General features: G+C 61.9%; 49 protein-coding genes and 1 pseudogene (1 of these 50 only partly in view). 26 read left to right on the forward strand and 24 right to left on the reverse strand.

Annotated elements, in window-relative coordinates:
• From L879_RS0110875 to L879_RS0110885, 3 genes are all read left to right on the forward strand, one after another.
• Positions 1 to 22: the end of a PfkB family carbohydrate kinase gene (locus L879_RS0110875; RefSeq protein ID WP_027316130.1), read on the forward strand. It extends 1,184 nt beyond the left edge of the window; only the last 22 of its 1,206 coding nucleotides appear in the window; its start codon lies off the left edge, out of view; the stop codon is at positions 20 to 22.
• The gene (locus tag L879_RS0110880; protein WP_027316131.1) at positions 19 to 612 is read left to right on the forward strand and encodes a 7-cyano-7-deazaguanine synthase; all 594 of its coding nucleotides are present in this window, start codon (positions 19 to 21) and stop codon (positions 610 to 612) included. Before L879_RS0110875 ends, L879_RS0110880 begins: the two co-directional genes overlap by 4 nt.
• Before the next feature lie 112 nt (positions 613 to 724).
• Positions 725 to 1,291, forward strand: a complete 567-nt coding sequence (locus L879_RS0110885; RefSeq protein WP_161634659.1) for a nitroreductase family protein — start codon at positions 725 to 727, stop codon at positions 1,289 to 1,291.
• 18 nt (positions 1,292 to 1,309) lie between these two features.
• Here L879_RS0110885 and L879_RS21315 read toward each other — a convergent pair whose 3' ends face one another.
• Positions 1,310 to 2,233, reverse strand: coding sequence for an alpha/beta hydrolase (locus tag L879_RS21315; RefSeq protein WP_154664174.1), 924 nt, complete (start codon positions 2,231 to 2,233; stop codon positions 1,310 to 1,312).
• Between the two features lie 92 nt (positions 2,234 to 2,325).
• Here L879_RS21315 and L879_RS0110895 point away from each other — a divergent pair, with 92 nt between their 5' ends.
• From L879_RS0110895 to L879_RS0110925, 7 genes are all read left to right on the forward strand, one after another.
• Complete coding sequence (locus tag L879_RS0110895; protein ID WP_084020927.1) at positions 2,326 to 3,333, forward strand: nucleotidyltransferase domain-containing protein; 1,008 nt, start codon at positions 2,326 to 2,328, stop codon at positions 3,331 to 3,333.
• Positions 3,334 to 3,405: 72 nt separating this feature from the next.
• Positions 3,406 to 5,289 (forward strand): asparagine synthase (glutamine-hydrolyzing), encoded by a 1,884-nt coding sequence (gene asnB, locus L879_RS0110900; RefSeq protein WP_027316134.1) that lies wholly within the window; start codon positions 3,406 to 3,408, stop codon positions 5,287 to 5,289.
• On the forward strand, positions 5,286 to 6,923 hold the full coding sequence (locus tag L879_RS0110905) for an asparagine synthase-related protein (protein WP_027316135.1): 1,638 nt from the start codon (positions 5,286 to 5,288) through the stop codon (positions 6,921 to 6,923). The genes asnB and L879_RS0110905 overlap by 4 nt, the downstream gene beginning before the upstream one ends.
• The gene (locus L879_RS0110910) at positions 6,892 to 7,677 is read left to right on the forward strand and encodes a hypothetical protein (RefSeq protein WP_154664175.1); all 786 of its coding nucleotides are present in this window, start codon (positions 6,892 to 6,894) and stop codon (positions 7,675 to 7,677) included. Before L879_RS0110905 ends, L879_RS0110910 begins: the two co-directional genes overlap by 32 nt.
• Positions 7,652 to 8,806 carry a nucleoside-diphosphate kinase gene (locus L879_RS0110915; RefSeq protein WP_027316137.1) on the forward strand — a complete coding sequence of 385 codons (1,155 nt, stop codon included), beginning with the start codon at positions 7,652 to 7,654 and terminating at the stop codon, positions 8,804 to 8,806. Before L879_RS0110910 ends, L879_RS0110915 begins: the two co-directional genes overlap by 26 nt.
• A 23-nt stretch (positions 8,807 to 8,829) precedes the next feature.
• A complete protein-coding gene (locus tag L879_RS0110920; RefSeq protein WP_027316138.1) occupies positions 8,830 to 10,020 on the forward strand; it encodes an MFS transporter in 1,191 nt (396 codons plus the stop codon).
• Between the two features lie 132 nt (positions 10,021 to 10,152).
• Entirely contained in the window at positions 10,153 to 11,493 is a 1,341-nt protein-coding gene (locus tag L879_RS0110925) for a UDP-glucose dehydrogenase family protein (RefSeq protein WP_027316139.1), read from the forward strand.
• Positions 11,494 to 11,553: 60 nt separating this feature from the next.
• Here the strand turns inward: L879_RS0110925 and L879_RS0110930 are convergent, their stop codons facing one another.
• A complete protein-coding gene (locus tag L879_RS0110930) occupies positions 11,554 to 11,967 on the reverse strand; it encodes a helix-turn-helix domain-containing protein (protein WP_027316140.1) in 414 nt (137 codons plus the stop codon).
• Between the two features lie 48 nt (positions 11,968 to 12,015).
• Positions 12,016 to 13,059, reverse strand: coding sequence for a LysR family transcriptional regulator (locus L879_RS0110935; RefSeq protein ID WP_027316141.1), 1,044 nt, complete (start codon positions 13,057 to 13,059; stop codon positions 12,016 to 12,018).
• 212 nt (positions 13,060 to 13,271) lie between these two features.
• On the opposite strand from L879_RS0110935, the gene L879_RS24610 reads away from it, so the two are divergent.
• The 9 genes from L879_RS24610 to L879_RS0110980 all read left to right on the forward strand — a co-directional run bounded on the left by L879_RS24610 (position 13,272) and on the right by L879_RS0110980 (position 21,641).
• Positions 13,272 to 14,372: a GNAT family N-acetyltransferase gene (locus L879_RS24610; protein WP_246717656.1), complete on the forward strand. Its 1,101-nt coding sequence runs from the start codon at positions 13,272 to 13,274 to the stop codon at positions 14,370 to 14,372.
• On the forward strand, positions 14,372 to 14,968 hold the full coding sequence (locus L879_RS21320) for a cysteine hydrolase family protein (protein ID WP_051435237.1): 597 nt from the start codon (positions 14,372 to 14,374) through the stop codon (positions 14,966 to 14,968). Before L879_RS24610 ends, L879_RS21320 begins: the two co-directional genes overlap by 1 nt.
• On the forward strand, positions 14,961 to 15,176 hold the full coding sequence (locus L879_RS0110950; RefSeq protein WP_027316143.1) for a hypothetical protein: 216 nt from the start codon (positions 14,961 to 14,963) through the stop codon (positions 15,174 to 15,176). Before L879_RS21320 ends, L879_RS0110950 begins: the two co-directional genes overlap by 8 nt.
• A gap of 349 nt (positions 15,177 to 15,525) precedes the next feature.
• Positions 15,526 to 16,887 (forward strand): hypothetical protein, encoded by a 1,362-nt coding sequence (locus L879_RS0110955; RefSeq protein WP_027316144.1) that lies wholly within the window; start codon positions 15,526 to 15,528, stop codon positions 16,885 to 16,887.
• Positions 16,888 to 16,961: 74 nt separating this feature from the next.
• Positions 16,962 to 18,152 carry a hypothetical protein gene (locus L879_RS0110960; protein ID WP_154664177.1) on the forward strand — a complete coding sequence of 397 codons (1,191 nt, stop codon included), beginning with the start codon at positions 16,962 to 16,964 and terminating at the stop codon, positions 18,150 to 18,152.
• A gap of 46 nt (positions 18,153 to 18,198) precedes the next feature.
• Entirely contained in the window at positions 18,199 to 18,960 is a 762-nt protein-coding gene (locus tag L879_RS0110965; protein ID WP_027316146.1) for a nucleotidyltransferase domain-containing protein, read from the forward strand.
• A complete protein-coding gene (locus L879_RS0110970; RefSeq protein ID WP_027316147.1) occupies positions 18,957 to 19,685 on the forward strand; it encodes a DUF6602 domain-containing protein in 729 nt (242 codons plus the stop codon). Before L879_RS0110965 ends, L879_RS0110970 begins: the two co-directional genes overlap by 4 nt.
• Positions 19,686 to 19,779: 94 nt before the next feature.
• Positions 19,780 to 20,937, forward strand: a complete 1,158-nt coding sequence (locus L879_RS0110975; protein ID WP_027316148.1) for a hypothetical protein — start codon at positions 19,780 to 19,782, stop codon at positions 20,935 to 20,937.
• A gap of 254 nt (positions 20,938 to 21,191) precedes the next feature.
• Positions 21,192 to 21,641: a hypothetical protein gene (locus L879_RS0110980; protein ID WP_027316149.1), complete on the forward strand. Its 450-nt coding sequence runs from the start codon at positions 21,192 to 21,194 to the stop codon at positions 21,639 to 21,641.
• A gap of 155 nt (positions 21,642 to 21,796) precedes the next feature.
• Here L879_RS0110980 and L879_RS21325 read toward each other — a convergent pair whose 3' ends face one another.
• Together L879_RS21325 and L879_RS21330 are read right to left on the reverse strand one after the other, a co-directional pair.
• Entirely contained in the window at positions 21,797 to 21,994 is a 198-nt protein-coding gene (locus L879_RS21325; protein ID WP_035459314.1) for a hypothetical protein, read from the reverse strand.
• A gap of 52 nt (positions 21,995 to 22,046) precedes the next feature.
• Positions 22,047 to 22,232, reverse strand: coding sequence for a hypothetical protein (locus L879_RS21330; protein ID WP_035459316.1), 186 nt, complete (start codon positions 22,230 to 22,232; stop codon positions 22,047 to 22,049).
• Positions 22,233 to 22,383: 151 nt separating this feature from the next.
• Between L879_RS21330 and L879_RS23240 the strand changes: the two genes are divergently transcribed.
• Entirely contained in the window at positions 22,384 to 22,824 is a 441-nt protein-coding gene (locus L879_RS23240) for a very short patch repair endonuclease (RefSeq protein WP_245265215.1), read from the forward strand.
• Here L879_RS23240 and L879_RS0110995 read toward each other — a convergent pair.
• From L879_RS0110995 to L879_RS21340, 8 genes are all read right to left on the reverse strand, one after another.
• A complete protein-coding gene (locus tag L879_RS0110995; RefSeq protein ID WP_035459317.1) occupies positions 22,727 to 23,743 on the reverse strand; it encodes a hypothetical protein in 1,017 nt (338 codons plus the stop codon). The genes L879_RS23240 and L879_RS0110995 overlap by 98 nt on opposite strands.
• 67 nt (positions 23,744 to 23,810) lie before the next feature.
• Complete coding sequence (locus L879_RS0111000) at positions 23,811 to 24,815, reverse strand: DNA cytosine methyltransferase (protein ID WP_084020933.1); 1,005 nt, start codon at positions 24,813 to 24,815, stop codon at positions 23,811 to 23,813.
• 473 nt (positions 24,816 to 25,288) lie between these two features.
• A complete protein-coding gene (locus L879_RS0111005; RefSeq protein WP_027316152.1) occupies positions 25,289 to 26,950 on the reverse strand; it encodes a DUF262 domain-containing protein in 1,662 nt (553 codons plus the stop codon).
• Positions 26,951 to 27,017: 67 nt separating this feature from the next.
• Complete coding sequence (locus L879_RS24080) at positions 27,018 to 27,200, reverse strand: YdcA family protein (protein WP_027316153.1); 183 nt, start codon at positions 27,198 to 27,200, stop codon at positions 27,018 to 27,020.
• 123 nt (positions 27,201 to 27,323) lie between these two features.
• On the reverse strand, positions 27,324 to 27,812 hold the full coding sequence (locus L879_RS24255) for a thermonuclease family protein (protein ID WP_368086319.1): 489 nt from the start codon (positions 27,810 to 27,812) through the stop codon (positions 27,324 to 27,326).
• A gap of 451 nt (positions 27,813 to 28,263) precedes the next feature.
• Entirely contained in the window at positions 28,264 to 28,860 is a 597-nt protein-coding gene (locus L879_RS0111020; protein WP_027316155.1) for a hypothetical protein, read from the reverse strand.
• 35 nt (positions 28,861 to 28,895) lie between these two features.
• A complete protein-coding gene (locus L879_RS0111025; RefSeq protein WP_027316156.1) occupies positions 28,896 to 30,107 on the reverse strand; it encodes a hypothetical protein in 1,212 nt (403 codons plus the stop codon).
• Positions 30,107 to 30,478, reverse strand: coding sequence for an Ig-like domain-containing protein (locus tag L879_RS21340; RefSeq protein ID WP_051435238.1), 372 nt, complete (start codon positions 30,476 to 30,478; stop codon positions 30,107 to 30,109). Before L879_RS21340 ends, L879_RS0111025 begins: the two co-directional genes overlap by 1 nt.
• Before the next feature lie 460 nt (positions 30,479 to 30,938).
• Between L879_RS21340 and L879_RS0111035 the strand changes: the two genes are divergently transcribed.
• On the forward strand, positions 30,939 to 31,490 hold the full coding sequence (locus L879_RS0111035; protein WP_027316157.1) for a recombinase family protein: 552 nt from the start codon (positions 30,939 to 30,941) through the stop codon (positions 31,488 to 31,490).
• 11 nt (positions 31,491 to 31,501) lie between these two features.
• Here L879_RS0111035 and L879_RS0111040 read toward each other — a convergent pair whose 3' ends face one another.
• Both L879_RS0111040 and L879_RS21345 read right to left on the reverse strand, forming a co-directional pair.
• Positions 31,502 to 31,768, reverse strand: a complete 267-nt coding sequence (locus L879_RS0111040; protein WP_027316158.1) for a hypothetical protein — start codon at positions 31,766 to 31,768, stop codon at positions 31,502 to 31,504.
• Between the two features lie 11 nt (positions 31,769 to 31,779).
• Positions 31,780 to 32,271, reverse strand: a complete 492-nt coding sequence (locus L879_RS21345; protein WP_161634660.1) for a helix-turn-helix transcriptional regulator — start codon at positions 32,269 to 32,271, stop codon at positions 31,780 to 31,782.
• A 316-nt stretch (positions 32,272 to 32,587) separates the two neighbouring features.
• On the opposite strand from L879_RS21345, the gene L879_RS0111050 reads away from it, so the two are divergent.
• Positions 32,588 to 34,420, forward strand: coding sequence for a hypothetical protein (locus L879_RS0111050; RefSeq protein WP_154664179.1), 1,833 nt, complete (start codon positions 32,588 to 32,590; stop codon positions 34,418 to 34,420).
• 15 nt (positions 34,421 to 34,435) lie between these two features.
• On the opposite strand, the gene L879_RS0111055 is transcribed toward L879_RS0111050, so the two are convergent.
• The 8 genes and pseudogenes from L879_RS0111055 to L879_RS0111090 all read right to left on the reverse strand — a co-directional run bounded on the left by L879_RS0111055 (position 34,436) and on the right by L879_RS0111090 (position 41,263).
• On the reverse strand, positions 34,436 to 34,990 hold the full coding sequence (locus L879_RS0111055; protein ID WP_154664180.1) for a hypothetical protein: 555 nt from the start codon (positions 34,988 to 34,990) through the stop codon (positions 34,436 to 34,438).
• A gap of 22 nt (positions 34,991 to 35,012) precedes the next feature.
• Positions 35,013 to 35,336 carry a hypothetical protein gene (locus L879_RS0111060; protein WP_027316161.1) on the reverse strand — a complete coding sequence of 108 codons (324 nt, stop codon included), beginning with the start codon at positions 35,334 to 35,336 and terminating at the stop codon, positions 35,013 to 35,015.
• The gene (locus L879_RS0111065) at positions 35,329 to 36,870 is read right to left on the reverse strand and encodes a hypothetical protein (protein ID WP_154664181.1); all 1,542 of its coding nucleotides are present in this window, start codon (positions 36,868 to 36,870) and stop codon (positions 35,329 to 35,331) included. Before L879_RS0111065 ends, L879_RS0111060 begins: the two co-directional genes overlap by 8 nt.
• A 99-nt stretch (positions 36,871 to 36,969) precedes the next feature.
• Complete coding sequence (locus tag L879_RS24670; protein WP_051435240.1) at positions 36,970 to 37,290, reverse strand: GNAT family N-acetyltransferase; 321 nt, start codon at positions 37,288 to 37,290, stop codon at positions 36,970 to 36,972.
• A gap of 379 nt (positions 37,291 to 37,669) precedes the next feature.
• A pseudogene (locus L879_RS21355) lies at positions 37,670 to 38,398 on the reverse strand (DNA-processing protein DprA); the annotation flags it as partial.
• 4 nt (positions 38,399 to 38,402) lie between these two features.
• Positions 38,403 to 39,005 (reverse strand): glycerol-3-phosphate 1-O-acyltransferase PlsY, encoded by a 603-nt coding sequence (plsY, locus tag L879_RS0111080; protein ID WP_027316163.1) that lies wholly within the window; start codon positions 39,003 to 39,005, stop codon positions 38,403 to 38,405.
• Positions 39,006 to 39,015: 10 nt separating this feature from the next.
• Complete coding sequence (locus L879_RS0111085; protein WP_027316164.1) at positions 39,016 to 40,308, reverse strand: dihydroorotase; 1,293 nt, start codon at positions 40,306 to 40,308, stop codon at positions 39,016 to 39,018.
• Between the two features lie 7 nt (positions 40,309 to 40,315).
• A complete protein-coding gene (locus L879_RS0111090) occupies positions 40,316 to 41,263 on the reverse strand; it encodes an aspartate carbamoyltransferase catalytic subunit (RefSeq protein WP_027316165.1) in 948 nt (315 codons plus the stop codon).
• 116 nt (positions 41,264 to 41,379) lie between these two features.
• Between L879_RS0111090 and L879_RS0111095 the strand changes: the two genes are divergently transcribed.
• The 3 genes from L879_RS0111095 to L879_RS0111105 all read left to right on the forward strand — a co-directional run bounded on the left by L879_RS0111095 (position 41,380) and on the right by L879_RS0111105 (position 46,381).
• Positions 41,380 to 43,020 (forward strand): isovaleryl-CoA dehydrogenase, encoded by a 1,641-nt coding sequence (locus L879_RS0111095; protein ID WP_027316166.1) that lies wholly within the window; start codon positions 41,380 to 41,382, stop codon positions 43,018 to 43,020.
• 137 nt (positions 43,021 to 43,157) lie between these two features.
• Positions 43,158 to 45,869 (forward strand): type I DNA topoisomerase, encoded by a 2,712-nt coding sequence (gene topA / locus L879_RS0111100; RefSeq protein ID WP_027316167.1) that lies wholly within the window; start codon positions 43,158 to 43,160, stop codon positions 45,867 to 45,869.
• Between the two features lie 26 nt (positions 45,870 to 45,895).
• Positions 45,896 to 46,381 carry an MgtC/SapB family protein gene (locus tag L879_RS0111105; RefSeq protein ID WP_027316168.1) on the forward strand — a complete coding sequence of 162 codons (486 nt, stop codon included), beginning with the start codon at positions 45,896 to 45,898 and terminating at the stop codon, positions 46,379 to 46,381.
• Here L879_RS0111105 and L879_RS0111110 read toward each other — a convergent pair.
• The gene (locus L879_RS0111110; protein ID WP_027316169.1) at positions 46,370 to 46,558 is read right to left on the reverse strand and encodes a hypothetical protein; all 189 of its coding nucleotides are present in this window, start codon (positions 46,556 to 46,558) and stop codon (positions 46,370 to 46,372) included. The genes L879_RS0111105 and L879_RS0111110 overlap by 12 nt on opposite strands.
• A 250-nt stretch (positions 46,559 to 46,808) precedes the next feature.
• Here L879_RS0111110 and parE point away from each other — a divergent pair, with 250 nt between their 5' ends.
• Positions 46,809 to 48,869 (forward strand): DNA topoisomerase IV subunit B, encoded by a 2,061-nt coding sequence (parE, locus tag L879_RS0111115; RefSeq protein ID WP_027316170.1) that lies wholly within the window; start codon positions 46,809 to 46,811, stop codon positions 48,867 to 48,869.
• The last annotated feature ends 172 nt before the right edge of the window (positions 48,870 to 49,041 follow it).

A 49,041-nucleotide genomic window follows, 5' to 3' on the forward strand; every position in this document is an offset into this window, starting at 1 on the left:
TTGGAGGCTCCCCCATCCATGATCGCGCTCCTTCTGTCAGGTGGCATGGATTCCGCCTGCCTCGCATGGTGGAAGAGGCCCGACGTGGCGATCACGGTCGATTACGGTCAGCGCCCGGCGGACGCCGAGATCGAGGCGGCCGGCGCGGTCTGCAAGGCCCTTGGCATCCGCCATGAAGTCGTCCGCGCGGATTGCTCCTCCCTTGGCTCCGGCGACATGGCGGGATTGCCTCCGGCGGACATCGCGCCGGTCCCGGAATGGTGGCCGTTCCGAAACCAGCTGGTCCTCACCCTCGCCGGCATCGCGGCGGTCAGGCTCGGCGTGACGCACCTGATGATCGGCGCGCTCCTGACCGACGGCGCGCACGCCGACGGCCGGCCGGAATTCGTCGAGGCGATGTCCGCCGTGATGGCGCTGCAGGAGGGCGGGATCACCGTCTCCGCCCCGGCCATCGAGCTGACCGCCGTCGATCTGGTCAGGATCTCGCAGATCCCGAAGGAGGTGCTCGCCTGGACCCATTCATGCCACGTCGCCAATCACGCCTGCGGCCGGTGCCGCGGCTGCTTCAAGCACTCCAGGACATGTGAAGAGCTTGGCTGGGATCCCCGCTGAAGAGCCGCGTCCGCGCGGCACGCCGCTCCCCTGGCAAGCCTTCCGTCCTCGCGTCTTGGAGACGGAGCCGCTCGCGCGACCGGAAGCTCCCCGCCCGCGGGATTTCGGCGACGTGCTACGCTCGCGCCGGTCCGGCCTCGCCGGTCCGGTCGGCTGGACCGAAGTCGCGGGGCTGCTGTGGCACGCCGCCGGCATCCAGGACCGGGCCCCGTCGGGCCGCGCGGGCATCCCGGTCGAACGGCGCGCCAGCCCGTCGGCGGGCGGACTGCATCCGATCCACTTGGTCTGCATCAATGGCGATGGCGACGGGCGCGTCCGCCTCTACGATGCCCATGACCATGCCTTCCATGTGCTCGACGTCGACCACGAGGATGTCTCCGCGAAGAACGCGGCGGTCGTGGGCGAGATCCTGGGCGCGTCGCGCGGGTGTACGCTCCGGCTCGTCGCCGACGTCGGCAAGGTCGAGGCGGCCTATGAAAATCCCGAGAGCCTGGTCCTGCGCGACGCCGGCTGCGTGGTCGCCGTTTTGTGCCTGTGTGCGGAGTGGCTCGGCCTGACGGCCTGCCCGCTCGGCTTCCTCGGCGACGAGCTGTTGGCGGCCTTGGATTTTCCGGGGCCACGATTCCGGGCGCTCGGTGCCGTGCAGATTACAGCGCCCGTGGATCCGAGCGGCCCTTAGGACCTATGGTTTTGCTCTTCAAAGATGTTCTTCGATGAGTGGGATGGTGGAGAGAACGGTAGAATCGACAGATTTGGCGCGAATAGTTTTCCTTTGCGGCGCTATCGAAACGTCAGAAATACGGCTTTCTAAAAAGCGCACTATCGATTCCCTAGCACCAAATTTAAACAAGTCATTATGCGCCGCGGGCCGAAATCGCTCAAATGTCTTTGGCTTGTTCGCCAACTTGAACAATCCCTCGCCGAAACCAATCGGGACTGTCCTATCTTGTTCTCCATGCTGAAACAGGATTGGCGCATGGACAGCTGCGATCTGCAGGTCTGACCGGAAGGGATCCCGGATCAGCGATTGAACAGGAAACCAAGGGTACCGATGCGAGGCGACGGCCGCGATCGACGTGAATGATCCCTGGAGGATAACGGCCGCTACCTTCTCTTGAGCAGCCACATGTACGGCGAGAGCCGATCCCAAGGATTCGCCCACTACAACGATTCGGCTTGGCTCGACGCGAGCGGCCAGCCAGCGGTATGCCGCTTCAGCATCCATGCGCAATCCGGCTTCGCTCGGAGCGCCCGTTGAGCCCCCGAACCCCCTGTAATCGATTGCCAAGAGGCCGCCTCCGATGCTGAGGAGTCCCTCGATGCGATCGACGCGACGTCCGAGCGCTCCGCCTTTTCCGTGAAAATAGAGGAAGACCCATCCGCGCTCGGGTGGCGGACGGTACCAAGCCTGGAGAACCTGTTCGTCTCGGGTCTGAAGCTCGACGGCCTCAAGCCCACTCAGACCTAGGGATTGCGGGGACATGCGTACGCGATCCGGCGAGAAAACGAACTCCCTCTGCCCAATGTAAAGCCATGCCAAGGCAAGCAGGTACACCAAGCCGGCTATGGACAGTCCGGCCTTAGCGAGGGTCCAGACCAAATGGCGCTTCGAGGCCTTCACGGCGTCATGCTCCTGTTGCCTGCCGCTGATCACACGAGCCCACCCCTCGATACAACCACAGCTCTAATTTATCCACATGTTGTAACTTTACATTGTTGAGCCGGCTGTGTAAGCGGGCGCAATCATCAGGTCTAAGACCACAAACCTACAACCAGAAGCAACAGGGGCGCACCTTGAAAAGCAGCATTTCCGAGTTCACTCACGTTAAGTCAGGTTTGGAGTTCAACAACCTACTGGCGAAAAATGGCGTCTCGGCAAGGTCTTTGGTCTCGACGGTCGTGAAAGACACGGTGGACCCTGGAATTGTCGTTGTCGGCTCCATCCCGAAGGGTTTCGCCAAGCCGGAATCCGACATTGACCTGTTGGTCATAACGGAGCGTGAGGCGGATCATCTGCCGGGAAGCCCGACCCTGGTCCTCAAGGCAGGGGCGAACTCGCGCACCTACATGCACAAGGTTTCCCTGAATGGCATCGAAATCGATGTCGAAGCGATTTCCTTAGAGACGCTCTCGGAACTGAAGACAAGCGTTGGCTCGCTTTACCGCTTCTTCACGACACAGTCTTCGTCAGAGCCGATTCCCGAGCTCTCGCAGGAGGACGTGCGTCTGATCGACATGCTGCGACACGGATGGGCCATCTCCGGAGAGCAGCAGATCGACCTGTTCAAGAGCAGCTTCAAGGCCGATCTCCTGCCCATCTATTTCGCCGTCTACAACACCATCCAGATGCTGGAGTATTTCGAGGACGTGATCTCGCTCAAGAACGAGGATCCGGCCACGCTCTGCGGCATCGTCAGGATATGCATGGTTCGAGCCGCGATGGCGTTCCTTGGTGCGGGAGGGATCACGGATCAGAACGAGAAATGGACCTGGAAGCACCTGAACCGCGTTGCGAGCAAGCTCGACCCGGTAGGCCAAGCGCTGATCGAGCAGATCGTTCACCATGCTTTCCTCAGCATCCGCGACATCCAGGATCGCGACCAGCTCGTGTCCGCCATCGATGGCATCCGTCAGAAAGTTGAGGGTTACCTGTGCCTCAACCCCATGGTCAAGGGAACGCTGGCCTCGGTGAGGTCCAAGTTCACCTACTCCTTCGACTGACGAAGCCCGCCGTCTTCTCATTTCGAATCGAACCATCAGCACGACGAGACACGTCGGAGGCAGCCCCCGATCATGTGCGGCATACTTGCGATCATTGATGACCGTCCCGCTCCGGCGCATAAGAGAGCGGGGCTCGTTTCCGAGATGCTCCGGCATCAGATGCGCCGCGGGCCGGATGAAGCTGGCGTGAAGGTCTCAGGCTCCGTCGCCCTCGGCCATAATCTGCTGCGGATTTTCCCGGACGCCATGTCGCGGCAGCCGATGGCAAGCGACGACGGCCGGCTTTCCATATGCTTCAACGGCGAGATCTATAATTACCTGGAAATTCGCGAGCAGTTGGGAACTGCGGGCATCCGGTTCAGAACCGATACGGACACCGAGGTGATCCTCAGGGCTTATGAGCATTTCGGCACGGACTTCGTCGCGAAGCTCAACGGCATGTTCGCCCTTGTCATTCATGACGCTGCAACAGGGCGGGTCATCGTTGCTCGTGACCGTTTCGGGCAGAAGCCCCTTTACTGCTTCATGTCCTCGCGCCTCAAGATTTTCTCCTCATCGATATCCTCGATCCTCGCCCATCCGGACGTGGCGGTAGATGTGGACGAGCAATCCTTGCGCGAATACCTCCATCTGCTCGATACCTTTGACAACCGCACCTTGTTCAAGGGGGTACGCCACTTCCCGGCCGCAACCCTTTCCGTTTTCTCCGATGCTGCCGTTGAGTTGCATGCGGAGCAGTTCGTCGAGACCACGTTCCAGGCCGATCCGGGCAAAGGAGCGGTTACGGACAAGGCAGTAGACCTCTGCTACGATCTCTTCGCCAAGTCTGCCAAGAGGCAATCCCGCGTGGGCGGGCCGCTGGCCGCTCACCTCAGCGGCGGCCTGGACTCAAGCGCCATCGTCGCGACTTTGAGGGGTGAAGCCCCTCAGGATTTGAGGACCTATTGCTGTACATATGGCAGTGACACGTCGGGCCTCTATCCTGGAGAGGAGGAGTTCGAGGAAGCTCACTATGCGGCAGAGGTTGCAGCCTCCGTCGGCGTTAGTCACGGCACGGTAAGCGTCTCCCCTTCCGACTATTACGACATTTTCCCTGCTCTCGTTGAGGCTTTGGAAGAGCCCAAAGGGAATTCTTGCGTGCCCCATTTCCTTTTGGCTAGGGAGATCAGTGGCTCTGCCCGAGTTTTCTTCAGTGGTGAGGGTGGCGACGAGTTCTTCGGCGGCTATTGGTGGAAGTATGCATTGAGCCAGAATCCCGTGCGGGACGAGCGTGCGTCTGCATATTTCTCGGCCCTCTGCGCGGGCGACGAGAGCTGGCTGTCGTCTCTCGGAAGAATTGACCCGTCAGTGCGAAGCAATGTCCGGAACCGCTTCCAAGCCGATTTCGACAGATCCCCGTCCGCCGACGCCCTCGATGAGATCATGTCCTATGAGTCTCGCCATTTCATGCAGTACCTGCTCGTCCAGGCTGACAAGCTGGCAGGATACTTCAGTTTGGAGGGGCGTTACCCCTTCTTGGACAACGATCTTTTCGAGTTTGTGAGGACAAGTCCCGTCGGCTGGCGTCATGATCCCACCCAACCCAGCAAGCATCTCCTGCGGCGCGCGATGCGCGGAAGACTGCCGGCGCATATCCTGGACCGCAAGAAGATGGGCTTTGTCGCTCCTGAAGGAGGATGGTACAGGAGCGTCCTGTCCCCTCTGGTCAGAGCAGTCCTCCTGCGTCAAGGCGGCCTCGTATCGGGCCTGATCGGGATCAACGCTCTCGAGGATGTTCTTAGTCGGCACGAGCGCAGCGAAAAGAACTACCGCAAGCTGATCTGGGGCTTGATGTCCCTCGAGCTCTGGCACGCCCACTTCATCCAGGGGTCGGACGTGACCGAGGTCTTGTGCGCATCGCCGCATAATGTGTTCACGCTCAGTGAGGGCAAGAAACTCGCAGGGGCAAGCCGATGAAGCGCTCCTGTCGTGTATCCGCCTCGGTAACGCACGGGCTCCGTCTTTCTGGCTTTAAGGAATTCGGAAAAATATCCGTCGCCGTTGTTGAGGCTCTGGAAGAAGAGCCCTGGAAAGTCGAAGAAGAACTTGCCTCAGCGTATGCGGAGCGGGGGCCGGCTGCATTGTCCGATTTCACGCGCCGGGCCAGCTTCCTGCTGGTCGACCATGCCGCGGGTGAAATCCATGCGGCCCGCGATCCCGTCGGTTTGGGAAGTCTTTTCTTCGCCGACACGCGGCAGGGAACAACTATCGCCAATGACATTGCACTCCTGATCCGGCCTGGAGACAAGCTGTCCGTATGCCCCAAGGGGCTTATCCAGTACCTCACATTCCAGTACACGCCTGCACCCTTCACCCTGCTGAGCGGCGTCCAAAAGCTTCATCCGGGCGAGGTCAGGACCAACCGCATCCATGATGGCGCGCTCGTCGGCGTTCAGAGGCTCTCTCCCCTTCGCTTCGGCTCCAACACCCTGTCCGGACGAGAGCTCGAGGATGTGTTCGGCGAAGTATACGGGCAGCTCCGGGATTCGGTCGCAGGCCGCAAGGTGGGCGTTTTGGCGAGCGGCGGCGTCGATTCAACGACCAACGCGCTTTGGCTGAAGCGTGTCGGAGCCGAGCCTGTTCTCCTGACGGCCAGCTTCCAAGATCCGGAGTTCGACGAAACGCCGTATGTCCGAGATCTGAGCGCTCACCTTGGCCTTTCACTGCGGACCCATGTGGTCACAGCCCAGCCTCGTGGAGACCTGGCGCGGCTGATCGGCTTCCTGGCGGAGCCAATCTGCGACCGGGCCCTCATTCCGACAGGCGCGTTGCTATCCGCTTGCGGCCATGACCTGAGCAGCATCGTTTCGGGCGAAGGTGGTGACGAGCTTTGGGGCCCTCCCCGGCGCTGGCCCGCACACGTTGATCTGGCAGCCCCCTTCCTTACTGCGAGCGATCTCGCGAGCACCTACCTGCGCGCATCCGCGGCGACCAGCATAGATGACCGCCGTCATATGCTGAGCTCCTCGCTCGCTGCGGAAATCGAAGAGGAACAAGACCGCGCTGCCAAACTGTTGGAATCGCTGATGGTCGCGGCAGAGCCGCAAGACTGCTTCCAGGCGGTCAAGGCGGCGCAAATCGGCACTTGGCTTCCCGAGAACGTCATCGCGAAGGACCGGGCCGCGGCAGATGTCATCGGGGCCCGTCCCCGCTTCCCCTTGGCTCACCGGCTGTGCATGCAGTTCGTCGCCGGCCTGTCAAACCACGAGCATTTGCGCGGCTGTAGCGGCAAGGAGCTCCTGCGCTCTTTCCATCGCGGATCCGTACCGGAATCCGTATGGAGCAAGCCCAAGCATAAATTCAAGGTTCCGCCCGGCACGTGGCTGACGCAGCCTGTCGCCGAGCAGGTCTGCCGACGGATCCGCGACGGAGGCACAGGGCTGGACCGGTTCTTCTCTGCCCATTTCATCGATTCTCTGGCGGCTGAGGCTTCGCGGCTGGACGATCGCCTTGTATGGGGCATCCACACTCTCACGGAATGGCTCGACGCGATCAAGGCGCGGGCAGGATCCACTATCCATGACGAAACCGACATATCGCATACTGCTTGACCGCGGCTTCACGCGCCGATCCTTAGCGATCGATTATCAGCCTCGTGCCTGGTCCGCAGACCGAAGCAACGGGGAGACGAGCCATATTGATGAGGTGTGGCTGCAGCGGGAGCTGCGCTCCAGAGCCGAAGGGCGCGACTTGTACGACTCCGAGCTTTATCGGCTGGACAGCTTTTCTGCGAGACCGGAAGGGATTGTGCTGCATCTCGGAGATACTTCGTACAAAGAGTATATCGCGACGCGCCTCCCATCTTGCACGATGAAACGGGCTGACCCGATCGGAACGGCCATCATCCCGATCAGCGCCGACGGGTTCATACCCGTCGGGCGGCGCTCGTCAAAGGCGGAGGTGAACCCCGGCCGGTTCTTTACCTTCGGCGGTTTCTTTGACCGGCAGCAAGATTGCGACCGGCATACAGGGCGTCCCGATCTCTTCCATTGCGCGCAGCGCGAGGTCAAAGAGGAATTCGGCTTGGCCCTCCCAGAGGAGGCCTTGGAAGGCCTTGGTATTGTCTATGACGAGCTAAGTTGCCACCCTGAGATTTCCTTCGGATGCCGGCTCCCTCTCGCCAAAGCGGACTTAAGCGAGCTTGATTGGAGCAGCGAGCTCGCGGATCTGACCTTCGTGCATGTCAGAGACCTTGATCATTTCGTCAGGGACAATGAGGAAGAGATCACAAGCACCCTCGTCGGCGGCTTTGCGCTTCTCAGCAAATGGATGACCCAGCATGAAGACCGCGCCGTTTACGCCTGAGCAGCTCAGCTGCGGATCCAACTACTATGTGGACGGCGGCTTCCACGAGGAGATGTTAGGATCGCTCAACGGCCTTTTGGGTGAGGATCTTGTCCCTGCCCTCGGCAGTCTAGCCATGTTGCTGCTGAAGCCCGACGCGATCAGGTCGGGCAAGGCGGACGGCATCCTCGCCGCCATCTTCGATAAAGGCTACCATGCTGTAGCGGCCCTGCCTGTGTTGAACCCGCGCGAGCGATACTTCGAAGATCTCTACAAGTTCAACCTGACCCTTCGGAACTCGCAGAACCAGATCGCCAGTTGGTGGGTGAACAGGCAGCTTTACACGATGGGGCCCTCCCTCATCATGGTTGTGACCCGACCGGGCCCCCTTCCGGCCTCCCTCCATGCTGAGCTTGCGTCCCTTAAAGGGCCGTCGAACCCCTATCAGGCCAGACCGGGCGACCTGCGCTACGATTTCGCCGGCTGCAACCGCTCCGTCAACCTCATCCATACCTCCGATGATCCTGTCTCGATGGCTCGGGAACTCTTGATCTTCACGGATCCCGAGCGCCTTCGCGCCCTTGTCAGGACCGGCGCTGAAGCGCGGCGGTTCGGCAGGACTTCAGGTCTCCATCGTGAAGCCTTGGAGCAGGCCCGCCTCGCCCTCGCGTCTATGGAGGGGACGAGGATCGATACGGACCTGCCGAGATGCATCGCGCACCTCGCGACCAGAGCGCTGCTAACGGCACTTCCCGAATTTGTGGACCTAGCAGGCAAGTTGGGGGCGATCATGACTCCGTCGGATGCGGCATGGCATGATCGTTCAGGCCTGGATGCTTGGACGCTGCTCATGGCGGCCGGGATCAGGTTGCAGGGGCAGCTTCGCCACCAGGACAGAGGGCACGCTTCCACATTGCTGGGAAGCGCCATTGCCGGATTGCTCCTGTTTCCCGAATTGGACGACGACGCAGCGCTAGCGCACCTGAAGACGCTCGAGGCCGAAGGCATCTACGTTTCTGCCTGGGAGCGTCTCGTCATCCTCTCCTCGGCCCATTATGGCGCGGACATTCGCAGCATGCTTTCGGCTTCGGGACTTCGTCTGCCACAGCGCTTTGACGCTGTGCACCGTGACGAACGGATTGCTGTCTGAGCCACATTCAACGGAGCGCGAAATTGTTCACCCGGATCGGCCCGGTCTTCCTGGGCCACTTCCTCATGACGATCTCTTTCGGCATGATCAACCCTGTCCTCGGACTGTACGCTCAAGGCTTCGGCGTCAGTGTCGGCCAGACAGGTTTTCTCTTCGCCATCGGTGCTGGGGTCAGCATTGTCGGAGCTCCTCTAGTCGGGCGGGCGGCAGAGCGCATCAGAGCGGAATACATCTGCATCGTTGTCTTTGCTCTGAGCAGCGTCAGCATTTGCGGGACTTATTTTTCCGACAGCTTCGGAGAGCTGTTGTTCTGGCGTTTCGTGGGCGGTGTTCACGCAGCTGGCATCCCGACGCTGCTGGCGGCACTAAGCGCCTCAGTTCCGCGGGAAACGCGAGGCGTCGTTGCCTCGTGGATACAAGGGCTGATCCCTGTCGGATTCGTTGTCGGTCCTGCCCTGTCGGGGCTTTTCCTGAACTCGATATCGGGTCAGGGGATCGAGACGGCGGTCGCGGTCGCTGGCGCTCTATCCTGCCTGGCCTCTTTGGTCTTCGCCGTCGCGATCAGAAATGCGCTGGCCTCAGAGGCCCCACCCGCTGAGCGGAAGGTTCACGCTTGGAGTCAGCAGCCCGGGAACGGAACCACGACGATGCTCTCCATCGTCGTGGTCCCCGTGATTGTATCGGTGACCGCCCTTTTCATCTATTCGGGGGTGTTCAGTGTTTTGTATCGTTGGGTCTCGCTCAGCGAGGGATCCGACACGGCGGTCATCGGCTTCGCCTACTCGTTCTTCAGCTTGTGCAACGCCTCCGCGCAGCTCTTCGTATTTCCGCTCATTCATAAAAAGGTGGAGAGCAAGCGCCTCGCTCTCTACTCTATCGGCCTGTTGGCTCTTGGCGCACTGCTTCAGGTTGCGGGCAGCGGGACCGTGAACCTGATGGTGAGCATCGCTTTCCTGACCACCGGAGCGGGCCTCTGCGCCTCGGCATGTACCGACTGGATCCTGCTTTCGATAGGAGACGGAGCCAAGACCGGCCTTTTCGGGACGTTAGGCCTGATCAACGGGGTCGCCAAGCTCCTGAGTCCGATCGCCCTGAGCTACGGCATCGCATATCTGTCTTTAGGAACTCTCTTCGGCGTGGTGACGCTTCTGGCGAGTACCGCACTGGCCGTGGCCATGATCCACTCCGTTCTGCGGCCTGCCCGAGCGGTGTGACCGGCATCCCGCCACACCGTAAAGTGCCCTCTGCCCAGACCATGGCAGTCCCGGCTTGCGAAGGCGCACCTTGTCCATCCACCCTTCTCTATCGAGCGGCCGTATCCGCTTGTTTCGCCCAAGGAAAATACTATGCGCATCGCGATGATTGGGGCCGGCTATGTCGGGCTGGTGTCCGGAGCATGCTTTGCGGACTTCGGCCATGAAGTTTGCTGCATCGACACGGACCAGGGGAAGATCGACGCCCTCGTCAAGGGTCAGATCCCAATCTTCGAGCCTGGGCTTGAGGATCTCGTCGCGGACAACGTGAGAGGCGGACGACTGACATTCGGGACAGACCTGCAAGAGGCCGTCAGATCAGCGTCTGCGGTCTTCATCGCCGTCGGCACCCCGTCCCGCCGCGGCGACGGCCATGCCGATCTCTCTTACGTCTATCAGGCGGCACGAGACATTGCCGGAGCAATGCATGGCTATACGGTGGTGGTCACTAAATCGACCGTGCCCGTGGGTACCGGCGACGAGGTGGAGCGGATCATCCGTGAGACCCGTCCCGATGCGGACTACGCGGTGGTCTCCAACCCTGAGTTCCTGCGCGAGGGCGCGGCCATTTCGGATTTCAAGCGTCCGGACCGAATCGTGATCGGGACTGAGGACGGTCGCGCACAGGCCGTCATGGCGGAGCTGTACCGGCCCCTCTACCTCAATCAAGCGCCGCTTGTCGTCACGTCTCGACGCACGGCAGAGCTGACGAAGTACGCCGCCAACGCTTTTCTGGCGACGAAGATCACGTTCATCAATGAAATGGCCGACCTGTGCGAGAAGGTCGGGGCGGATGTCCAGGATGTCGCCCGCGGGATCGGCCTGGATAAACGGATCGGCCCGAAGTTCCTGCATGCTGGCCCCGGCTATGGCGGATCGTGTTTCCCAAAGGACACTTTAGCCCTGATCAAGACAGCACAAGACCACGCTTCTCCAGTCCGGCTGGTCGAGACTGTTGCGTCGGTCAACGACCAGCGCAAGCGCGCCATGAGCCGGAAGATTATCGCGGCTTGTGGCGGTTCGGTCCGTGGAAAGACGGTGGCGCTGCTGGGCCTGACCTTCAAGCCCAACACGGATGATCTCAGAGACGCCCCGTCTCTCGCGATCGTCACGGCCCTGCAGGATGCAGGAGCAAGGGTGCGCGCCTATGATCCGGAGGGGATGGAGGCGGCTCGAGATCTCTTGCCGGATGTGGAATTCGCGCCGGATCCCTACGCTTGCGCCCATGATGCCAGCGCGTTGGTCATCGTGACGGAATGGGATGTGTTCCGCGCATTGGATCTGGGGCGTCTGAAACACCTTCTGCTCGAACCGGTAATCGTCGATTTACGCAACGTCTATGATCCGCGGGAACTCGAGCGGACCGGCTTCCGATATGTTAGCGTCGGTCGCCCTTTAATCTCTGACAGCCGCTCCGACCGAGCGATGGCATGAACACTTGGCTGCAGAAGCCATTTATATCTGCCAAAGACTGCATCGGGGCGTAGGCCAGTATCATGTGCCTTTCGAAGGTTGCAGTGTTTTATCGCCGCCCGTACCGCCGGAGGCGATTTGAACCACGAGATTGACGATCGCCTGGCGCGTGTCGGAACTTTCAATCGTTGAGAACGCCTTCAGCAGCCTGAACGCTTGAACGGTGTTGGCGAGCCCGAGGATGCTGTTCGGATCCCCCTCGTTGGGCTCTACTTCGTCATAGAAGAAGGTGATCGGCACATTGAGGACCCGGGCCAGCTCTTCCAGGCGTCCGGATCCGATCCGGTTGATGCCCTTCTCGTACTTCTGGACCTGCTGGAAGGTCACCCCGAGCTTCTCCCCGAGGACCGATTGCGACATCCCGATCGATGCGCGCCGCGCACGGATGCGGCGGCCGATCTCCTCGTCCCGTGCGCTGGGCTTTTTCTTTGTCATGGTAGCTACCTTCAATACCATCCTGGAAGTTCAGCTGGGATTTTTCCCTTAGGAAGCTCCCGCAAATCCCTCGAACCAATTCACGAGCGGCTGCCCCTTATATTCCTGCGGCAGATCCTTCGGATGAATGAACTCGTCCCGAAACCACGGGAAATGACGGGCGTCGAAGCTCTCGACGATCCACTCAATGCTCCGCCTGATCCTGGGAATGCGCTTTGCTTCCGGATGATAGGTCAGCCAGATGTCGAAAGAAAACCGGAGATCAAGATCGAGCGGGACGATCCGCGCCCCGATCGCCGAGGCGTAAGTCGGCAGCCAGCCGATCCCAGCGCCTTTGGCGATCGCCCAGTAGTGCGCGCTGCTCACGTTGGTGCGCATGGCGACAAATCCTTCTTGAGGAACGCCGCCGGCAAGCTGTTCGAAAACCTGCTTGGTCGTGGTCTGCTCCGCCATCTGCAGCACGATGCGGTGCTGGAAGATCTCCTCGAACCTCTTCGGAGCCCCGTACGTGTCGATATATGACCGCGACGCATAGGGCATTGAATGGAGACGCCCTAGCTTGACCACCTTGAGGTCGGGCGCGGTCGGCTGCGTCAGCTGCACCGATGCGTCCGCTTCCATGCGCAGGACGTCGGCGGAGCGCATGCCGCAGTTCAGGTCGACGATCAGGCGCGGATATCCGCGCTGGAACTCGACGAGGCGCGGCGCAAGCCAGAAGGTTCCGAGCCCTTCCGTGACGGCGATCTTCACCTCACCCGAGAGCAGCGGAACGGCCTGGTCACGGGTCCGGGTCAGATCGAAGGCTGCCACCTCCATCCGCTCAGCGGAAACCAGGATCTTGGAGCCCTCAGGCGTCAGCCGGATCCCGTCGACGTGGCGCGTCATCAGGACGGTGCCGAGTTGCTCCTCAAGCTCCTGGATGCGGCGGCGCAGCACATTGATCGAATGCCCAAGATGTTCGGAAGCGGACCGGAAGCTTCCGCGACGGGCAACCTCGAGAAAGATCCGTATGCCGTCCCAATCCGGCTGTCTCAATGCTGTCGAGCCAGGGCGTTCCTCACATGGAACACCCCTTTTCACTTTCGGCTGCATACGCACTCCCCGCAACAACCTAACCTTTATCAAGTCCTTCTAGTTGCACAACCCCCGGGGCAGCCATGAGCGTGCATGACCATAATACGACCCGTGAAGCCAACTTGGCACGCTCGAGCCAAGCCGCTGGCCGGACGCTGAAAGACCTTGATCCCCAACGCTTTGCGCGCCGACACGTCGTGTTCAATCCGAATGGGCCCCAGGTCGACGCCTTGATCGAGAAAGCCCGGCGGGAACTCCCGGGCCTGACCGGGGCAGACGTCGTCCACCGCGTCCTTTCCCACAACCCTGACGTTCTATGGGCGCTTGCGCGGCGGGACAGGTACTCGGCGGCGGATCCGAAGGGCGAGGGTTTCGTGGCCCTCCTGCCCCTGAACGAGGCCGGATTGGAGCAACTGGTCCGTGGGACTTTCGACGCGAGCAACCCCGACACCAGTCTCCTGACGACGCAGAGCGAAAAGCCTGCCGCGATCTACGTCTGGGCCATCCATGCCCTCGGAACGCTGGCCGGCGCGGTCCCGCTGGTCTTCGAGAAGATCTCGTCGCCTCTGTACCAGGACGCGGACCTCTATGCCCGCGCCGTCACGATTGACGGCCACCGGTTCCTTGAGGCGCTCGGGTTCGTGCAGGGCACGTCCTGGCGGGGGCATGCCGCGCCGCACCTCCACGTCTACAAGCGCTCCGCCGAAACCGGGGATGTCCGTCCGATTTACGACAGCTACCGCCAAGGGACGGGCAAGGCGCTTACCGTGTCCGTGGCCCGGTCGATGGAGGATCTGGCGCGCGTCATCAGCATCCGCAGCGCCGTCTACATTGGTGAGCAGACCTGCCCTTATGACGAGGAGTTCGACGGCAACGACCTCTCGGCGACGCACCTCGTCGGCTACATCGGCGACGAGCCGGCCGGCTGCCTGCGCATCCGCTACTTCGCGGACTTCGCGAAGGTGGAGCGCCTCGCCGTCCGGCAGGAGTTCCGCAGCAGCCGTCTCTCCTTCCAGCTCGTCCGGGCCGCCATCGATCTCTGCCGGGTGAAAGGCTACCGCCGTCTCTATGGACATGCTCAGAAACGCCTCGTCCCATTCTGGGGCCGGTTCGGCTTCAAGGTGTTCGACGGCGCGCAGGAGCTGGTCTTCTCGGACTTCGACTACGTCGAGATGGTGCTCGAGACCGAACGGCACCCCGAGGCCATTTCCATCGGCACGGACCCTTACAGGATCATCCGCCCTGAAGGCCGCTGGCATCGCCCCGGCGTGCTGGAGAGTTCGGCGCAGCGCGCGGTCACCCGCCCCTCCGTCGACGGAAAGGCCGCATAATGGCCGTCATCCCTCTCCGGTCCTATGTGGATTCTTCCGCAGTTCCGACGCTGGTGTTGGTCGACCTGCAGCAGGAATACGTCACGCCGCCCCGCGGCCTCGCCATGCCGCAGGCGGAGCAGGCCCTCGACAAGTGCCGCGACGCGTTAGTGCACGCGCGGGCCATGGGCTTCCCCGTGGCGTTCGTGCGGTGGATGGGCCGCGCGCCGTTCTTCAATGCGGCGGCTCCGTTTTCGCGCTGGATTGAAGGCTTCGAACCGACCGGCGGCGACATGGTCTTCGAACGCGACCGGCCCTCATGTTTTGCGAGCAAGCCGTTTGCCGAGGTGATGGGCTCGTCCAGCAGCATCGTCATGGCCGGGTTCGCTGGGGAGGCGGCATGTCTCTCGACCATGGTCGACGCATTCCACCGCGGCAAACAGATCACCTATCTCACGGACGCGTCAGCGAGCCACTCCCTTGAAGAACTCGACGGAACGGAGGTCCACAATGTCATCGGAAAGCTTGCCGGCATCTACGGTGAGATCCAAACGACGGCCGAATGGGTCGTCTCCACGAGCCAAGCGCTGCTCAACACGGGCTGGCTCAATGGATAAGGAGCATGATTTCACCGGCATTGTCGCCGATTTGGATTGGCTCATCAAGCTTCTGGAAGGGACGGACGCCGCCATCGCCGTGCTATGCCTCAAGATGGCCCGCATGGAGCTTCAGATGAAGATCCACAACGTGACCAGTGAAGAATTTGAGGCGCTCTGCGACTTCATGAACTCAGCGACATCCAAGCTGGCGGACATAGCTCAATAGCGGTCTGCAGCTTTCTGGCCGACAACGTACCCGGTATCCTTCGCAATCCGCACCGCGACGCGGCTCCAGCGACGTTGGGTCAGTCTGTTGCCTGCCCTGCCCGCATCACGGGCATGATCGCGGGCGATGAAGTAGGCAGACTCGCCATGATCTTTGATGAGCGCGGAGGCGTCATCACGAACTTGGATCCTGGCGTCACGCCAGCGTCTGAATATTGAAAGCATGGGGCTTGAGCAACTTAACTGGATGAACAGAGACTATCCGCCTGCACGCTATCCTGTAAATGACGGATCCCGCTCCCTTTCCCTGCTGCTAGCAGAGGCATAGGCGTATCTTCTACGTACAAGCCATGGCAATTTTCTCACGCCGCACTCTCCAAACTTTCCTGAACGAGCTGGCTCCAAGGCTCGACGATGAGGCTCGGAAGAAAATTCTGAGCAGCCTCAATGGACGCAAGGCCTCTGTGGCCTTAGGCTTCGAGTGGGAATTGATTGTCCTCACGCTCCTCAACCGTATCGGATCCGTCCGGTATGAACCCGATCTAGGCGCTTCGCGCAGGCCCGATGTGCTCTTCAGCTCAGACGACGAGCAGCCGATCCACTTCCTGGCCGACATCACGACTGTCACCGATGAGGGTCTTGAGGAAGACAACCCAGTGCTCAAGTTCTCGGCGTTCCTCCGGGAGAAAGCATCGAAACTCGGCATCCCGGGCGGCTTCAACTATGATGTGCGCGGCCAGAGGGACGCCGCAGGCAAGATGCGCCTCATGCTGCCCCGAGAGCGCTTTCGCGAATTTCTGGAGAGCCGGGTCACGCCCGAACTGAAGCGGATCCAGCGGGAAAAGCCCGAGACCCATCGGTTCGATATTGAGGAGCCGCCGGACGTCAGTTTCTCGATTGGTTATGACGCTAGAGAAAAGTTCTGGAGCGGTCACTACCCGTCCTATGTGGCTGCGTCTTCCGCCGATCAGAACTCCGTCTTCTCTGCGCTAAAGAAGAAGGCGCGGCAGCTGAAAGAGTCTATCCAGGATTCATCTGACCCCGCTGAGGCTTCTGCACCGCCTCTCGGCATCGTGCTCTGTGACGGGAACTGCCGCCTGTTGCAGCTCGATGCATCCGGGCAGATTAGCCTGCCCCGCGTGATCGGCCGCTTCTTCGAGCAAACCACGTCGATCAGCTTCGTCCTGGCACTCACCTTTCCTCCCGTTAGGCTCGACATGTTCGGAGCTCACCAGGACCACATGATTCTGGGAACACTCTATTCAAATCCTAGAGCAAGGGCCCCGATCGATCACGACCACATGCTGGACCTGCTGAATCGTGGCCTCGGTACGTTGCCCCAGCCGATCGCGACGCCGGCTGCGGCCTTGGGCTGGATGGAACGGAGGCCGAACCCTTACGCCGGCAAACCCTTTTCCAATGTGCGCTATGGAGTTCAAAGCATCATGGGCGGCGTCAACAATGTGAAGATCTCGGCTCGATTGGTTCTCGATCTCCTCGCGGGCGAGATAACCGCTGCGGAGCTGGCGGAGAAGACCGGCCAGCCGAATGATCCGGATTGGCTCAAGAACCCGTTCTTACATGCCGTAAAGGCAGGTCAGCTGATCAAGGACATCAAAGTGTCGCGCGATGAGCACAACGACGATGATTGGCTCGAGATCGAATTTGTCTCCGGGGATCCTGCCGTGTCGCGGTTTCGCATTGATGAATGAGAGAGCGGCCCACGAGGGAGTGTGCCGTTCTCTGGTTGGCAGCGGGCCTCGTGCTCTTGGATAAGGAAGTGGACTTGGAAAGCAGCGCGCGAGCAGGCGAAGGTCTCGTCAGGGCGAAGTTCGTAGCTCTGGACACCTCTCATCTTTGCAAGTTGATTCATGACCGGTTTGAGCGAAACAGCCATAAGCGAAACGCCGCCAAGGCCTTCGAGGCAAGCCTACTTGAGCATGGCTATGTCCTGTTCCTCTGCTGGCATCACTTCGCAGAACTGCTGACGCATGGCGACCAAGCCGTCGTCGCGGAGCGTATCGCATACATCCGCGATCTTCCCATGGTTGCCTGGGTCAGGTCTTACAACAAAGATGTGAGCCTCGGATCGATCGCGGACATTCTCGCTGCCGAGACGGAAGCTGCCTTCACTTTACCGGGACCAAGCGCATTGGCGGTCCGCGATAAAGTCGCCCAGGACATCATCAAAGTGGGCCCGGGCACAGAGATCGTAGGCCCGCATGAGGAAATGTGGCTAGCGCTTCAGCCAGTATTCTCAAGGCAGGCGGAGAAGAGCCGGAAAGTCGTGGCTATCTCCCGTTCCGGCTTCGTGGATATGTCCGACACCAAGATCTCCGATCTCATGACGAGAGCGCTCTACAAGCCAGACGAGGCCGAACGGAACTTGAAGGTTCTCCAGGCGCGCTTGGCTGCCGACATCAAGGCTCGGGGAGACAAGAGGATTTCAGACGCGAAGGCGGTTGCCGCGGAGTTTTTCGCCGTTGTGAAGGAGGAGAGCAGCCACGTCCTCGCCACTCCTGGAAATGCGGTGCTGCGCCATCTGGTGCATCAAGGCCTGGATGAGGGGGATATCGGACCTGAGATGACGGTCGGTGAGGCTACCGAATTGATCGAGTTCCGCAAGAAACTTCAGGTCGCCAGCCGCGTGAACGGCATCCCTTTTCCCGACCTCAAGGCAAAGGTTTCATCGTCCCAGATTCCATCCTGGATCGTTGAGAAGTCTCTGGTTCGGCATGGACAAGATCTCAGGGAGCGTAAAGGAAGCGACTTGGTCGACGGGTACCTCATGTGCCTCTCGCCTTATATCGATCTTACCCTCATCGATAAGCGTACGTGGGAAAATGCCCGCCGGGCTCGATCGAAGTCTCCTGAGTTTTCGGATTTGGTTGGCAGGGTTGAGCGTTCGCCGGACTACTCCGGCGTTAGCAATCATCTGAGCGCGGCATCCCCGGAAAAGGCAGCTGCTACGCGATGAGTGGCCAATCCGCATACGGACTGAGGCTTCAGCACGAAAGGTAATCATGACGGCCGACCAGTATCTGTACCAAATCCTAAGCCGCGAGGCCGTTGACAGCGGGCCTCACTCTCCAGCCAGGGGCTGTCAAGCGCTGCTGCTGCCTATCATTCAGCAATGGGCTGGCAATCAGCTTGCCGGCGTTGCTCCCAGCGGCTCATTCGCAAAGGGTACGGCGAATGCTAGCGGAACCGACATCGACCTGTTCATCTCTCTTAAGAGCGATACGACCAATACCCTTAGGGAAATTTACGACGGCCTTTTTGAATGGATGCGAAACCATCAGTTTTCGCCGCGCCGCCAAAACGTGTCTATCGGTGTGAAGGTTGGCGGCTTCGACGTGGACCTCGTCCCGGGCAAGCGCCAGGATCCTTTGAGCGGTGACCATAGCCTATTCCGCAACCGGACGGGCACCTGGACCAAGACCAACGTCGCCACCCATATCGGGCTCGTGTCCGGTTCGGGCCGGCTCGACGAGATTCGCATCCTCAAGCTCTGGCGCAACCAGAAGAGATTGGATTTCCCCTCATTCTACCTTGAACTTACGGTGATCGAGGCGTTGCGAACCGTCTACTACGGCAGCCTCTCGGCCAACGTGTGGATGGTGTTCGAATACCTGCGGGACAGCTTCATGACGGCTCGCGTCCAGGATCCCGCCAACACGAACAACATCCTTTCGGACGAGCTGACACAAGAGGCGAAGATGACCATCAAGCGAACTGCAATCCAAGCACTCAGTGCACAGCATTGGGAGGAGATCGTCACATGACTTGGTCTCTTGAACGCCTGTTATCGGATCTGCATGACGATATCCAACAGCGCCTGGCCCGGGTTCGGGGCTCCATCGGGCATTCACCGTCGAAGGGCGCGGCCAGCGAGGCCGTTTGGCTGGAGCTGCTCCAGACGTATTTGCCTGAGCGTTACCGCGCGGACACGGCGTTCGTGGTGGACAGCGAGGGTGCCTTCAGCGAACAGATCGACGTGGTGGTCTACGACCGCCAATATTCACCCTTCATCTTCAAGTTCGAAGGGCAGAAGGTCATTCCGGCCGAAAGCGTCTACGCCGTCTTCGAAGCGAAACAATCCGTCAATGCTGCCCAGGTCGGCTATGCCCAGGACAAGGCGGCGAGCGTCCGCAGGCTGCATCGCACCAGCCTTCCCATCCCGCACGCCGGCGGCGTCTATCCACCCAAGCCTCTGCCGCACATCCTGGCGGGCCTGCTCACGCTCGAGAGCGACTGGAAACCGGCATTTGGCCAGCCCTTAGCCGATGCGCTCGACGGTGTCGACGCGGCTGGCCGCCTCGATCTCGGATGCGTCGCGGCTCATGGCCATTACGCTTTTGACGCTTCGGCAAGGTATTCGTTTGTTCCGGAAGGCAGGCCGGCGACAGCGTTTCTCTTCGAGCTGATCGCGCGGCTCCAGGCGAGCGCAACCGTGCCTATGGTCGATATCCGGGCTTATGCCCGGTGGCTGACCGGTAAGCCAACGTGATCTGAACTGATCGTCGATGGCTTCGGCCACTTGTGCAGGCAGCCCAAAATCCGTGCCGACTCACAAACAATCAAACCATCAGAGGAAGCCTGCGATGGAACTTGCGCGCCAAGAGCTGTACGCTCGCGTCTGGGAAACTCCTATGAGCCGTCTGGCCGCCCAGTACGGCATCACCGGCAATGGCTTGGCGAAGATCTGCGACCGGCTGAAGGTGCCATACCCGCCACGGGGCTACTGGGCCAAGAAGGCTGCGGGCAAGAAGGTCGTCACATATCGCCTTCCCGCGCCGGATGCGAACACGCCCAAGAGCGTGACCATCATTCCCTCCCCGCCTCCCAAGAAGCCGCCTGAGTTGCCTCCGGATATCAAACTGAAGGCAGAACAGGCTAGGGAGAGCACATCTCAGATATCGGTGCCTGAGCGACTGGTGCGTCCTCATCCCGTTATTGCGGGCTGGCTCGCCGAGCACGACCGTAAAAAGCAGGAGGCACGCAGAGAGCGTGATCCATGGAGAAAGAGCCTCTTGGACCCAGGCGAGTTCAGCCCCTCTGACCAGCGGAAGCATCGGATTCTCAACGCTCTCTTCAAGGAGCTTGAGCGCCATGGAGCAAAGATCAAGGAGGGGGAGCGCCGTACCCTATATGCCGAGCTGTTGGGGGAGCGAGTTGAGCTTCAGATCCGGGAAAAGCAGAAACAAATCCGCCGATCTCTTACGGAGCGGGAGAAGCGCTGGCATCAGCCAGGAGATCGCGACTGGAAGCAAGAGCTTCAGCCGACCGGATATCTTGTGTTCGCGATCAAGACCTATCTCCCCAATAACCTCCGCACGGAATGGCTGGAGACGGCCGAAAAGCGTTTGGAGAGCTTCTTACCCGACATCATTGCGACGTTGGTCGCTGCAGGCCCGTTATTGGTTGAGCGGAGGCGGCAGCGAGAAGAGGAAGAACGCCAGAGGCGGATTGCCGAGCAAAAACGCTACGAGGAGCAACAGCGCAAGAAGCAGGATGACAATCGCTGGCGTCGGTTCAATGGCCTTGCAGTTCAATGGAGGGAGGCCGAGGTGGCTCGCAACTTCCTGAATGCTCTGAAAGAAACCGACAAGGACCTTGGGAAAGAGGTCGGAGGCCTGCGTCTGCGCGATTGGATCACGTGGGCGGAGCAGCGTCTTGAACAGGCCGATCCTCTTAATCATGGAGTTGAGGCTATCTTTGAAGCGATCGCATCGGTGAACGATTGGACTTACAGAGATTAGGTTCCCGCTGGCGCTTCATGCTTAGGTAATCCAGCCCCGTAGGCCTTGTGCCGAGCGGCGGATTGGCCCCTGGCCGGAACGTCTCGATCTCGAAGGGCCAGGCTGGATTTAGCCGACGCCTCCCGCCGCTCCGGATAAAATTACATTTTTCTTGCCTGGCCCTCTTGTCGCGAGTCCGGCCGAATCTAAATCCGTAGATTCGGACTCAACTTCCGATAGCAAAAATGCAGATAATATGACCAGGAGATGCAACGATGAATACCATGAAAGCAAGCCTTGCGGCCCTTATCGCCGTCAGCGCCACTCCGACCCTCGCATTCACCTCCGATCTTCGAGCGCCGGTCGGATCGAAGATCGAGGAGGTGAGAGCGGCCTATGAGACCCCTCTGAAGCCGACGATGTCTGAGTCAGGCTCGGCCCTGTGGCTCAAGACGAAGGGCGTCCAATACTTCTTTGATGACAAAGGGGTGGCAAAGACGGTCCGCGTTGAGGAGCCCTTCAAGGGCAAGATCGCGGGCATCGGTCTCGGCGACAACAAGGAACAGGTCGTCAAGGCGCTCGGCGCGCCGCTCGCCACCAAGAGCTTGGCCGCGGTCGACATCGCTGGCGAGCGCACGCTCCGCTTCTATCTCGATGACGAGGTCACAGGGGCTTTTGTCCTTGATCGCGACGGCAAGGTTGTGAGGATGTTCGTGTCCCGGTAATGCCGTTTGCCCGAACAACTAGGAGGGCCGCCGCGGCCCTCCTAGGCCGAAAATTTGATAGTGTGCGCTAACAACCTAAACGCGGCTCTCCCCTTAGCGTCTCCCGGCTGCCATCAGCGCAGCGACTATGCTCCGCCTCTCCGCGATTTTCTCGTCTAACCGTCGTTTTCGCGCTCGGCGAGCGCATCTTGCAACGCAGCCTCGACCCGCGCCTCGATATCGGCGAGGCGCATGCCAGCCTGAGCGAGCTGAATGATCAGCTCCGGGATCCGGCCGCTCTTGGGGCCGTAGAGCTCCCAGTCGTAGACCGCGTCGCGGTCGTCTGGATGGATTCGCGCGTAACCCTCGTCCATGGGCCTGCCTTGGTCTTGTAGGATCGGTGCTGTTGGAGAGGCTCCCCGCATCTTACTCCGCGTCGCCGCTCTTCTCTGGCGGCCCCGCGATGAGCCGGAAGCTTGGGATCGTCGAGCCGTTCCACCTCTCGACCTCCTCCCCGCAGCGATCACAGTTAAAGTTGTCCCTATCCCGGAACGGCACCTTCGTCTCGGTCACTTCGTAGACCGCGCCACACTCGCAGGTGACTGTACGCATCGTAGGATCCTAATCGGCTTGTAGGCGTTTGCCCGAGGTGAGCTTAAGCCAAAAGCCAATTGCTGGCGAGGCCGACTCGAATAATGAACGTAGCGGAAATTGATAGGACATGAGCAGCCCCGCGGAGACGCCGGAACACCGCAGTTGGACGATGTCCCGCGTGCGGAGCAAAGACACAGCCCCTGAAATGGTTGTTCGCCGTCTTGTCCATGCGATGGGCTACAGGTTCCGGCTTCATGGCGGAAAGCTGCCGGGCAAGCCAGACCTGGTTTTCCCAGGCCGGCGCAAGGTGATCTTCGTCCATGGCTGCTTCTGGCACCGGCATGACGATCCCAGCTGCAAGCTCTCGAGGACTCCCAAGTCAAATCTGGACTACTGGCGGCCGAAATTCGAGAGAAATCGGGAGCGGGACGCCGTGAACCTCGAACGCCTCACAGAGCTAGGATGGGAGGCGCTCGTGATCTGGGAGTGCCAGACGAGGGATAGGGAGGCGCTCACCCGTTTGATCCATAATTTTCTAGGAACAAATGCTCGGACGGCTTCCAGTCCTGGCCCTTGGCGAACTCGTCAGCCCGCCTCAGCCACTCCTTGATCCGATGCTCGGGCGCACAGGGTTGCCCCCAATACTCGATGAAGAGCTCGTCCTCAAGATAGTAAGCGGCCTCGCGCATCTCATCTGCGATATCAAGCAGTGCTCTGAGAATATAATTGCCCCCGCGGCTTGCGTTTCCACGCAAGGCGACGCTGCCCGCCGAAAACAGGTCTCGAGCCTGAGGGCAAAGAACGCCATGTCGCATAAGGATGTACATGACGACATCGCTATATTTGGTCCTAACCCGCGAACCCGCAACAACTTGTGGGCAGAGCAGGACTCCTTCCGCTCTCAGCTTTCGCTTCTCCTGTTGCGAAAGATTCATATATAGGCGCAATTCAACAGGAAGCGAAAAAGAGGGCTTGTTATCACCCTCAAGCCACCAAAGCTTTTCGCCCTCCTTCAGCCTCCCTCGGGCATAGCCGCGAATGTGCTCCATTTTTTCATGCATGGGGAGCTTGCAAAATTCAGGGTATGACACACCAATCTTTCGAAAGAGCGACTCCTCCGCCCCCATCTCGATCTCGAACCGCGGAACATGGGAGGTGCGGACGTGCATTACGACATCCTCGTAACGCGCCCATCGGATCTCAGGCGTCCCGCCCATTTTGCCGAAGACCACATAGATGTCCGTGACATCCGCGTTCCGGCTGCCTTCGGAGACGCTGTTAGCGATGCTCCTCCACGTGTCCTTCTCGGTGAACTTCACCTCAATGCCATATCGGCCCATGGGAACGTCTGGGAATTCCTGCGCCTTAGGCTCCGTGCTCACGAGCTCGCCGTTAAAGCCGCCGAGATCATTGATGGACTCGCGGATCAGGCGCTCGAACGCGGCGGCGCTCTTGGGAGCGTCCGCGGCGATCTCCTGACGGAGGCGCTCGCACAAGGTTTCGAGAAAGTCTTCGTAGGTCACAGGCATAGCCAAGCGCTCCTCGCAGCATGGCTATGCCTATCTCAAAATTTCTACTTGTGGTATATGCCGGGAGTTATTTCAGCAGCTTTTTCACAGCGTTCGCGACGTGCCAGGCGAGCACCGGCGGCACGGCGTTGCCGATCTGGCGCTCCGTCTCGCGCAGCTTCGCATCGAAGATGAAATCGTCCGGGAAGCTCTGGATGCGCGCGGCCTCACGCATGGAGATGCGGCGGTTCAGCGAGTAGTGCCACTGGATGTTGCCGTGGCACTCCGCACGAATGGTGTACGCGGCGCGATCAGCCCGGAGCTTCCTGTTCCCTTGCTCCGGGCTGCGCTTGGCCATGCTCCAGATGTGGCTGAAACGCTCGTCCCACTCCGCGGCCTCAAGATCCGAGATCGCGGTTTCGGCGGTGACCCACTCCTCTTCGGAGAGAATGGGCTTGGGCGGCTGAAACTTTGGGACGGACGGAAGCGTGCCGACGATAAAGACGCGCTCCCGCGACTGCGGGACGCCGTAGCTCGCGGCATGATAGAGCTCGACCGAGAGGTCGTATCCAAGCGAGCTGAAGTCGTCGATCACCCTTTTCAAGGACGACTGGTTGTTCCTGTTGAGCAGGCCCTTGACGTTCTCCGCGACGAAGACCAGCGGCTTCGTGTTCCTCACGACCTGCACCATGGCGCGGTAGAGCCCGCTCCGCGCTCCATCGACGCCGCGCCCCTTGCCGTTGACGGATATGTCCTGGCAGGGGAAGCCGCCGATCACGATGTCGGCGGTCGAGGGCATTCTCTCGATGAGCTGCCAGATGTCGCCATGATGCACCTCGCTGCCCAAGTTGCGGCGGTACGTCCGGCACGCCACCTCATTCAGGTCGTTGGCCCACACGATGTCGAACGGATGGCGGGCGTACTTCTTCCCGAGGAAGCTGAACCCGCCCCGGAAGCCCAGGTCCATGCCACCGCATCCCGAAAACAGCGAGATCACCTCAAATCGTTTCTGCTTGCTGGGCCGGATCCGCGCCACATCATAATTGGCTCGCTCCACGGCTTGAGCCTCGGTGAGGTTCAAGGGACGGTTCATCAGGATATCTCGCTACTTCGGTTTGGGGGTTAATATACCACGGCGGGCGGCCATATCAGGCCGCATCGCCGCGGGCGGGAAGGTTCTCCACATCTTCAATGAGGGTTGGGCCAGGGCCCGAAACGGCTTGCGCCCCGATTCGCGAAGGGTTTCTTAAAGGCCGGAGCGGAGAGATTCTACCTGGAGAGCGAATCAGCCGTCAATTCAACCGCCTGTAAGCGGGAAGAAATTGCAAGTCCTCGGATATGCCTGAGACCGTGTCGAGAGACGATTTCAGCGCTTTGTTTTTTCAAGCGCTCGCGCGACGCGCGTGGAGACCGCCCAGCAGAAGCCCTAGGGCGTTCAACCGATTGATGAGGCACGCGCCCCTAAGGGCCTTCATCAGCCGCGCCGGTTCAGGGAAGGCTTTGATGCGCTAAGGCCAGGATGCTGTCCTGGCCTCAATGCCTCTCATCAGCCGCTGAAGAAAAATCTCAGTCAGCCCATTCTTGCCGGACGAAGTCCTCGATCAGCTTTGTTCTTGCATGCACGGAGGCCTCATCCCAGCCCGACTTCGCTATGGTCTGGCCTACCCTGCGCGTCGCTGCGAGGCCGAGTGTAATGTACGTTTCCGCCTTTATAGCGGGCGGCTTGTCCTTCAGCGCCGAATTCACCTCAGGCGGCAGCATCGTCAGGTTCCCAAGGTGATGGATGTGCTCGGCACCGGAGCTCTGAGGCTCGATGTGCTCGATGGATTTCGACGGCTCCACGCCCCAAATCTTATTCCACTGCGAGGCGTCGAATTTTTCGCCGGCCTCCCGCGCCAGATGCTCATCGTAACGGAAGAGGAGGTATCGAAGCTCTTCGGTCCAACCCTCATAGCATTGATCCCATTCGATCTTCTTGAGGACTTCGTTGATCGAGTATCCTTTTCCAACAGCGGCGAGGCGCTCGCGGATCTTTGTCTCATCGAGTTGACTAGAGAGAACATCGTACGCCAGGCGAACGTACTCTCCAACGAGCCGCCGCGTGTCCGCGCCCGCCAGACAGAAGATGCGGAAGGTCAACCGCTCCCATCGCCCGAGAAGATCCTCCTCGACCTCCTTGGGGAATCCTCTGAGGAGGATGGCTGCGGCGAGGAAGCGCGCGTGCATGATCCGGGTAATCGCTCTGCGGCGCACGTCGCTGTCAAGGCGGTTCACCACCTCAACAACCTTGCGAAGGAACTCGCCAGCCGCAACGATGGTCTTCACGTGCGTTCCGGCGACATCTGTGAGAACAGCGGCGGCGTCGGACTGACTGATAACCCTGTTGGGACGTTGCGCCAGCTTGAAGGCTCCTGCGAAGCGGAGGGCCTCGTCCCCAAGATCGGCGCGCAGGCCGAGGACGCGGTAGATATCTTTCCAGATCTCCTGCATCTCGTGGAGGGATTCCGCGCGCCCCGCCTCCTGCGGCGTCGCGAAGATAAGAGCCATCAGTTGGCTCTTGAGCTTGTCGATCCACTTCACGTCCAGGCCGCGGCTGTTGAGCACCTCGAAGACGCGGTAGACGATCGCCTCGTCATGGATCTCATGGTAGATCAGGGACAGACTGTTGCGCAGGATCGCGACGAGATCGATCAGCGTCCTTTTCTCATGCCACCGTTTGACGAACCCCTCGCAATCTCTGGCGGCATCAACCAAGTTGCGATCCGCAGCTGTCTTGACGCGGTCCTCGTGGATCTCGCCTTGCCTCAGATAGTCGAGAAAGACGCTGCTGCTGTCATGGTTCGTCTGCAATAGCACGAGGCAATGGTCATCGCCTTTGACCAGAAGCTCGGCGATCTCCCGCTTGATCTTCCCCTCCCCAGCCTTCTCCGGGTCAAGGGCCCTCTCGATCGCTTTGAGGAGGATAACGAAGGTGGTCAGCCTCTGCTGGCCGTCGACGATGTCGACGGTGAGGAACTCGTCTGCGGCGATGCGGCGCTTGTCGCGCGCGAGGCAGACGACGGTCGCCATGAAGTGCTCGCGCCCCGTCTCGGCGACCTCCTCGATGTCGGAGAAAAGGTCTTTTCGCTGCTTGGTGCCCCAGGCATAGGCGCGCTGGTAATCCGGGATGCGGAAAAGCCTTCCCAGCAGCAGGTTGTTGAGCGTGACGTGCTTGGGATCCATGTGCATGGCATCACCTTGAAGAAAGTGTTCGGATGTCTGGGGGCCGATGACGATGCCGAGCCGTGCGTCGGGCTCAGCGCGAACAGATCTTCTTCGACGCGCTGATCGAGCCGTCCTTGCAGACGAACTTGCCGCTGCGGCACGCGGCGACGCCGCCTTTTTTGCCGGAGCATGGCGTGTTTCGCGCTTCCGCGTAAGACACGAAAGATATCGCGCCACAGGTGATGATGGCCAGTGCCAGACCCAGCTTCTTCATGATGCGCCCCTCATATTGCAGATACAGCTTCACCGCTGATTAGTTTGCAACTTATAGGAGGTCTCCCATTCGTCAAAGCGCTACTTAGGAAGTGTCAGGGGGTCTGATTGGACCTTCTGGATGTCAGCCCCTAGGAGATCGCCAACCTGCCGCCTTGGCCTCCTCTTCCGAGCAGAACCACCGTTCGCCCCGCGCCTCGTCAATCTGAGTGTTCTCATAGTGGCGGCTGCCGGGCAGATGGTAGATCCGGCCCGAGCCCGAGACATTACCCTTGATGGCACAGGTCCGCGAGCCTGGACGCGGTGCTCCGCCCGTTTCCGAGGCCAATCGCTCTCCTCTGCGCCATGCCCACGGCTTCACAAAAGTTCCGGCCCACAAACCCCGCTTGGCGTTCCTCGCCTCCGCTTCCCCATCGGCATAGCGGCCATCGGAGTATTGGCCGTACTCGACCGCCCATCCTTGACGGACCAGCTCGCCGTTGATGTCTCGCCCACCAGCCTCACAGACCGCGACGGACCGGCCATAACGATCGCGGTCCTCCTCCAGGCAGGAAACCCGGCCATTGCGTCCGATCAGGCTCGCGAGCGCATCCGCCGCCCGTGATCCGCACAGATATCGCCTGCCCTGTGCATCGTCACAGGTCTGCCGTCCCTCTCTGGAGCATCGACGCCGTACAGCCGGATCCGTGTTCTCTCGCCCCTGATCGCCAAGGTGTCGCCGTCGATCACCTCAGCCACCCCGACGAGGCTCTGCGCGTTCACGGGCGCAGCAAGCAGCCCCGCGGCAAGCGCAAGCGGCAGCGCCCTCAACGTCCTTCGAACCACCCTCATAAAAAGGCCCCTTTCAGCAAAATGCATTGACCGTTGGATGCTGGGGCGGCGCACCGTCTTCAGACGTGGCCGGTTCCCCCAGGAGCGGATCTTCGCCAATGCTTCCGTCATAGCCATGCTGACATAGGAGGGATAGTCCTCCTCATGTCCGAGTGGAGATCCCGTAAATCCGATCAAGAGGCAATCTCATCGTCAATGGAATGATCGAGAAGTCAGACACGTGCGAGCAGGTGTCACCGAACCTCGACGTTCTTCGTGCAGGATCGCACAAACTTTCCCTTGGCCGTTACCCGAAACGATACCGTTCTCTCGGATGGATCATAGGTGGCATACGTGCGCTCGTCCGGTTCGGCAAGGTCGCCGCGACTGCCGAGCGGGAACCATTGATAGCAGGCGCGGGTGTCCTGCGCCTTTTTCTCACCCGTCGGCAGGATCGTCACGATCTTTGCTGGGCAGTCCTCCGCCCACGAAACGGCGCTGGCAGAGGAGTTTGCCGAGGCCGCGCAGCCGTCCTCGGAGGTGTTATCCAGGACGATGCTGGCGATGACGACATTGTCGCCGTCCTTGATCTCTTTCCACAGAATGGTCCACGGGCCATTCTCGTCTGGAGCGAGCTTCCGCATGAAGCTGAGCTCCGCAGAGTTGCGTACATAGGCAGCATTCATCGCTGCGATCCTGTCCTTCCAGAATTCGACGACCGGAAAGCGATCCGCACCCGGTTTGTTGACCGCGAGCGCATGCATCTCGTCATTGGGCGACTGAGCTTGGGCGACAAGAGCCGCGCAGACGGAAACCGCGAGAGCAGATATGATTATGACGATCTTCTTCAAAGATGATCTCCAGAGCTGATTTGGACGGGACAGGGCTACCTCTTCCCCACAAATGTCTTGATGTCAGACCTGCACTTGTCGATCTTCGCGCCACGGAGAAACGCATCGAAAATGCTGCTGCTTCCCGCGCCTTCTGCGCCAAGGCCTGCCAAGATGCCCCCCACCGCCGCATCCTTCATCGCGACCAGCTCTTCGTTGGTGGAGTTGATGCCGAGGCAGCTCACAAATGCCCCAGGGCCATCGAAAGGGGCAGCGGGCCGGTCGAGCGTCTCGATCAGTTCTACCGTGCGTCCGTTGGCGTCCTCGACCGGGGCGAGCTTCGCCTGCGCGATAGTCTCCTCCTCGCCTATGGGCCCGAACTCGAGCCAGCGGGTTTTCCAGATCCAGCCTTTCTGGCGCAAGCGCACCTGGACGCCCTCCATCCCGGCGCTGCATACGAGTTTGCCGAAATGAAAGGCCTCCAGTCCCTGCCTGCCACGCAACGCAAGGAGCTCACCGCTGAAGGCTTCATCAGGATCAGCAGCCTTCAACGCTGCCCTGCACCGCTGACCCGGTATCTCGCGCTTCTTCGCCTCGCAGGTCCGTTTTAGCTCGGCCCACGCCGGTGAGGGGAGATCATCGAGGGGGCGCTTCACACAATTGCCGAAGCAAACCTGCAAGATGAAAGGAGCGCAATTGTCGTTTGCGGCACCGAGAGCCTCGTTGGACAGGCCTGCATCGTCGTATTCCTGCACGATCCGAGCCCGTACTCTCTCAACGACGGACGTAAGGTAGGGAGCAACCGCGCGATCATGCATCTCCTTGAACCGCTGACGGACGGACGGGGCTAAAAATGGGCTTTTGTGATCCGGGCCAGCGATCTGGGTCAGTTCCTCTTCCCTCAGGACGAAAGGCCAGAGATCCGTGATGTCTGCCCGCGGCGCATTTGCCACCCTAACGGCTTCCCTCTTGGCGGCGTCCTGGTACCCAAGAGCGTAGCTGGCTAAGACCCCCAAGATGTACTTCTCGGCGTCCGCCGTGCACTGCTCCACCGTCCCGTAGCCTTTCTGAGAGAAGCTGCGACACAGAGTGCTCTCGGAACGGATGGGCCGTTCATCCAGCGTGACCTGGAGACGCTGCAGGATACCGGATATCTCTGAGGTACTAGATTGAAGGGCACCTGCGGCACCAGGATCTTCTGCGAACGCCGGAGCTGTTGCTCCGGCGACGAGAATGCCGGCGAGCGCGAGAATTGGGAGCCCCTTCATTACGGGAGGACTGTGACCGTCATGTCGACGGTGCGCTTGGCGCTGTTGCCGTAGCGGTCCATCTGCGTCCGGGTGTACGTGAACGAATCTGTCCCCGTGAAGCCTTTCTTCGAACGGTAATAAACACGAAACCCTTTGAGCACGACTTCCCCGTTCTTGGGCTTCTTCAGCACGGCGGGATCCGAGATGCCGGCTGCGCCCGCACCCATCCCGACGGAGCACCATGCATTTGACGTCGTCGTCATCTGGCCCTGGACCGTCTGGTTGTCGGCGGTTGGGATCGTCGGCACGCGGCATTCCGCGAGCGCCGGCGTCGCGACGCTGAGTGCAAGGCCTGCGACGAGGCCGGCGAGCGTGATCGATGTTTTCATAAGCGTTATCCTTGCGTCAAAACCCCTGGATCGAGCACAGCCGCTCGGGGTGCAGCAGCCGCGTTGCGCTGGACTCGTCAAAAAAGAGACGCAGCAATCTCATCGGTATTCGTCGACGCGAATACCGTATTCGCTTCTGGTAATACCGTTTAGAATTCCGATGTATTGAGATTTACGGCAGCGTATCGGCGCACGTTCAGACCGACTCCATCAAGTATTACTTGACAGATACGCGCTTTCAGCGAGCATATTCTCTATGAGAGACTGCTTAATCTGAGATGACCAGAAAACGAACATTTTGAGTAATGTTCTAACGAAATGAGTCGAGCGCTCACTGTAGGTTGAATTGAAAGGACTTTTTGCGGCGGCAAGCAAGCAATCAAACGGGGGCGTGAAACATTCAATTTGAGTCAACGGCAACGATTGAAGAACGAAATCAGAAAAAGCGGGACGAAATCAGATGTTAGTAGGCTATGCGCGGGTGTCGACCGATGACCAAAAGGCAGATTTGCAGATTGATGCGCTCAAAGCTGCAGGTTGTGAGACGATCTTTACCGATCAGGGCGTTTCAGGAGCCAGGAGAAAACGGCCTGCCCTCGCCGAAGCGTTGTCGGAGCTGGTAGAGGGCGACACTCTGATCGTCTGGAAACTGGATCGATTGGGGCGATCCCTCGCGCACCTGATCGACCTGATCAAAGATCTCGGGAACCGGCAGGTCGAATTCAGGTCGTTGCAAGAAGCGGTCGATACGAAATCGGCCGGGGGTACCCTGTTCTTCCACCTGCTCGGCGCTTTTGCGGAATTCGAGCGCACGCTCATCAGCGAACGAACGAGAGCTGGCCAAGCAGCAGCGAGGAAACGCGGGCGATTTCCGGGACGGCCGAAAGTGTTGACCCCGGAAAAGCTCGTCGCGGCTGGGAAAGATCTTGGCGCTGGAGACGATCTTGAGTCTGTCGCGAAACGCTGCGGCGTCCGTCCGCGTACGCTGCGCCGGGCGCTCGCCCGCGGTTGAGCGGCAAAAGGTTACTCTGCGGCCAGGCGAGAAGGCGATTGTTCGCGTCTCGCCTGGTCAACTTTCATCGCTTTGAGATCACGCAAGGATTCGTGCGCGGCGCGGATATACGCGATAATTTTCCGGATCGAATAGTCGAGGCCGGCGTCGTCCTGCATGCCGCAATATGTTTGCCCGAGCTCCGCCTCAACACTGACCAGCGACAGCATTTCGGCAATGTGTTCGCGGTACTTATCTGTTCCACCGTAAGGAAGGTGGTCCGGTAGGCTTGGATGCATGACCACTCTCCTCAATAAGGATCGCCGTCGTCCGCATCTCGGCGCAACCTCGACACATACTCATATAATGCATGCAGGGGCTCCGACCGGAACGTATCATTGAGCAGGTCGACGGAGATGAGCCTGTCGAGACGAAACAGACGAAAGTCTTCTCGCTGCTCGCACCACGCGATGACTGCTACTGTGCTGCTCCACTCCATAAGCCACAGAGGTCTTATAACGCGTTCGGATATCGTCTTCTTGGCGTCGATGTAGCGGATCGATATCTTGCGCTCGGCTTGGAGGGCTTGCTCGATCAAGTCGAGGCGCTCGCGATCTTCCGCGCTCATCGCGATGCCGTCGATCTCACTGCCCTGATCTGATGGATCCTCCCCCTGCCCTGTAGAGAAGTCGACAAGAGCCGAAGCCTGTTCGCTCACGGGTGCCGTCGGGTCGTCAGACGGAGCATCTCGGTGATGCCCTGATGTAGCGATCAGCAAGGGCGCAGATGGGTTTTTTACCATGGGAAGTCTCCGCGACGACATGTGCAGGCGACCCGACCATAAGCTCTCGCGCATTCATTCTCGAATGCAAGTACGCCCATGCCGGCGGGGTCAGGTCCTTCAAGGGATTTTCGATCCCGGGACCTTCACCTGTCCCATCTTCCACAAATCGGAGAGATCCTCGCTTCCTCCGAAACTCAAGACCCTCAGCTGCCGAAGCGGGCTGTGACCGGGCGCTTCCCATCTGAAGAGTAGAGAAAGGATTCATTTTACCGGCCGGCTTGACGCCTGCGCCGCCGGTAGCAACCCTGACGGTCAAGCTTGCTTGAGCGTGGAGTTGCCGCCGATGCCGCCTGCCGATCATCCTGACCTTAATTCAAACCATCTGGCCCAGCGCGAGCCGGCGGCGGATCCACGGTCGATATTGGCAAACGAGCTGCAGGGACGCTGGTGGCTGAGATGGGCCGACCACATTCTTCCCGCCTCTGCAAACCTTCCGGCTCGAGTCGAGGCGCTGTTCTGCCGCCTGTCGCACGACGGCCCGCTCAACCGGTTGGACGGCTCGCAGCTGCGCCACGAGATCAAAGGCAAGCTCCCGTTGGGACCAGACGGCCGAACGCTTGTTCAGGAGCAAAAGAACCTGGAGTTGCCAGCCGCCCTGATTCCGCATTTGGTGCTCGGCAGGGTCTTCGAGAATGGCGTGCCGGTCGGCTACGTGCCGGCCCAGATGGAAACCATCGACGTCCCGCCCGCCGGGAAGGACGACCTCCAGTCGATCCGGCAGGAACTCCCCGGCCCGCCTCCTAGCGGATGGGACAAGAAGTACGGTGTCTTCCGTGTCTTGAATCGTGCCGACTATCTCTTGCCGGATCGGTTCGACAGGAGCGCCTGCCTCGTCATTCGCAAGGGAGAGGAGACGTTTCTCCTGCCGTGCTGGGAGATGTTCCGCGCCTTCTACGCCTCCGATCCCATCCTTGCCGAAGCCTTGGCCGAGGGAAATTGGCAGCGCGCGCTTCGGAAACTCGTCGATGCGGCCCAAACCCGCATCTTGGAGGAGGGTCGCTGGCAGGTCGGCCTTCAGAACGGCGTGCCAAGGGGCATCGCGGCGGCGTTGGCCAATCTTATGCTCAATCCAAAGGCATACGACGCGGCGCGCAGAATCCGCGTGGGCCTGATGCAAGACGGCGAGCCGTGGGCACTCCGGACGCCGCTCCCGAATGATGGCACCGTGGCGCTTGCGGTACGAAGCGTGCAGTTACGAAACGTACAGCGGCGCGACAACCGGCCCGTCTCTCTCATCTTGCAGATCATGGCTGCCCCCTGGCCGAGCGCAGCAGAAATCACGGTTGTGGGCGGTCCCGCGCCCGAGATGCGCACAGGCGAAAGGGAGAATGAATCCGCCGATCCCGTCAGGGCACGACCGTCACGCTGGCAGCAGGCTGCAGCCGCAGAGAGCGGCGACACGTCTGGCCAGCCCGACGCCTTGGGATGGTCGCCGCCGGACTTCCAATGGTCCGGCAAGCCGCCTGTCAGCCGCGAGTGCCGCGTCCGCGAGGCTGCGGAAATCCAGACCCTGACCGATGAAGGAGACGGAGCGGCGAGGGCCAGGGAAAGCGAGACGGAAACGTCGGATGGCATCCGCGTCGAGATCCGGGAGAAACACGACCGGTTCGAAGAACTCGCCCATGCGTTCGACGAGCTGCTCAAGAGAGGGTCGATCACGAGCTGGCAGGCCCTCCCCGCCCCCGGAGGCGGAGGCATGCGAGGGTCTCGTCCGGTCTGGATCTTCAAGCGGATCCCTCTGGACCGCGGCGGATTTTCAAATTGGACGGATCTGGCTGTAGGCACCCGGTCAGCCTTGATCTGCAGGATCACGGCGGCCGACGAGAGCTTTAACTGGATCGAGATCGAGCACCGCAACGCGAACGACGGCTACCGGTCGCTCCTGGCACGGATCGACGAAGGCTTCGACGAGACGGAGGCCATCGGGCGTCTGCTTGACGCCTGCGGCCGGGCTCGGGGCGTGTGGGACAACGCCCTCGCTGACAGCGGCGTATCGGACCTCTTGGCGCACTGCCAGACCTGGAGCCACAGCAGCGTGGCCGGGAAGCTCAACACGGCCCGCCTGGGAGTGACGATCCGGAAGTTTGTGCAGGGCTTTTCCGCCTGAGGAAAGCGACAGCCTTTAGCGAGCGCCTTGGTGCTGTCCGACGAAGCGCTTCATTTCCGTTTCGAGCCGCTGGTCGACGGCGCAGATCATCTCGTTGAGGATTTTGGCGGCCTCTGCCGGCGCGGCGCGGGCTTCCTCTTCCCGCCGATGCGGGCTGTAGACCTTATCGATGGTGGTGTTGAACCTGTCCCAGGTCCCATGGACAGTGGCAGTCCAATCCTTGCCGGAAGCGAAGTCGCTCTGATCGGCCTTCTGCAGGGCGACCTCGAGGCGGTCGAAGATCTCCACCAGCTTTACCTGACGCTCTCCCACCTGGGTGCGCAGCTCCTCAATGGTCACGCCGCTCGCCGATATGCCGCGCAACGTCTGTCTCTCGCTGCCGAGTTCCGTCAGGACCGTGTCGATGACGCTGCGGACCCGCCGGAATTCCTCAAGCTTGACCGTGTCATACCGGATCTGCTTCTGAAGCCCGGTCGTGCGGCGATAATTGATGAAGTTCCATATCAAGCCAGCTCCACTGAGCACCCAAGGCACAGCCTGGGACCAGCTACTGGCGTTCGCGTCAGCCATGGGCGTAGAGTTTCAGGAGGCTTCAGTGTTGAAGGAGGCTGCCGCGCTGCATGTTCGCGGACGAGATGCCACGCTGCACCTGACGCATGATCAGGGCGCTGGCGTCGAAGCGGTAGTGGGTCAGAAACGTCTCTCCGAGCTTGCGCACGCTCTCCGCGAACATGCCCTGGAAGAAGGACGGCGTGAGGGTGTAGACGCTCTCTGGCACGATGACGCGGACGGGCTCCTGCACCTCGTCAAGCTTCTCGAGGTCGTAGCGGACGCGCGCCTCGACACCGCGCTCATGCCCGGTGAGGTTGCGGACGGCTCCGTCGCCGGTCAACTCGAAAAGGTTGATGTCAGTCATTCTGGGCCTCGTTCAGATAGTCCGGATCCAAAGTGAATGCCAAGCTGATGATCGTTCCTGCGAAGCGTTCTTGCAAATCAAAAACGTAGGAGGGATCAGGAAGTTTCTCCGCGGCGTTCTCGGGATTGAACCAGAGAACCCTCGGGGAATCCTCCCCAGCCATCTGCACTCCCCTCATATAGGGCGCTCGGACCATAATGCAGGATCGTCCAGAAATTATGACCAACCGGGGATCCCGTGCGGGCTTATCGGTGTTTCCGAGCTCGTTGACAAGCCCCATCACCTCTTGGAGGCCGAAACCGCCCCGCCCTTTTCCGTCGGCCTTTGGGTCGCATGTGACCCCGTCCTGCAAGGCGTACAGGGTCCGAAGCGTGGCTGCGGAAGGTGCCTCCCTTTCCCCTTGGAACTGGGCAACATATTGATTTAGCTCATCTTTGATCCGGTCTGAGGCGAACTCAAGGCTCTCGTCAATGGTCGCCCCAACGCTCAGGATCCCTAGATAGCATCGGTAGACCCAGTCCGCGCCCTCCTGGCGTCGGGCCATGAAGCCGGCAATCGACCAGCCGCCGTCCTTGGTGGCGGGCGCGCTATGTCGCATCGCGTTGTCGAGGAGCTCCAGGATGATGGTCGAGATCCAAGCCCGCCCCTCTGGCGTCAGCTCCTGGCCGATCTCGGGCACATCGAGCCAGCTATCGATGGCATCGCAGAAGTCGTCGGCAACCTGGTTGTCCCGTTGGGGCTCCAGAAGCTGGTTTGCCGAGCGCGCCGGTCCCTGGGGCGTGCGCCGGTGGACGGGAAAGGCCCAGACGTTGCGAAGGTCACGCACATGCGCCAGCTTCATCTTCATGATCCGACGGAGCCCGACGGCCTCCATCACCTTCTGGACGGAACCTCCCATCTCGCCGCCGGCGAAGAACGGCGATAGGCAAGGCCAAAGCTCGCCGAGGACGAGATAGGGGCCGATGTCGAGGCAATACTGGTCCTTGAAGTGCAACAGGGCATTGAGGCCGCCGCACTCGACCTCGGCGATCTGCTTGAGCTTGGCCAAGGTTTCCGCCGGCCGGTCGATGAAGGAGAAGTTCTCCAGCTCGATCTCTGTGCGCTCGGGCCCCGAATTACGGTCCTGCGCCCTCACCCAGCGATCCTTGCGGTCAGGAATCAGGCCCGACAGGAGAGGCGACTCCCGATACCGCGTGAGCAAGAGCTGTTTCTCCAGCTCCTTGCGCGGCCCTTGCTGCCGGCGCAGGTCCTTGGCCCTGCGGGCAACCACCTTTCGCGCGAACCTTTTCCGGTTCAGGTGCTCAGCCGGGCTGTCCCCTTTTCTATGGGGCGTCGCCTCGAGCCGTTTGCGTTCCTGGCGCAGGTAAGCGCGGATCAGGGCCTTCCTCGTGTCTTTTGGCACGTCGGCGGGCAATGCCAGCAGTCGCTTGAGGAACGGGAGGAAGGGGTTTTTCACGGCAAAAGGGCTTTGGGAGACGGAAGTTGGCGGAATACCAACACGGGGAGAGGTCTGTCTATGAGCGATCTGGCGCAATCAAAGGCTGTCCACCGCTTCGATCCTACCCTAGGTGGCAGGATGCCTTTGGAAACGCCTGGAGCTGACAAATCCAAGCTTTTCAGTCGATTTCCTTCGTCATCGATGCGATGGCATTGATGTCAAACCGGTAGAACACCCGCCCCTGGCTTCGGCCGTCACGAACAACTCTTTCAGAAACATGCCGGAATGGAGGCCCGGCCCCGGATACGCTGAGAACAGTGCGAAGCCGAGAAGCCTTCCTTCCTGCTCGGCCACGACGATCTCGAAGCTCTGGTTCATGCCTCTCAGCTGCTCGCTCAGGCTCTCCAGGCTGTCTTGGGCATAGCCGTGATAGGCCTGAAGCTCCCGGTACATCGCGGCGACGCCGCCGAGGTCTGGGGCTGCCATGAGGCGGCATGCGATCTGCTGGCTGGACATGCTTTCAGCTCCTGGACTGGCATTAGCCCCTTGCTCTTATCGAATGCGGGCTGCAGTTGAGACCTTCTAAGACCTTCCCGTTATGGCACCTGCATACGTTGCAGGGAAAGCTCGCCGCGACATCCAAGCTGAGCCCCCACTGCCGAGCCTAGCCACGGTTAACCCATCCTCAACGCTTCAGGACGAAACTCCCTGGGGTCGGGATTTTGCACGACCATCAAAGAGAAACACCGGCCGAAGAGGCCGGTGTTGTGTGTCGAGCGATGTCTGCAAAATCCCCGCCGCGGCGCACTCGGAGGCGAGTGACACTTCGTGAGATTGACTGATCGGTCAATGACACGAAATACGAGACTGTGCCAAGTTTTGTGAGATTTGACACCTGCTCCAAGGCGAAGCGCGCGGTAATCAGCGAGCCGGATCGCCGCGCCGCCTCGACGACGACCACGCCATAGGAGAGCCCTGAGACGATCCGGTTCCGCCGCGGAAAATCGCGCCCGCGCGGCTCCCAGCCCATGGGCATTTCGGAGATCACGGCCCCGCCCTGCTCCACGATGGCCTCCAGCAACGGCTCGTTCTGCGCCGGATAAACCCTGTCGTGCCCACCGGCGAGGACCGCGACGGTGCCCGTCGCCAGAGTGGCCTTGTGCGCCTTGGTGTCGATGCCCCGCGCCAGACCCGAAATCACCACGTAACCGGCTTCGCCGAGCTGGTGCGCCAGGCGTTCGGCGAAAGTCAGCCCCGAGGCGGAGGCATTGCGCGACCCGACGATGGCCACGGACGGCCTTGCCAGCACGGCAGCGTTGCCGCGCAGGGCGATCAGGGGCGGCGCGGTGTCGATCGCCTGGAGGGTCTTCGGGTAATCAGGCTCGCCCATGGCGACGAAGCGCACGCCCAGACGCGCGGCGGCGGCCATTTCCCTGTCGGCCTCCGCCCGGCTGCACACCTTCAGAAGCAACCTGCCGCCGCGACGGGCGAGATCGGGCAAGGCCTCGAGCGCGGCGGCCGCGCCGCCATATTGGTTGATCAGGGCGCGGAAGGTGCGCGGTCCCACGTTTTCCGAACGGATGAGGCGGAGCCAGTCGAGACGCTGCTCATCCGTGAGGACCATGGACTTATCCCTTCTGTCCGATCTTGCCTTCCGTTCCAGCAAGAAGGCGGCTGATGTTCTCGCTGTGCTTCCACCACAGCAGCGCCACCAGGATCACGGCCATTCCGGCCATGACCGGCTCGCCGAGGAGCCAGAGAACGACCGGCGTCGCGGCGCTGGCGATCAGGGCGGAGAGCGAGGAATAGCGGAAGGCGAAGGCCATCCCGAGCCAGATCGCGGCGAAGATGAGGGCCGCGAGCGGCTTCAGGCCGATCAGGACGCCGATGAAGGTGGCGACGCCCTTGCCGCCCTTGAACTTGAGCCAGACCGGGAACAGGTGCCCGAGGAAAGCGCCGAGCGCCGCGACGATGGCGAATTGCGCTCCCCATTGTGCGGCGACCGCGACGGCGAGCGTGCCCTTCAGCGCATCGCCGAGAAGGGTCGCGACGGCAAGGCCCTTGCGGCCCGTCCGCAGCACGTTGGTGGCGCCGATATTGCCGGAGCCGATCTTGCGCACGTCGCCCAGGCCCGCCATGCGGGTGAGGATCAGCCCGAACGGGACGGAACCCAGGAGATAGCCGAAAAGCAGGGCGCCCAGCAGGTACAAAAGTTGAGACTCGTCAGACATTCACTTCTCGTTACATCGTATCGCGCTGAAAGACTACCCTGCCCGCCACCATCGTGATCGTCACCTGCCCCTCGAGGCGGGCCTCGTCGAACGGCGTGTTCTTGGACAGGGACCGAAGATGGCGCTTGTCGAGGACGTAAGGCGCGTCCGGATCGAAGAGGATGAGATCGGCGGGGGCGCCCACGGCCAAGCGCCCGCCGGGCAATCCAAGAATTTCCGCAGGTTTCGTGGACATGGCCCGCAGGAGCCTCGGCAGGGAGATGCGGCCCGCATGGACGAGGCGCAGCGCCGCGGAGAGCAGCGTTTCGAGCCCCACAGCCCCGTCAGCGGCCTCGGCGAAGGGCAGGCGCTTGTTCTCAACATCCTGTGGATTGTGGTCGGAGACGATCACGTCGACGGTGCCGTCGACCAGCGCCTCGATCATTGCCTGCCGGTCGTCCTCGTGGCGCAGGGGCGGCGAGAGCTTCAGGAAGGTGCGGTAATCGCCGATGTCGTTCTCGTTGAGCGCCAGGTGATTGATGGAGACGCCGCAGGTGACGGGCAGCCCCCTCGCCTTCGCCTCGCGCACGATCTCCGCCGAATCGGCGCAGGAAATCATCGCGGCGTGGTAGCGCCCGCCCGTGAGGCGCACGAGGCGGATGTCGCGCTCCAGCATGACCGTCTCGGCCTCGCGCGGAATGCCGGGAAGGCCGAGACGGGAGGCGAACTCGCCCTCGTTCATCACGCCCTGGCCGACAAGATCGGGATCCTCCAGGTGATGGACGATCAAGGCGTCGAAATCGCGCGCATAGGTGAGCGCCCGGCGCATGACCTGGGCGTTCGTCACCGAGCGCGCCCCATCCGTGAAGGCGATGGCGCCCGCTTCCTTGAGGCGGCCGATCTCCGCCATCTCCTGCCCCTGAAGCCCCTTGGTGAGGGCCGCGGCGGGGCGGATGTTCACGATGGAGGTGTCGCGCGCCCGGCGGACGATGAAGTCCACGATCGCCGGATCGTCTAGAACCGGGCTCGTATCCGGCATCGACACGACCGTGGTCACGCCGCCCGCGGCGGCGGCCTCGCCCGCGCTCTTGAGGGTTTCGCGATAGGGCCCGCCCGGCTCGCCGATGAAGGCGCGCATGTCGATGAGGCCAGGACTGAGCACCTGCCCGCCGCAATCGATCACCTGCGCGTCGGCAGCCTCCGCGACCTGGGGGCCGAGGGCCTGGATCACGCCGTCGCGCACCAGCACGCCCCCTCGCTCCTCGCGCTCGCTGGCGGGATCGATGAGGCGGGCGTTCTTGAAGAGGATGGGTTTGCTGCTCATGACGCCCTCACCGGTTCGGCAGATGGCTCGCCAGAGCCTCCAGCACCGCCATGCGTACGGCGACGCCCATTTCGACCTGTTCGCGGATCAGGGATTGCGCGCCGTCCGCCACGTCGGAGGAAATCTCCACGCCCCGGTTCATGGGGCCGGGATGCATCACGAGCGCATCGGGCTTGGCGAGGCTGAGCTTGTCCTGGTCGAGCCCGTAGAAGCGGAAGTACTCCTTCACCGACGGCACGAAGGAGCCGTTCATGCGCTCGCGCTGGAGGCGCAGCATCATCACGATGTCAGCGTCCCTCAAGCCCTCCTCCATGCTCGTGAAGGTCTCGAAGCCGAGGCGGCCGATGCCGGGCGGCAGCAGGGTCGAGGGCGCGACGAGGCGCACCCGCGCGCCCATGGCCGCAAGCAGGATCATGTTGGAGCGCGCCACCCGCGAATGCAGGATGTCGCCGCAGATCGCGACGACGAGGCCTTCGATGCGGCCCTTGTTGCGACGGATGGTGAGCGCGTCGAGGAGCGCCTGGGTCGGGTGCTCGTGCGCGCCGTCGCCGGCGTTCACCACCGAGCAATCGACCTTCTGCGCGAGCAGATGCACCGCGCCCGCCGCGTGATGGCGCACGACGATGATGTCGGGCCGCATGGCGTTGAGGGTCGCGGCCGTGTCGATCAGCGTCTCGCCCTTCTTCACCGAAGAGGAGGCGACCGACATGTTCATCACGTCCGCGCCCAGGCGCTTGCCGGCCAGCTCGAAGGAGGATTGGGTGCGGGTCGAGGGCTCGAAGAAGAGATTGATCTGGGTCCGGCCCCGGAGGGTCGACTTCCTCTTCTCGATCTGGCGGCTCACCTCGACCTGTTGGTCGGCGAGGTCGAGCAGCGCCTGAATGTCCAAGGGAGACAGCCCCTCGATGCCGAGGAGATGCCGGTGGGGGAAAACGGATCGGGGGGCGTCAGTCATCTTAAAGCGATGGCTATAGGCGCTCCGGGAAACGGCGGCAAGCAGGCTCTCTACGCAAGACGGCGCTCTACCCTAGAATAAACAAGGGATTGTGTTGCGGGAGGGATGCCCAAGGGATGCCCATGCCCTCGTTCGAGACCCACGACGTGTTCAACCAGACGCCGCCCTTCGGCGACGTGAATCTCCTTGCCGCCGACCGCCCCCTGCGCGATGCGCTCCAAGCCTGCGGCGTCGAGCCGGAAGCGGAAGGCCTGCTCGCCTTCGGCGAAGCCTGGGGCGCGGCGGAGCGGCTCGACATCGGCCGGCTCGCCAACGAGAACCCGCCGAAGCTGCGCACGCACGATGCCCGAGGCTACCGGATCGACGCGGTCGAGTTCCATCCGGCCTATCACGTGCTCATACGCGCCAGCATGGAGGACGGGCTTCATTCCTCGACCCGGGACGAACCGGGGAGCGGGCACGCCCATGCGGCGCGCGCGGCGCGGATCTACATGGCGGCGGGGGTCGAGAGCGGCCATGTCTGCCCCATCACCATGACCCATGCCTCCGTGGCGGCGCTGGCCGCCGCCCCGAACCGGCTGCAGGACTGGCTGCCGAAGATCCGCTCGCGCACTTACGATTCCCGCTTCATCCCGTTCTGGGAAAAGACGGCCGTCACCCTCGGCATGGGGATGACGGAAAAGCAGGGCGGCACGGATGTCCGCGCCAACACGACCCGCGCGGAACCGAAAGCCGGGGACGAATATGCGCTCACGGGCCACAAATGGTTCATGTCGGCTCCCATGTGCGACGCGTTCCTGGTGCTGGCCCAGGCTCCCGGCGGGCTTACCTGCTTCCTCGTCCCGCGTTTCAGGCCTGACGGTGCGCTCAACACGATCCGCCTGCAGCGGCTCAAGGACAAGCTCGGAAACCGCTCGAACGCCTCGGCCGAAGCCGAGTTCGAGGCCGCCTTCGCCTGGAGGATCGGGGAGGAAGGGCGCGGGGTGCGGACCATCATCGAGATGGTGCAGCTCACCCGCCTCGACTGCGCCGTGGCCTCGGCGGGCCTCGTGCGGATGGGGCTGGCGCTCGCCATGCACCACGCCCACCACCGCAGCGTCTTCCAGAAGAAGCTGATCGACCAGTCCGCCATGCGGACGGTCCTGGCCGACCTCGCCCTCGAAAGCGAGGCCTTGACGGCGCTCGCCCTGCGGACGGCGCATGCCTTCGACCGGCAGGCCAGTGACGAGCCTGAAGCCGCCCATGCCCGCCTTGTGACGCCTGCGGCCAAGTTCGGTATCTGCAAGGCGGCCCCGCGCCTCCTCTACGAGGCCATGGAGTGCCTCGGCGGCAACGGCTACGTGGAGGAAAGCCCCCTGCCCCGGCTCTACCGGGAGGCCCCCGTCAACGCGATCTGGGAGGGCTCGGGCAACGTGATCGCCCTCGACATCCTGCGCGCCGAAACCCGCGAGTCCGAGGCCGCAACCTCCGTGCTGGAGCGCCTCATGGAGGATGTCCGCGACCTCCCGGGAGCTTCCGAAGCGGCACGGGACATCGTCATGGCGCTCCATGCCCCCGATGCCGAGGGACAGGCCCGATTCATCGCCGAAAGGCTGTTCTCCCTGGCCGCGACGGCGGCTCTCGCCCGCTCCGCGCCGCCCCCGGTCACCGAGGCATATGCCCTCACCCGGCTCGCCTCGCCCTCCCGGATGATCGGCGCCAACCCCTTGGGGCGAGCCCTGGATCCCTTGCTGGAGCGGGCCTTCATCTCCAAATGAAGGGCCTAGGTAAAAGTCCGATTTGACTTGTCGGCGATGTTCAACCACTTATCCCGCCCTGCGGTGGTCAGGGTCTGACCGCCGCGTATCGCCTTGGCAACAAGGCCTCTGCCTGATCCCGCTGTAGGAAGCCGTTCATGAAAGTCCTCGTCGTCGAGTCGCCTGCCAAGGCCAAGACGATCAACAAATATCTCGGCAAGGATTACGAGGTCCTGGCCTCCTTCGGGCATATCCGCGATCTGCCAGCCAAGGACGGCTCGGTCGACCCGGATGCCGATTTCCGCATGATCTGGACGCTCGAGGACAGGGGCTCGAAGCGGGTCTCCGAGATCGCCAAGGCGATCAAGGGCGCCGAAAAGCTCATCCTCGCCACCGACCCGGACCGCGAGGGCGAGGCGATTTCCTGGCACGTGGTCGAGGCCCTGCGCGAGAAGCGGGTGCTCAAGGACCTGCCGGTCGAGCGCGTGACCTTCAACGCCATCACCAAGGACGCGGTCCAAGCCGCCCTTCGCCAGCCGCGCCAGATCGACCAAGCGCTCGTCGATGCCTACATGGCCCGCCGCGCCCTGGACTATCTCGTGGGCTTCACCCTCTCGCCCGTTCTCTGGCGCAAGCTTCCCGGTGCGCGCTCGGCCGGACGCGTGCAATCGGTGGCCCTGCGCCTCGTCTGCGACCGCGAACTCGAGATCGAGACCTTCAAGCCCCGTGAATACTGGTCGCTGGTCGCGACGCTCGTCACGAAGGACGGCGCCGTGTTCGATGCGCGCCTCGTCGGCGCGGACGGCAAGAAGATCCAGCGCCTCGACATCGGCAACGGCAAGGACGCGGAAGCCTTCAAGAAGGACCTGGAACTTGCGACCTTCTCGGTGGCGAATGTGGAGGCCAAGCCCGCCAAGCGCCACCCCTACCCGCCCTTCACCACCTCGACCCTGCAGCAGGAGGCCTCGCGCAAGCTGGGCCTCGCGCCCGCGCAGACCATGCGGATCGCGCAGCGGCTTTATGAGGGCGTCGATATCGGCGGCGAGACGGTGGGCCTCATCACCTACATGCGTACCGACGGCGTCGACATGGCGCCGGAGGCCGTGCAGGCCGCCCGCCGGGTGATCGGCAAGGAATACGGCGACCGCTACGTGCCGTCCGTCCCGCGCAAGTACTCGACCAAGGCGAAGAACGCGCAGGAGGCGCACGAGGCCATCCGCCCGACGGATATGAGCCGTCTGCCGAAATACGTCGCGAAATATCTTGAGCCCGAGCAGGCCAGGCTCTACGACCTCATCTGGACCCGCACCGTGGCGAGCCAGATGGAATCGGCGGAGCTGGAGCGCACCACCGCCGACATCCTGGCCCAGGTGGGCCCGCGCAAGCTCGACCTGCGCGCCACCGGCCAGGTGATCAAGTTCGACGGCTTCCTCACGCTCTACAACGAGAGCCGGGACGACGAGACGGATGAGGACGAAGGTCGCCTTCCGCCGATGAAGGCGGGAGACCCGCTGGAGCGCCGCCGCATCAATGCGAGCCAGCACTTCACCGAGCCGCCGCCGCGCTACTCGGAAGCCTCGCTCGTGAAGCGCATGGAAGAGCTCGGCATCGGCCGTCCCTCGACCTATGCAGCCGTGCTTCAGACCCTGCGCGACCGCGAATATGTGCGCATCGAGAAGAAGCGCCTCGTGCCCGAGGACAAGGGCCGCATCGTCACGGCTTTCCTGGAGAGCTTCTTCCGCCGCTACGTGGAATACGATTTCACGGCGGACCTGGAAGAGCAGCTCGATCGGGTCTCGAACAACGAGATCGACTGGAAGCAGGTGATGCGCGAGTTCTGGCAGGACTTCTCCGCCGCCATCGGCGAGACGAAGGAGCTGCGCACCACGGAAGTGCTCGATGCGTTGAACGAACTGCTCGGCCCGCACATCTTCCCGGACAAGGGCGACGGCTCGAACCCGCGCACCTGCCCGACCTGCGGCACGGGTCAGCTCTCGCTCAAGCTCGGCAAGTTCGGCGCCTTCATCGGCTGCTCGAATTATCCTGAGTGCAAATACACCCGCCAGCTCGCCGCTTCCGGCGTCGACGGCGACGGGGAAGGCTCCTCCGAGAACGGCGGCCAGCCCGGTGTGAAGGTGCTGGGCGTCGATCCCGAAACGAACGAGCAGGTCACCCTGCGCGACGGTCGCTTCGGTCCCTTCGTCCAGCTCGGCGAGGGAGAAAAGCCCAAGCGCTCCTCCCTGCCGAAAGGACTGACGCCCGCACAGGTGGATCTGGAAAAGGCGCTCAAGCTCCTGGCGCTGCCGCGTCAGGTGGCGACCCATCCGGAGACCGGCGAGCCGATCTTCGCCAGCATCGGGCGCTACGGACCTTACGTTCAGCACGGCAAGACCTACGCCAATCTCGGAGCAGGCGACGACGTGCTGGAGATCGGCGCGAACCGAGCCATCGACCTGATCGTCACCAAGGAAAGCGGTGGCGGCGGTGCCCGCCGCGGCGCGGCCGATCCTGGGCGTCCGCTCGGCACCGATCCGGAAACGGGCAAGCCCGTCGTGGTGAAGGCCGGACGCTTCGGCCCCTATGTGACGGACGGAGAGACCAACGCGACCCTGCCGAAAACCCTCGGCCAGGACGCCGTGACGCTCGACGAGGCCGTCGCGCTTCTCGTCGCCCGCCGTGCCGCCGGGCCTTCGAAGAAGCCGGCGCGCGGCCGCAAGGCTCCAGCCAAGAAGGCTGCCGCCAAAGCTCCTGCTGCGAAGAAAACCGCCGCAGCGAAGAAGGCTCCCGCCAAGACGGCGGCCAAAAAGACCGCTGCTAAGAAACCGGCGGAGAAGAAGGCAGCGGCCAAGAAGACGGCGAAGTCAGGCTGACCTCCATGAAGGAGTGGCTGTCCTCGATGTCGACGGAGCATGCCGGCCAGATCGAAATTGTGCTGCGGCTCCTCGTGGCGACGATCGCAGGCATGGCCGTCGGCCTCAACCGGGACATCCACAACAAGCCCATCGGCATGCGGACGCTGGGACTCGTTGCGCTGGGATCGGCGCTCGTGATCCTCTCGGGCTCGGTCTATGAAGGACTCCACTTCGGGCAGGATGCGGTCAGCAGAGTGATCCAGGGCATCCTGACGGGGTTGGGTTTCCTCGGCGCCGGCGTGATCCTGCGCGACGAGAACCGGATGCAGGTTCGGGGCCTGACCACGGCGGCGACGGTCTGGATCGCCGCGGCGCTCGGATTGACCGCCGGCCTTGGCGCCTGGTTCATCACCTTCGCCGGGACGGCAGTCACGCTTTTCCTGCTGACTCTCGGCAAACCCATCGAAGACCGGCTGATGCGGCTGTTGTCGGGGAAAGGGCGTCCCGAACAGGATGGGCTAGAGGGCTAGCAAGAGCCCCAGGATCGCGGCCATCGCGATGATGAGCCAGACGAGGCTCGATCCGAAGCTGCGCGTCACGGCCGGTCGGGTATCCGGCTCCTCGAACGCGAAGGCCTCGCCCGCATTGCGCGCCGCGCGGTCCAAGTGGAGTTTCTGGGCCGGTGCCAAGGTCGTCCGCGTCGTCATCGTCAGCTCGGTTCCTGCTCTGGTTCATTCTTATCGCCGTAACGTGAATGAGAGCTAAACAGTTCCAGGTGACATCCGGAAGACATTCTTTAGAGGGAATTGGATGGTAACTTTTAAGCGCTATCAGGAATGCGATTTTTCTGAATTTTGACCTGTAATCGCCCTTCCCGTTTCCGTTTTGTTCCCATATAAAAACGGCATGGGATATAGTGTAAAGAAACGCGAATCATCATCTCGGACCAAGGTCCCAATGACAGACAACGACGATCTCTTCGGGGGCGCAGCGGCCAAGCGCGCCGCGCCTGCCACGGCTCGCAATGCCGCCGTCAAGGCGTCCCGCTCGGCGCCGCAGACCGGCACGCCGGGCGAGGCCGGCTATGACGCATCCGCCATCGAGGTGCTGGAGGGGCTGGAGCCCGTCCGCCGCCGGCCGGGCATGTATATCGGCGGCACGGACGAGAAGGCCCTGCACCATCTCTTCGCCGAGGTGATCGACAACTCCATGGACGAGGCGGTCGCGGGCCATGCGACCTTCATCGAGGTGGAGCTGGAGGAGGACGGCTGGCTTTCCGTGACCGACAACGGACGCGGCATTCCGGTGGATCCGCATCCGAAATTCCCGAAGAAGTCGGCGCTCGAAGTCATCATGACCACCCTGCACGCGGGCGGAAAGTTCGACTCGAAGGTGTATGAGACCTCGGGCGGCCTGCACGGCGTCGGCGTGTCGGTGGTAAACGCCCTGTCCGAGATCCTCGAGGTCGAGGTGGCCCGCGGGCAGACGCTTTATCGCCAGATCTTTTCGCGCGGCCAACCCCAGGGCAAGCTGGAGACGGTGGGCCGCGTGCTCAACCGGCGCGGCACCAAGGTGCGCTTCAAGCCCGACTGGCAGATCTTCGGCAAGGACGCCCATTTCCAGCCCCGCCGCCTGTTCAAGATGGCCCGCTCCAAGGCTTATCTCTTCGGCGGCGTCGAGATCCGCTGGAAATGCGCTCCCGCCCTTCTCCAGGGCACGGACAACGTCCCGGCGGAGGCCGTCTTCAAGTTCCCGAACGGCCTGAAGGATTACCTGCTCCACGATATCGAGGGGAAGGAACTGGTTACGGACCAGATCTTCTCCGGCAAGATCACCAAGCCCGGCAGCCACGGTTCGCTGGAATGGGCGGTCGCCTGGATGGCGAACGAGGACGGGTTCTCCACCTCCTACTGCAACACCGTGCCGACCCCTGAGGGCGGCACGCACGAGAACGGCCTTCGCATTGCGCTCCTGCGCGGCCTGCGCGACCATGCGGAGCGCGTGAACCAGTCCAAGCGCATGGCGGCGGTGACCACCGACGACGTGATGGCCACCTGCGCCTCCATGCTGTCGGTCTTCATCCGCGAACCGGAGTTCCAGGGCCAGACGAAGGACAAGCTCGCGACGGTCGAGGCCGGGCGCATCGTCGAGACCGCGATCCGCGACACCTTCGACCATTGGCTCGCCGCCTCGCCGCAGCAGGCCAACAAGCTGCTCGACTGGGTGATCGACCGGGCCGAGGAGCGCCTTCGCCGCCGCCAGGAGAAGGAAGTCGCCCGCAAGACCGCGACCCGCAAGCTGCGCCTGCCCGGCAAGCTGGCGGATTGCTCCAATGCGGGCGCCAAGGGCTCCGAGCTCTTCCTGGTCGAGGGCGACTCGGCGGGCGGCTCCGCCAAGCAGGCGCGCGACCGCGCCACCCAGGCCGTGCTCCCTCTGCGCGGAAAGATCCTCAACGTGGCCTCGGCGGGCCGCGACAAGCTGCACCAGAACCAGCAGATCGCCGATCTCGTCCAGGCGCTGGGCTGCGGCACGGGCTCCCAGTACCGGGAAGCCGATCTCCGCTACGAGAAGGTCATCATCATGACCGACGCGGACGTGGACGGCGCCCATATCGCGACGCTGCTCATCACCTTCTTCTACCGGCAGATGCCCAAGCTCATCGACGGGGGGCACCTCTATCTCGCGGTGCCGCCGCTCTATCGCCTCAGCCAGGGCGGGAAGTCGGCCTATGCCCGGGACGAGGCCGACCGCGACCGGCTGCTGAAGACCATGTTCAAGGGCAGCAGCAAGGTCGAGATCAGCCGCTTCAAGGGTCTTGGCGAAATGCTGCCGGGCCAGCTGAAGGAAACCACCATGGACCCGAAGAAGCGCCTGCTCCTGAAGGTCGTCGTGGAGGCCGACGACAGGTTGGAGGCCAACGATACGGTGGAGCGCCTGATGGGCAACAAGCCCGAAGCCCGCTTCACCTTCATCCAGGAACGCGCTGCCTTCGCGGACGAGGCGGACCTGGATATCTGAGCGAAAGACGCCGCCCCAAATCCACGGCGTCTTTGGCGATCCTGCTCGAGCTGGCAGGAACGGCAGCTCTCTCCGCCACGCGAGAAAGCCGGCCCTGTGTGGGGCCGGCTTTTTGCGATGGCGTTCGGGTTTGGCGCCGCTCGGGCGGATGTCAGAGGGTATAGAGGCCGAA

The organism is Microvirga flocculans ATCC BAA-817 (genome assembly GCF_000518665.1).
Lineage (GTDB): Bacteria > Pseudomonadota > Alphaproteobacteria > Rhizobiales > Beijerinckiaceae > Microvirga > Microvirga flocculans.

What these genes read in the sequence shown, in the direction of transcription:
- L879_RS0110880 (WP_027316131.1), top strand. Translation starts at nt 19, where the DNA reads ATGATCGCGCTCCTTCTGTCAGGTGGCATGGATTCCGCCTGCCTCGCA.
- asnB (WP_027316134.1), top strand. Translation starts at nt 3,406, where the DNA reads ATGTGCGGCATACTTGCGATCATTGATGACCGTCCCGCTCCGGCGCAT.
- L879_RS0110905 (WP_027316135.1), top strand. Translation starts at nt 5,286, where the DNA reads ATGAAGCGCTCCTGTCGTGTATCCGCCTCGGTAACGCACGGGCTCCGT.
- L879_RS0110910 (WP_154664175.1), top strand. Translation starts at nt 6,892, where the DNA reads ATGACGAAACCGACATATCGCATACTGCTTGACCGCGGCTTCACGCGC.
- L879_RS0110915 (WP_027316137.1), top strand. Translation starts at nt 7,652, where the DNA reads ATGAAGACCGCGCCGTTTACGCCTGAGCAGCTCAGCTGCGGATCCAAC.
- L879_RS0110925 (WP_027316139.1), top strand. Translation starts at nt 10,153, where the DNA reads ATGCGCATCGCGATGATTGGGGCCGGCTATGTCGGGCTGGTGTCCGGA.
- L879_RS0110930 (WP_027316140.1), bottom strand. Translation starts at nt 11,967, where the DNA reads ATGACAAAGAAAAAGCCCAGCGCACGGGACGAGGAGATCGGCCGCCGC.
- L879_RS0110935 (WP_027316141.1), bottom strand. Translation starts at nt 13,059, where the DNA reads ATGCAGCCGAAAGTGAAAAGGGGTGTTCCATGTGAGGAACGCCCTGGC.
- L879_RS21320 (WP_051435237.1), top strand. Translation starts at nt 14,372, where the DNA reads ATGGCCGTCATCCCTCTCCGGTCCTATGTGGATTCTTCCGCAGTTCCG.
- L879_RS0110950 (WP_027316143.1), top strand. Translation starts at nt 14,961, where the DNA reads ATGGATAAGGAGCATGATTTCACCGGCATTGTCGCCGATTTGGATTGG.
- L879_RS0110955 (WP_027316144.1), top strand. Translation starts at nt 15,526, where the DNA reads ATGGCAATTTTCTCACGCCGCACTCTCCAAACTTTCCTGAACGAGCTG.
- L879_RS0110965 (WP_027316146.1), top strand. Translation starts at nt 18,199, where the DNA reads ATGACGGCCGACCAGTATCTGTACCAAATCCTAAGCCGCGAGGCCGTT.
- L879_RS0110970 (WP_027316147.1), top strand. Translation starts at nt 18,957, where the DNA reads ATGACTTGGTCTCTTGAACGCCTGTTATCGGATCTGCATGACGATATC.
- L879_RS0110975 (WP_027316148.1), top strand. Translation starts at nt 19,780, where the DNA reads ATGGAACTTGCGCGCCAAGAGCTGTACGCTCGCGTCTGGGAAACTCCT.
- L879_RS0110980 (WP_027316149.1), top strand. Translation starts at nt 21,192, where the DNA reads ATGAATACCATGAAAGCAAGCCTTGCGGCCCTTATCGCCGTCAGCGCC.
- L879_RS21325 (WP_035459314.1), bottom strand. Translation starts at nt 21,994, where the DNA reads ATGGACGAGGGTTACGCGCGAATCCATCCAGACGACCGCGACGCGGTC.
- L879_RS21330 (WP_035459316.1), bottom strand. Translation starts at nt 22,232, where the DNA reads ATGCGTACAGTCACCTGCGAGTGTGGCGCGGTCTACGAAGTGACCGAG.
- L879_RS23240 (WP_245265215.1), top strand. Translation starts at nt 22,384, where the DNA reads ATGTCCCGCGTGCGGAGCAAAGACACAGCCCCTGAAATGGTTGTTCGC.
- L879_RS0110995 (WP_035459317.1), bottom strand. Translation starts at nt 23,743, where the DNA reads ATGCCTGTGACCTACGAAGACTTTCTCGAAACCTTGTGCGAGCGCCTC.
- L879_RS0111000 (WP_084020933.1), bottom strand. Translation starts at nt 24,815, where the DNA reads ATGAACCGTCCCTTGAACCTCACCGAGGCTCAAGCCGTGGAGCGAGCC.
- L879_RS0111005 (WP_027316152.1), bottom strand. Translation starts at nt 26,950, where the DNA reads ATGCACATGGATCCCAAGCACGTCACGCTCAACAACCTGCTGCTGGGA.
- L879_RS24080 (WP_027316153.1), bottom strand. Translation starts at nt 27,200, where the DNA reads ATGAAGAAGCTGGGTCTGGCACTGGCCATCATCACCTGTGGCGCGATA.
- L879_RS0111025 (WP_027316156.1), bottom strand. Translation starts at nt 30,107, where the DNA reads ATGAAGGGGCTCCCAATTCTCGCGCTCGCCGGCATTCTCGTCGCCGGA.
- L879_RS21340 (WP_051435238.1), bottom strand. Translation starts at nt 30,478, where the DNA reads ATGAAAACATCGATCACGCTCGCCGGCCTCGTCGCAGGCCTTGCACTC.
- L879_RS0111035 (WP_027316157.1), top strand. Translation starts at nt 30,939, where the DNA reads ATGTTAGTAGGCTATGCGCGGGTGTCGACCGATGACCAAAAGGCAGAT.
- L879_RS0111040 (WP_027316158.1), bottom strand. Translation starts at nt 31,768, where the DNA reads ATGCATCCAAGCCTACCGGACCACCTTCCTTACGGTGGAACAGATAAG.
- L879_RS21345 (WP_161634660.1), bottom strand. Translation starts at nt 32,271, where the DNA reads ATGGTAAAAAACCCATCTGCGCCCTTGCTGATCGCTACATCAGGGCAT.
- L879_RS0111055 (WP_154664180.1), bottom strand. Translation starts at nt 34,990, where the DNA reads ATGGCTGACGCGAACGCCAGTAGCTGGTCCCAGGCTGTGCCTTGGGTG.
- L879_RS0111060 (WP_027316161.1), bottom strand. Translation starts at nt 35,336, where the DNA reads ATGACTGACATCAACCTTTTCGAGTTGACCGGCGACGGAGCCGTCCGC.
- L879_RS24670 (WP_051435240.1), bottom strand. Translation starts at nt 37,290, where the DNA reads ATGTCCAGCCAGCAGATCGCATGCCGCCTCATGGCAGCCCCAGACCTC.
- plsY (WP_027316163.1), bottom strand. Translation starts at nt 39,005, where the DNA reads ATGTCTGACGAGTCTCAACTTTTGTACCTGCTGGGCGCCCTGCTTTTC.
- L879_RS0111085 (WP_027316164.1), bottom strand. Translation starts at nt 40,308, where the DNA reads ATGAGCAGCAAACCCATCCTCTTCAAGAACGCCCGCCTCATCGATCCC.
- L879_RS0111090 (WP_027316165.1), bottom strand. Translation starts at nt 41,263, where the DNA reads ATGACTGACGCCCCCCGATCCGTTTTCCCCCACCGGCATCTCCTCGGC.
- L879_RS0111095 (WP_027316166.1), top strand. Translation starts at nt 41,380, where the DNA reads ATGCCCATGCCCTCGTTCGAGACCCACGACGTGTTCAACCAGACGCCG.
- topA (WP_027316167.1), top strand. Translation starts at nt 43,158, where the DNA reads ATGAAAGTCCTCGTCGTCGAGTCGCCTGCCAAGGCCAAGACGATCAAC.
- L879_RS0111105 (WP_027316168.1), top strand. Translation starts at nt 45,896, where the DNA reads ATGTCGACGGAGCATGCCGGCCAGATCGAAATTGTGCTGCGGCTCCTC.
- L879_RS0111110 (WP_027316169.1), bottom strand. Translation starts at nt 46,558, where the DNA reads ATGACGACGCGGACGACCTTGGCACCGGCCCAGAAACTCCACTTGGAC.
- parE (WP_027316170.1), top strand. Translation starts at nt 46,809, where the DNA reads ATGACAGACAACGACGATCTCTTCGGGGGCGCAGCGGCCAAGCGCGCC.